Source organism: Kitasatospora sp. NPDC058478 (genome assembly GCF_042720345.1).
GTDB lineage: Bacteria > Actinomycetota > Actinomycetes > Streptomycetales > Streptomycetaceae > Kitasatospora.
The window spans coordinates 150,320-201,986 of record NZ_JBHXML010000002.1 but is presented as its reverse complement, the minus strand read 5'-3'; the positions used below and the strand labels follow the sequence as shown (position 1 = coordinate 201,986).

Annotated in this window: 40 protein-coding genes and 1 pseudogene (1 of these 41 only partly in view); 20 read left to right on the top strand and 21 right to left on the bottom strand. The window is 72.1% G+C overall.

The window, feature by feature from the left end; genetic code table 11:
- The first annotated feature begins 168 nt into the window (after positions 1–168).
- A complete protein-coding gene (locus ACFWPT_RS01890) occupies positions 169–1,098 on the top strand; it encodes a CAP domain-containing protein (RefSeq protein ID WP_380478744.1) in 930 nt (309 codons plus the stop codon).
- A 269-nt stretch (positions 1,099–1,367) separates the two neighbouring features.
- Here the strand turns inward: ACFWPT_RS01890 and ACFWPT_RS01885 are convergent, their stop codons facing one another.
- The 3 genes from ACFWPT_RS01885 to ACFWPT_RS01875 form a co-directional block, all read right to left on the bottom strand.
- Positions 1,368–1,724, bottom strand: coding sequence for a beta/gamma crystallin domain-containing protein (locus ACFWPT_RS01885; RefSeq protein ID WP_063351953.1), 357 nt, complete (start codon positions 1,722–1,724; stop codon positions 1,368–1,370).
- Between the two features lie 644 nt (positions 1,725–2,368).
- A complete protein-coding gene (locus tag ACFWPT_RS01880) occupies positions 2,369–3,319 on the bottom strand; it encodes a serine hydrolase (protein WP_380380050.1) in 951 nt (316 codons plus the stop codon).
- Positions 3,316–4,263 carry a LysR substrate-binding domain-containing protein gene (locus tag ACFWPT_RS01875; RefSeq protein ID WP_363367787.1) on the bottom strand — a complete coding sequence of 316 codons (948 nt, stop codon included), beginning with the start codon at positions 4,261–4,263 and terminating at the stop codon, positions 3,316–3,318. The genes ACFWPT_RS01880 and ACFWPT_RS01875 overlap by 4 nt, the downstream gene beginning before the upstream one ends.
- A 115-nt stretch (positions 4,264–4,378) precedes the next feature.
- Here ACFWPT_RS01875 and bla point away from each other — a divergent pair, with 115 nt between their 5' ends.
- Entirely contained in the window at positions 4,379–5,314 is a 936-nt protein-coding gene (gene bla, locus ACFWPT_RS01870; protein ID WP_380478742.1) for a class A beta-lactamase, read from the top strand.
- Between the two features lie 111 nt (positions 5,315–5,425).
- Positions 5,426–6,487 carry an MBL fold metallo-hydrolase gene (locus ACFWPT_RS01865; RefSeq protein WP_380478740.1) on the top strand — a complete coding sequence of 354 codons (1,062 nt, stop codon included), beginning with the start codon at positions 5,426–5,428 and terminating at the stop codon, positions 6,485–6,487.
- Between the two features lie 9 nt (positions 6,488–6,496).
- Here the strand turns inward: ACFWPT_RS01865 and ACFWPT_RS01860 are convergent, their stop codons facing one another.
- On the bottom strand, positions 6,497–7,057 hold the full coding sequence (locus tag ACFWPT_RS01860) for a MarR family winged helix-turn-helix transcriptional regulator (protein ID WP_380478738.1): 561 nt from the start codon (positions 7,055–7,057) through the stop codon (positions 6,497–6,499).
- Between the two features lie 187 nt (positions 7,058–7,244).
- On the opposite strand from ACFWPT_RS01860, the gene ACFWPT_RS01855 reads away from it, so the two are divergent.
- The gene (locus tag ACFWPT_RS01855; RefSeq protein ID WP_380478826.1) at positions 7,245–8,669 is read left to right on the top strand and encodes an MFS transporter; all 1,425 of its coding nucleotides are present in this window, start codon (positions 7,245–7,247) and stop codon (positions 8,667–8,669) included.
- 191 nt (positions 8,670–8,860) lie between these two features.
- Here ACFWPT_RS01855 and ACFWPT_RS01850 read toward each other — a convergent pair whose 3' ends face one another.
- Complete coding sequence (locus ACFWPT_RS01850) at positions 8,861–10,315, bottom strand: DUF2079 domain-containing protein (RefSeq protein WP_380478736.1); 1,455 nt, start codon at positions 10,313–10,315, stop codon at positions 8,861–8,863.
- Between the two features lie 131 nt (positions 10,316–10,446).
- Between ACFWPT_RS01850 and ACFWPT_RS01845 the strand changes: the two genes are divergently transcribed.
- The 3 genes from ACFWPT_RS01845 (at position 10,447) to ACFWPT_RS01835 (ending at position 13,564) form a co-directional block, all read left to right on the top strand.
- On the top strand, positions 10,447–11,121 hold the full coding sequence (locus tag ACFWPT_RS01845; protein WP_380380060.1) for a response regulator transcription factor: 675 nt from the start codon (positions 10,447–10,449) through the stop codon (positions 11,119–11,121).
- The gene (locus tag ACFWPT_RS01840; protein ID WP_380478734.1) at positions 11,114–12,589 is read left to right on the top strand and encodes an ATP-binding protein; all 1,476 of its coding nucleotides are present in this window, start codon (positions 11,114–11,116) and stop codon (positions 12,587–12,589) included. The genes ACFWPT_RS01845 and ACFWPT_RS01840 overlap by 8 nt, the downstream gene beginning before the upstream one ends.
- Before the next feature lie 180 nt (positions 12,590–12,769).
- A complete protein-coding gene (locus tag ACFWPT_RS01835; RefSeq protein ID WP_380478732.1) occupies positions 12,770–13,564 on the top strand; it encodes a hypothetical protein in 795 nt (264 codons plus the stop codon).
- A 13-nt stretch (positions 13,565–13,577) separates the two neighbouring features.
- On the opposite strand, the gene ACFWPT_RS01830 is transcribed toward ACFWPT_RS01835, so the two are convergent.
- Complete coding sequence (locus ACFWPT_RS01830; protein WP_380478730.1) at positions 13,578–16,478, bottom strand: BTAD domain-containing putative transcriptional regulator; 2,901 nt, start codon at positions 16,476–16,478, stop codon at positions 13,578–13,580.
- A 225-nt stretch (positions 16,479–16,703) separates the two neighbouring features.
- On the opposite strand from ACFWPT_RS01830, the gene ACFWPT_RS01825 reads away from it, so the two are divergent.
- Both ACFWPT_RS01825 and ACFWPT_RS01820 read left to right on the top strand, forming a co-directional pair.
- Positions 16,704–17,276: a hypothetical protein gene (locus ACFWPT_RS01825; RefSeq protein ID WP_380375797.1), complete on the top strand. Its 573-nt coding sequence runs from the start codon at positions 16,704–16,706 to the stop codon at positions 17,274–17,276.
- A 516-nt stretch (positions 17,277–17,792) separates the two neighbouring features.
- Complete coding sequence (locus tag ACFWPT_RS01820; protein WP_380478728.1) at positions 17,793–19,454, top strand: hypothetical protein; 1,662 nt, start codon at positions 17,793–17,795, stop codon at positions 19,452–19,454.
- Positions 19,455–19,669: 215 nt separating this feature from the next.
- Here the strand turns inward: ACFWPT_RS01820 and ACFWPT_RS01815 are convergent, their stop codons facing one another.
- Positions 19,670–20,338, bottom strand: coding sequence for a TetR/AcrR family transcriptional regulator (locus ACFWPT_RS01815; RefSeq protein ID WP_380375793.1), 669 nt, complete (start codon positions 20,336–20,338; stop codon positions 19,670–19,672).
- Between the two features lie 89 nt (positions 20,339–20,427).
- On the opposite strand from ACFWPT_RS01815, the gene ACFWPT_RS01810 reads away from it, so the two are divergent.
- A complete protein-coding gene (locus ACFWPT_RS01810) occupies positions 20,428–22,710 on the top strand; it encodes a DPP IV N-terminal domain-containing protein (RefSeq protein WP_380478726.1) in 2,283 nt (760 codons plus the stop codon).
- A 313-nt stretch (positions 22,711–23,023) separates the two neighbouring features.
- On the opposite strand, the pseudogene ACFWPT_RS01805 reads toward ACFWPT_RS01810, so the two are convergent.
- Positions 23,024–23,179: pseudogene (locus ACFWPT_RS01805) on the bottom strand (transposase); the annotation flags it as partial.
- 200 nt (positions 23,180–23,379) lie between these two features.
- Here ACFWPT_RS01805 and ACFWPT_RS01800 point away from each other — a divergent pair.
- The gene (locus ACFWPT_RS01800) at positions 23,380–23,532 is read left to right on the top strand and encodes a hypothetical protein (RefSeq protein WP_380478724.1); all 153 of its coding nucleotides are present in this window, start codon (positions 23,380–23,382) and stop codon (positions 23,530–23,532) included.
- A gap of 718 nt (positions 23,533–24,250) precedes the next feature.
- Here ACFWPT_RS01800 and ACFWPT_RS01795 read toward each other — a convergent pair.
- From ACFWPT_RS01795 to ACFWPT_RS01785, 3 genes are all read right to left on the bottom strand, one after another.
- Positions 24,251–25,507 (bottom strand): MFS transporter, encoded by a 1,257-nt coding sequence (locus ACFWPT_RS01795; RefSeq protein WP_380375787.1) that lies wholly within the window; start codon positions 25,505–25,507, stop codon positions 24,251–24,253.
- A 135-nt stretch (positions 25,508–25,642) separates the two neighbouring features.
- On the bottom strand, positions 25,643–25,885 hold the full coding sequence (locus tag ACFWPT_RS01790; protein WP_063351933.1) for an acyl carrier protein: 243 nt from the start codon (positions 25,883–25,885) through the stop codon (positions 25,643–25,645).
- A 117-nt stretch (positions 25,886–26,002) separates the two neighbouring features.
- Complete coding sequence (locus ACFWPT_RS01785) at positions 26,003–27,250, bottom strand: aminotransferase class I/II-fold pyridoxal phosphate-dependent enzyme (RefSeq protein WP_063351932.1); 1,248 nt, start codon at positions 27,248–27,250, stop codon at positions 26,003–26,005.
- A 185-nt stretch (positions 27,251–27,435) separates the two neighbouring features.
- On the opposite strand from ACFWPT_RS01785, the gene ACFWPT_RS01780 reads away from it, so the two are divergent.
- Positions 27,436–28,659, top strand: coding sequence for an RNA-guided endonuclease InsQ/TnpB family protein (locus tag ACFWPT_RS01780; protein WP_380375783.1), 1,224 nt, complete (start codon positions 27,436–27,438; stop codon positions 28,657–28,659).
- 33 nt (positions 28,660–28,692) lie between these two features.
- Here ACFWPT_RS01780 and ACFWPT_RS01775 read toward each other — a convergent pair whose 3' ends face one another.
- The 6 genes from ACFWPT_RS01775 to ACFWPT_RS01750 form a co-directional block, all read right to left on the bottom strand.
- Positions 28,693–30,675 carry a condensation domain-containing protein gene (locus tag ACFWPT_RS01775; protein WP_380478721.1) on the bottom strand — a complete coding sequence of 661 codons (1,983 nt, stop codon included), beginning with the start codon at positions 30,673–30,675 and terminating at the stop codon, positions 28,693–28,695.
- Positions 30,676–30,685: 10 nt separating this feature from the next.
- Positions 30,686–31,963, bottom strand: a complete 1,278-nt coding sequence (gene fabF, locus ACFWPT_RS01770; protein WP_380478719.1) for a beta-ketoacyl-ACP synthase II — start codon at positions 31,961–31,963, stop codon at positions 30,686–30,688.
- A gap of 25 nt (positions 31,964–31,988) precedes the next feature.
- Positions 31,989–33,704 carry a thiamine pyrophosphate-binding protein gene (locus ACFWPT_RS01765; protein WP_380478717.1) on the bottom strand — a complete coding sequence of 572 codons (1,716 nt, stop codon included), beginning with the start codon at positions 33,702–33,704 and terminating at the stop codon, positions 31,989–31,991.
- A gap of 5 nt (positions 33,705–33,709) precedes the next feature.
- Complete coding sequence (locus tag ACFWPT_RS01760) at positions 33,710–36,385, bottom strand: aldehyde dehydrogenase family protein (protein ID WP_380478715.1); 2,676 nt, start codon at positions 36,383–36,385, stop codon at positions 33,710–33,712.
- 240 nt (positions 36,386–36,625) lie between these two features.
- Positions 36,626–37,537 (bottom strand): phosphotransferase family protein, encoded by a 912-nt coding sequence (locus ACFWPT_RS01755; RefSeq protein ID WP_380478713.1) that lies wholly within the window; start codon positions 37,535–37,537, stop codon positions 36,626–36,628.
- Between the two features lie 108 nt (positions 37,538–37,645).
- Positions 37,646–38,269, bottom strand: coding sequence for a TetR/AcrR family transcriptional regulator C-terminal domain-containing protein (locus tag ACFWPT_RS01750; protein ID WP_380478711.1), 624 nt, complete (start codon positions 38,267–38,269; stop codon positions 37,646–37,648).
- Here ACFWPT_RS01750 and ACFWPT_RS01745 point away from each other — a divergent pair.
- A complete protein-coding gene (locus tag ACFWPT_RS01745; RefSeq protein WP_380478823.1) occupies positions 38,177–39,271 on the top strand; it encodes an FAD-dependent monooxygenase in 1,095 nt (364 codons plus the stop codon). The two genes, ACFWPT_RS01750 and ACFWPT_RS01745, sit on opposite strands and share 93 nt — an antisense overlap.
- A 528-nt stretch (positions 39,272–39,799) precedes the next feature.
- On the opposite strand, the gene ACFWPT_RS01740 is transcribed toward ACFWPT_RS01745, so the two are convergent.
- Positions 39,800–40,273 carry a MarR family winged helix-turn-helix transcriptional regulator gene (locus ACFWPT_RS01740; protein ID WP_380375771.1) on the bottom strand — a complete coding sequence of 158 codons (474 nt, stop codon included), beginning with the start codon at positions 40,271–40,273 and terminating at the stop codon, positions 39,800–39,802.
- A 42-nt stretch (positions 40,274–40,315) separates the two neighbouring features.
- Between ACFWPT_RS01740 and ACFWPT_RS01735 the strand changes: the two genes are divergently transcribed.
- Positions 40,316–41,218 carry an alpha/beta hydrolase gene (locus tag ACFWPT_RS01735; RefSeq protein WP_380375769.1) on the top strand — a complete coding sequence of 301 codons (903 nt, stop codon included), beginning with the start codon at positions 40,316–40,318 and terminating at the stop codon, positions 41,216–41,218.
- Between the two features lie 12 nt (positions 41,219–41,230).
- Here ACFWPT_RS01735 and ACFWPT_RS01730 read toward each other — a convergent pair whose 3' ends face one another.
- Entirely contained in the window at positions 41,231–42,106 is an 876-nt protein-coding gene (locus tag ACFWPT_RS01730) for an amidohydrolase family protein (protein WP_380478709.1), read from the bottom strand.
- Positions 42,107–42,305: 199 nt separating this feature from the next.
- Between ACFWPT_RS01730 and ACFWPT_RS01725 the strand changes: the two genes are divergently transcribed.
- Together ACFWPT_RS01725 and ACFWPT_RS01720 are read left to right on the top strand one after the other, a co-directional pair.
- Positions 42,306–43,559 (top strand): MFS transporter, encoded by a 1,254-nt coding sequence (locus tag ACFWPT_RS01725; protein ID WP_380478707.1) that lies wholly within the window; start codon positions 42,306–42,308, stop codon positions 43,557–43,559.
- Between the two features lie 591 nt (positions 43,560–44,150).
- Positions 44,151–45,368, top strand: coding sequence for a hypothetical protein (locus ACFWPT_RS01720; RefSeq protein WP_380375763.1), 1,218 nt, complete (start codon positions 44,151–44,153; stop codon positions 45,366–45,368).
- A gap of 189 nt (positions 45,369–45,557) precedes the next feature.
- Here ACFWPT_RS01720 and ACFWPT_RS01715 read toward each other — a convergent pair whose 3' ends face one another.
- Positions 45,558–46,043: an FBP domain-containing protein gene (locus tag ACFWPT_RS01715; RefSeq protein ID WP_063351910.1), complete on the bottom strand. Its 486-nt coding sequence runs from the start codon at positions 46,041–46,043 to the stop codon at positions 45,558–45,560.
- 71 nt (positions 46,044–46,114) lie between these two features.
- On the opposite strand from ACFWPT_RS01715, the gene ACFWPT_RS01710 reads away from it, so the two are divergent.
- Both ACFWPT_RS01710 and ACFWPT_RS01705 read left to right on the top strand, forming a co-directional pair.
- On the top strand, positions 46,115–46,684 hold the full coding sequence (locus ACFWPT_RS01710) for a TetR/AcrR family transcriptional regulator (RefSeq protein ID WP_380478705.1): 570 nt from the start codon (positions 46,115–46,117) through the stop codon (positions 46,682–46,684).
- Positions 46,685–46,853: 169 nt separating this feature from the next.
- Positions 46,854–47,507 carry a GAP family protein gene (locus ACFWPT_RS01705; RefSeq protein ID WP_380478703.1) on the top strand — a complete coding sequence of 218 codons (654 nt, stop codon included), beginning with the start codon at positions 46,854–46,856 and terminating at the stop codon, positions 47,505–47,507.
- Positions 47,508–47,585: 78 nt separating this feature from the next.
- Here ACFWPT_RS01705 and ACFWPT_RS01700 read toward each other — a convergent pair whose 3' ends face one another.
- Complete coding sequence (locus tag ACFWPT_RS01700) at positions 47,586–48,476, bottom strand: universal stress protein (RefSeq protein ID WP_380478701.1); 891 nt, start codon at positions 48,474–48,476, stop codon at positions 47,586–47,588.
- 474 nt (positions 48,477–48,950) lie between these two features.
- Between ACFWPT_RS01700 and ACFWPT_RS01695 the strand changes: the two genes are divergently transcribed.
- Both ACFWPT_RS01695 and ACFWPT_RS01690 read left to right on the top strand, forming a co-directional pair.
- Positions 48,951–50,219 (top strand): MFS transporter, encoded by a 1,269-nt coding sequence (locus ACFWPT_RS01695; protein ID WP_380478699.1) that lies wholly within the window; start codon positions 48,951–48,953, stop codon positions 50,217–50,219.
- A 183-nt stretch (positions 50,220–50,402) separates the two neighbouring features.
- A protein-coding gene (locus ACFWPT_RS01690; RefSeq protein WP_380478697.1) for a MupA/Atu3671 family FMN-dependent luciferase-like monooxygenase crosses the window boundary here: on the top strand, positions 50,403–51,667 show its beginning. It continues 12,094 nt past the right edge of the window; only the first 1,265 of its 13,359 coding nucleotides appear in the window; its start codon is at positions 50,403–50,405; its stop codon lies off the right edge, out of view.

Below are 51,667 nucleotides of genomic sequence, written 5' to 3'. Positions count from 1 at the left end.
GTATTTCAGCCTGCCAAACTGTCGGGGGCGGCCGGCCTGGGGGCCCGCGCGGGGCCGCGCACGGCAGTTCGTCAACACGCTGCTGATCGATCGTCAATCCAGTCCTGGTGTCCTGACCGCGTTCCGCAGTCGCATCCGCACGCGGTCCACCGACAACAGGAGATTCCCGTGTCCCACCCGTCCACCACCCGGACCCTCCGCCTCCGTCCGAGCACCGGCACCCGCCGCCGCACCCGGCTGGCAGGCCTGGCGCTCGCCGTCTCCGCGATATCCGCGAGCAGCATCACGCTGCTCGCCGCGCCGGCGAACGCCGCCGTGGTCGAGCAGATGATCACGATCCAGGACCACCAGAACCACAACTCGCTGGCCAGCTCCGACGGCGAGGGCTCCCGGATCGTCGCCCGCAACTACCAGAACGCCTCCACCTCGTTCTGGATCTCCAACAAGCCCGGCGACCGGGTCGACTTCGCCCGCAACGTCAACGGCACCGAGCGGGTGCTGGAGATGGACACCAACGACGGCCGGTCCACCCAGTTCATCCACTGGTGGGCGGGCGACAACCAGCAGTGGACCCTGGAGCCCGCCGCCGGCGGCGGCACCTACCTCCACAACGCCCGCGACAACCGCTGTCTGACCTACCACGGCCTCGACCGGGAGGTCACCGTCGAGAACTGCGACGGCAGCATGTCCCAGCGGTTCGACCTGATCGGGTCGGGCACCGGCCCGGGCCCGGGCCCGGGCACCTCCGTCGAGCAGCGCTTCCTGGACCGGCTCAACACCGTGCGCGCCCAGAACGGCAAGCCGGCGGTGCGCCTCAACCAGACGCTCTCCCAGGCCGCCAAGTGCAACGCCGACCAGATGGACCAGCGTCGCGTCTCCGGCCACTTCTGCGACTCGGGCAGCATCGCGCGGGGCCTCGGCTACGTCGGGAGGGGATTCGGCGAGATCGCCTTCTACGGCCCCACCGACATCGACGCCGCCGTCGACGGCTGGATCAAGTCGCCCGGCCACCTGGGGATCATGCTCGGCGACTACAACGAGGTCGGCCTGGCCCGCACCGGCAACGCCTCCTGGAACGCGGACTTCAGCACCCGCTGACCCCCACCGCGACCGCCCCGCCGGGGCAGCGGCCGACGGTGGTGCCCGGCCGGGGCGGGCGAGCACACTCCGGCGACCGTTGGGGTTCGGCGGGCAGCCGTGACACCACATGCCGGCGCCGGCCAGCCCCTGGAGGGCATGGCCGGCGCCGGTGGACCGGAATTGAGCGAATTCACGTCACAGAAAATTCGACGGCGATCAAATCGCTGCGGGGACTTGCGGTGATGCGGCCGGGCGAATTTCCGTTCGGGTCCCGCTCCGCCGGTTCGTCAGAGGATTTGGATGGAGTTGACCCTCGGCGGGCGGTTCGGGTACGTGATGTCGGTCCAGCGGTTGACCCTCACCGAGTCGCCGTTGGCGTCGGAGTAGACCAGGTCGTTGTTCCCCGTGGAGATCCGGTCGATCCACCACCCGCCGAAGCCGATCGTCCCCCCGTTCGCGTAGCAGTCGACGCTGTCACGGCCGTCGAGGTGCGACCAGATCTTCAGGAAGTCATTGCGGCTCCCGTCACACTGGACGTGGTCGATGGCGAAGGCGTTGCCGGACGGCACGGCCACGGTGAGCGTGGCCGCCGCGGCGAAGGCCATCGCCAACGAGCTCACGACCTTCTTCGCTTTCGAGATCATGGATTCTCCTCAGCCGGATGAAATTTCGAATCGGAGTCCGCTTCGCAACGAGTTTCGGTTGCGTCGTGCTCGATCAGTATCCAGACCGCCTTTGTGAGGGTCAATCGAACAAACCTCGACCTTACTTGTTCTCGGTCATTTCCATCCGGACTTTCGGCGAGGCGTGGGGTGTGTTGTTCTGGTGTGTCGCGAGTGGTTCCGGGGCCGGGCGGACGGGCCGTCGACCGAGATCGCCTACCGGCTGCTCTGACGTGGGGTGATGGTCCGACCGCCGACCGCGTGCGACAGATGTTGGGGGCACCTGGCTGGGAGAGGGGGGTGGGGCTGGCGAGTTCGCGCATGACGTGTCGGGTGTTGCCGGGTGAGGGCGGGGTGGCGTCCTCACGCCCCCGGCCGACCGCCGGGGGCGTGAGGACGAACCGGCCGGGCGGTGAGGTGGCCGAACTCGCTGAGGGTTGTCCCGCAACCAAGGCGCGCAGCGACTCCGTGCCCGTCGAACGCGCGGGTCAGCGGGTGCGGCCGCGGGGCTTGAGGAGGGTGCCGGGGACCTCCGGGGCGGGGCGGCGGTTGCCCGGGTAGCCCTGGACGGCGCCGAAGCGGTCGGTGGCGGCCCTTCATGCTTCGAGATGCCGAGGAACGAAGCACTACGAGGCCTGCGGGCCGCCGCCCCTCCCGGTCGCCATCGCCCGCAGGGCGTCGACGGCGAGGCGGGCGGTGGTGCCGATGGCGGCGTCGGCGGCGGGGAGGGTGATGGTGGTGGCGGCGGCGCGGGTGAAGATGGCGAGGGCGTAGCGGCCGCCGTCGGGGTATTCGACGACGCCGACCTCGTGGCGCAGGGTCGGGAGGGTGCCGGTCTTGCCGTGGACGCGGACGTCGTCGTAGGGGAAGCCGGAGGCGAGGCGGTGCGGCCAGACCTGGAGGCCGAGCAGGCGGCGGAGGGCGGCGCCGTGTTCGCCGGGGCAGGCGTCGCCGTGCCAGAGGGCGGCGAGCAGGGTGGTCATGTCGCGGGCGGTGCTGCGGTTGGTGAAGGTGGGGTCGAGGACTCTGAGGCGGGCGACGACGGCGGGGTCGACGGGGGAGTCGCGGCCGGTGTCCTCGGCGAGGGCGGCGATGAGGTCGCGGAGCTTGTGGACGGCGACGGTGCGGGTCAGGCCGAGGTCGGCCATGGTGCGGTTGACGGTGTCGAGGCCGATCTCGTCCCAGAGGACGTCGGCGGCGGCGTTGTCGCTGACGGCGACGGTCAGGTAGGCGAGGTCGCGCAGGGAGAGCCGGGCGGCGTCGAGCATGGCGGCCAGGCCGGTGCCTCCGGAGGTGCGGCCGGCGGCGGGGACGTCCACCTGCCGGGTGAGGTCGATCCGTCCGGCGGCGGCCTCGCGGAAGAGCGTGACCAGGAGGCAGAGTTTGTGGACGCTGGAGGTGCTGACCGGGGTGTCGGCGTCGAGGGCGATCTCGGTGCCGGTGTCGAGGTCGCGGACGTGCAGCCGGCCGCTGACGCCGGCGTCGGCGAAGGCGGCGGCGATGCGGGCGCGCGCGGTGCGGGCGCCGGCGGGGCGGTCGCCGGATGCGCGGTTGCCGAAGGCGCGGTCGCTGGTCACAGCGGGAACTCCATTGCGGGCCGGGGGAAGAGCGGGGGGTTGGGCGGCTGGGGCAGGAGGCCGCCGTGTTCGGTCAGCGCCTCGTGGGCGGCCTCGGCGAACAGCCGGACGGCGGGCCCGCCGCTCCCGGTCGGCCAGGCCGTGGAGGTGCGCCAGGCCAGCGGGGTGCCGGTCAGCGGACGCCAGACTGTACCCGGTGGCGGTGCGGTGCGTGGCACCAGGGCGACGGCGCTGCCGGTGAGCACGAGTGCGCCCGCGACGTCCGGGCCGGGCGGGTCGACGACGGCCTCGGGAGTGCAGCCGTGCCGGGTCAGGGTGGTGAGCATCTCGTCGTAGAGCGCGGGGGCGGTGGCGCGGGGGAAGAACACCAGGCGCCGGCCGGTCAGTTCGGCCACGGCCAGCTCCGGGCGGTCGGCGTCCGGGCTCCCGGCGGCGAGCAGGACGCCGAGCGGCTGGTGCAGGACCGGCCCGAACGCCAGCCCGGCGGCCGGACACGGGTGGCGGACGACGGCGACGTCCACCGTGTGCTGGGCGAGTTCGCGCGCCATGACCGCGACCGGCAGTTCCCGCAGTTCGAGCCGGGTGCCGGGGGAGGCGCTCTCGAAGCCGGTGAGCAGCGCGGCCAGGACGGCCGGCCCCAGCTCGGGCGGCACGGCCGCGCGCAGGGTGCCCGCCCGGCCGGTGCGCAGGTCGGCGGCGGTGGCGAGGAGGCGGGCGGTGCTCTCCAGCACCTCCTTCGCCTCCGCGAGCAGCAGCAGGCCCGCCGGGGTGAGCTCGACTCCGCGCGGGCCGCGGTCGAACAGGGTCACGCCGAGCTCGCGCTCCAGACGCTTGATCCGCTGGGAGAGCGAGGGCTGGGCGATCCGCAGGCGCTCGGCGGCGCGGCCGAAGTGCCGGTCCTCGGCGACAGCGCGGAAGTGGCGTAGGTGCCCCAAGAGGTCCATGGCCAGCAATCATAGGCATTCTTATATCGATCTCTTCACCATAGTGGTCTTGGACTGATGGCCCGACGGCCTGTTTAGCTGAGGGTGACGACACGAACCACCTGGGAGACCACCGATGACGACTGCCCTCCGCCGCCCCCGTACCGTGCTGCCCGCCGTGGCCCTGCTCGCGGCCACCCTGCTGAGCGGGTGCGGCTCTGCGGGACTCACTAGCCATGCGACTGCCGGCACGCCCGCCGCGGCATCCAGCGCGATGCCTGTGGCGGATACGACGAGTGCTTCCTTCAAGGGGCTTGAGCAGCAGTTCGGCGCCCGCCTCGGCGTGTACGCGGTGGACACCGGCAGCGGCCGGGAGATCGCCTACCGGGCCGACGAGCGGTTCGCGTTCGCGTCCACGATCAAGTCGCTCGCCGCCGGCGCCCTCCTGCGCAAGGCCTCCGACGCGGAGCTGGACAAGGTGGTCGCGTACCGCCAGGAGGACGTGCTGTCGTGGGCGCCGATCACCTCGCAGCACGTCGCCACCGGCATGAAGGTGCGTGATCTGGCCGCCGCCGCGATCCAGTACAGCGACAACACCGCAGCCAACCTCGTCATGGCCGAGCTCGGCGGCCCGGCGGCCGTCCAGCAGTCGCTGCGCGACCTCGGGGACCAGACCACCAGCGTCGACCGCACCGAGCCCACCCTCAACGAGGCGACCCCGGGCGACACCCGCGACACCAGCACCCCCAGCGCCTTCGCCGCCGACCTGCGCCGCTACGCCCTCGGCGACGTCCTCGCGGAGGACCGGCGCCGACTGCTGACCGACTGGCTCGTCGGCAACACCACCGGCGCCCCCTACATCCGCGCGGGCGTGCCCACCGACTGGAAGGTCGGCGACAAGACCGGCAACGGCGGCTACGGCACCCGCAACGACGCCGCCGTCGCATGGCCCTCCGGCGGCCGGAGCCCGGTCGTGATCGTCGTCCTGTCCGACCGCGGCAAGGCCGACGCCACCTCCGACGACGCGCTGATCGCCCAGGCCACCAAGACCGTCGTCGGCGCCCTCGGCTGAACACCCCCGAGCAGCAACACCCCTGACCACCAAGAGCCCTGACCACCAACACCCCCGACCGCCAAGAGCCCTGACCGCCATGAGCGCCGACCACCAGGAGCCCCGACCGCCGTGATCCACCCCACCCGCCGGACCGCCACGGACGCCGACTTCACCAGACGCCGCTTCGCCCAGCTCGCCGCCCTGGGCATCGCCGCCGGAGCCGCGCCGATCGCCGCCTCGGCCCCGGCCTCCGCCTCGACCCCGGCCTCCGCCCCGGCCCCGGCGTCCACCTCCGCGGGTACGCCGTCCGCCTCCCGCCCGCACTACGACCGCGCCCGCCGCCTCGCCGGCGACGACCCCGTGCTGCGCGCCCTGGTGACGGCGCTGACCCCCGGCTCCGACCTTCCCCAACTGCCCGCGCCTGCGCCCGTCAAGCTGTTCGACAACCTCGTGCTCCTGAGCGCGGGTTGGGTCTCCGCGATGGCGGTGCTGACGGACGACGGCATCGTGCTGATCGACGCACTCACCTCCCCGGCCGACGCCGACGGCATCATCGTCCCCGGGCTGCGCGCGGTCGGAGCCGATCCGGCGGCGATCAAGCACGTCGTCCTCACCCACGGCCACTCGGACCACTTCGGCGGCGCGCAAACCTTCGCCGACCGCTACGGTGCCCGCGTGCACATGTCCCCGGCCGACTGGGACCTCCTCGCCCGCACCCGCCCGGCCGACGCCCCCGCCCGGGACCTCGACATCGCGGACGGCGAGCAGCTGACGCTCGGCGGCACGACGATCGAGCTGCACCACACCCCGGGCCACACCCCCGGCACCGTCTCCCCGATCATCCCCGTCCGGGCCGGCCGCCGGCACCACAGCGCGATGCTGTGGGGCGGCCTCAACCCGCCCTCGACGGTGGAGGAACTGCGCACCTTCCTCGCGTCCGTCCAGGCCTTCCGGGCCGTCATGCGCCGGGCGAACGTGGAGGTCGAGCTCTCCAACCACCCGAACGACCACGGCCTCGAACGCGCCGAACAACTGCGCCACCAGCCGCCCGGCGCCGCGAACCCCTTCCTCCTCGGCGGCCCCCGGACGCAGCGGTACATGGCAGTCATGGACGCGATGCTGCGCGGCCGGATCGCCGACGCCGAGGCTCCGACGGCCCGGGCCGTCGCGGCACCGCTCACCTGCTGCTGAGCGTCCGGATCATTCCCGACCGGGGGCGGACGTGCCGGGGGCGGACGTGCCGGGGGAGTGCGGCGCCTTCGAGTCCTGTTCCCCGAGGTGGGTGTCCAAGGCGGTGTTCAGGTCGGCCATGAATGCTTCGAACTGCTCCAGGAGCCGGGGCGGGTAGTTCGACATCGCGGCGTCGAGGCGGTGGGCGACCGGGTCGAAGAACTCCTCCGCCCGTTCCCGGATGTGCCCGCCGCCGCGCAGGGTGACGATGCGCCGGTCGGTGTGTTCACGGGCGCGGGTGATGTGTCCCGCGGCTTCGAGGCGGTTCAGGAGTGCGGTGGTCGCTCCCGTGGACAGGGAGATCCGTTCGCTGAGCCGTGCCGGTGACAGGGGGGTTCCGCGCTCCTCGGCGGCGGTGATCTGGAGCAGCGCGGTGGCGTCGGTGGAGTGCAGGCCGAGCCAGGCGGCGAAGCGGCGGCCGAGCTCCGTGTAGTGGGTGCCGTAGATCCTCAGCGCTTCAGTCAGCCGCTCGCGCTGTTCCGCGACCTTGTCGCGTTGTTCCGCGGCCTTGTCGCGCTTGGCCTCTTCCACGGGACCCTCCACCCTTGTCGTCCGCCGCGCGGTCACATCGGCATTCCAGGTTGACAACCTATCTCCACCATTTTACCTTCACTGTGAAATTACTTCACCATGGAGGTATCTGCTCGTGTCCGCCCCTGCCCCCACCCTCGGCACCACCACCGAGCCCTACCGATGGCGGTGGCTGATCCTGGCGGTCATGATCACGGCCGAGATCATGGACCTCCTGGACGCTTCGATCGTCAACGTCGCCGGCCCGGACCTGGAGGAATCCCTCGGCTCCGGCCCCGTCGGACTGCAATGGGTCATCGGCGGCTACGCCCTCACCCTGGGCGCCGGCCTGGTCCTCGGCGGCCGCCTCGGCGACCGGTACGGCCGGCGCCGGATGTTCCTGATCGGCCTGGCCGCCTTCACCGCGAGCTCGCTGCTGTGCGCGCTCGCGCCGAACATCGAGTCGTTGATCGCCTTCCGCCTGCTGCAGGGCACCGCCGGGGCGCTGCTGCTGCCCCAGGGCCTGGGCCTGCTGCGGGAGAACTTCTCCGGCCCCGAGCTCACCAAGGTCTTCGCGATCTTCGGGCCCGTCCTCGGTCTGGGCGGCATCATCGGCCCGGTCCTGGGCGGCTTCCTCGTCGAGGGCGACTTCTTCCGCCTCGGCTGGCGATCGGTGTTCCTGATCAACCTGCCCATCGGACTCGCGGCCCTGATCGTCGCCGCGAAGTTCGTCCCCGACAGGGCGGGCAGCCGCACGGTACGGGTCGACATCACCGGCGCGGCCCTGATCGTGGCCTCGTGTGCCCTGCTCGTGCTGCCGCTGAACCAGGGACAGGAGGACGGCTGGCCGCTGTGGACCTGGCTGAGCATGGCCGCCTCCGTGATCGGCTTCGCCCTGTTCGCCCTTCAGCAGCGCCGAACGGCCGCCGCGGGCCGCGAACCGCTGGTGACCCCCGCCCTGCTCCGCAAGCCCGCCTTCACCGTCGGGCTCGGCGGCATCGCCCTGTTCTTCGGCGGGATGATCGGCACCCAGCTCGTCCTGACCCTCTACCTCCAGATCGGCAGGCACTTCACCGCAGGTGAGGCGGGACTGGGCAACCTGCCCCTCGCGGTGGGCACCGCGATCGGCGGCGCCGTCAGCGGCGCCTTCCTCGTGAACAGGATCGGCCGTGGCGTGCTCCAGATCGGACCGCTGGTCCAGCTCGCCGGTGCGGCCGCGCTGTGGTTCGAACTCGACGGCCTCGACACCGCCACCTTCTCCATCTGGGACGTCGTTCCCGGCACCGTCGTGGCGGGCATCGGCGCCGGCATGGTGATCGCCGCCCTGTTCAGCTTCATCCTCGCCGCCGTCGACGACCACGAGATCGGCTCCGCATCCGGAGTCCTGACCGCGGTCCAGGCGGTCGGCGGCTCCATCGGCGTCGCCGTCTTCGGCTCGGTCTTCTTCGACCAGGTCAGGACCGGCGACTTCACCACCGGCTTCCACCACGCGCTGATCGTCCAGGCGTGCCTGCTGGTGGCATTCCTCGCCATCACCTTCCTCCTGCCCAGGGAGGCCCGCCCCGACGAGGAGCAGCACGGCGCAACCCCCGAGGCCGCCACCGACCCCGGCACCAGGCACCTCGCCGTCTGACGCCGGGGCGGGAGACCGCGCCGCACCGGCGACCTGAGCGGCCAGGTCGGTGCCGAGACCCACGTGCACAACGACTACGTCACTGGCGGCCTGGAGTCGGCCCGGGTGGCCGGGGCCGGCTACCTGGTGCCTGCCGCAGCGCACGTGTCCTTCGCCCGCACCCCGGTGGCCGACGCTTCCGCAGGAGGCCGTCATTCCCGCGCGCCGAGGTGGTAGACGGTGACGCCGCCGGCGCTCGCGACGGGACGGTAGCCGGCGGCGGGGAGGGCGCGAAGGGCTTCGGCCTCCTGGCCGGCGGGGAAGAGGCCGTCCCGCGGGTGGTCGGGGGCCGCGACCCAGTCGGGCTTCGCGCCGGGTCCTCCGGGGTAGTGCGGGAAGAGGAAAACCCGGGTGCGGTCGGTGAGTTGGGGCGCGATGCCGTTGGCGGCAGCCACCTGCGCACCGTCCGGGATCACCCGCAGCACCCCGCGCACGGCGTCGGCCGTCGCGTCGCGCTGCCAGGTGGCGGGCCGGGCCAGCTCGGCGAGGGGGCGGAAGGGCAGGGCGGCAACCGTCACCGCGAGCCCGACGGCCACGAGGCCGCAGGCCGTCCACCGCCGCAGGCCGTGCCGCGCGCGGAGCCGGGCCAGGGCGTCGGCGAAGGCGACGAAGATGATCGGCATCAGGACGGCGCCGTAGTGGAAGCCCGTCCCCCAGTAGGCGGGGTTGGTGGACCAGAACCGCCAGGCCAGGGTGGGGAGCGCGAGCAGGATCAGCGGCGAACGCAGCGCCAGGAACGCGGTGGGGGCCAGCAGCACGGCGACGGTCCCCCACTTCTGGGCGGGCAGGAGCAGCCTGGTCACGGGGTCGCCGGCCGGACCGTCCACGTTGGACAGGTAGGTGTAGACGCCGTCGGGGTTGAGGGCCGGGATGACGACCAGCACCACCAGCGCCACGGTGGCGGCGGCGAGCGCGACGACGCCCACGCCGAGTCGGCGGCGGCCGTGCCAGAACAGGTAGCAGCCGACGGCCACGACCGTCGCCGCCTGGTCCTCCTTCACGAGCAGCAACGGCAGCGCGCACCACGCGGCCGCGCGCCACCTCCGCAGCGTCAGCCGCTCCAGGGTGAAGGCCAACAGCGGTACGGCGAAGGCGATTTCGTGGAAGTCGAAGCCGACGGCCTGCTGCAGGCCGACCGACAGCCCGTACCCGACGCCGATGCCAGCGCCCGCCCACGGACCGGCCGCCCGCGCCGCCACCCTGGTCACCGGGACGGCGGACACGGCGAGCAGCGCCGCCTGGGCGACGAGCAGGGTCAGCGGGGAGGGGAACGCCCGGTAGAGCGGTGCGAGGGTGGCCAGGATCGGGTGGAAGTGGTCCCCGAGCAGGTGGAACCCCGGCCCCTTCAGCTCGGAGACCGGCGCGCGGCCCTCGGCGTAGCCGCGGACGGCCTGCGCGAAGATCCCCAGGTCGAAGCCGGACGTCCGCAGGTGCAGATGGCGGGAGACGGACAGCGCGCCGTAGGCGGCGAACAGCGCGGCGGCGAGCGCCCAGGGCAGCAGGGCGGTCCGGCCCGGCCGGGCCTGGGGCTGGGACTGGAGCTGGGACTGGGCCTGGAGCTGGGGTTCGACCGTGGCGCGGGGTGCGCGGGTCAGGGTCAGAGTCACGGGGGCTCACCTCGCGGTAGGGCGGACGTGGGGCGACCCCCGAAGCGTCCGACCCGCCCTCTGAAGATCCGCTGAAAGAGCCTGAAAGCACCTTCAGGAACCGCGACACCCCCCGTGACATGCTGAGACGCATGCGCGTACTGGTGGTGGAGGACGAGACCCGGATGGCCGACGCCCTCCGGGACGGGCTCGAAGCGGAGGGCTACACCGTGGACGTCGTCCACGACGGCCGCTCCGGCCTCTGGTACGCGCGCACCGGCGACTACCGGGCGATCCTGCTGGACGTCATGCTCCCCGGCCTCAACGGCTACCGGGTCTGCGCCCAACTGCGCCAGGAAGGCGTCACCACCCCGATCCTGATGCTCACCGCCAAGGACGGCGAGTACGACGAGATCGAGGCCCTGGACACCGGCGCCGACGACTACCTCGCCAAGCCCTTCTCCTACCCGGTCCTGGTGGCCCGGCTGCGCGCCCTGGTCCGCCGCGGCGGCGCCGAACGCCCGCCCGCGCTGACCGTCGGCGACCTGGTCCTCGACCCCGCCGACCGCTCCTGCCGTCGTGCCGACACCCCGGTCGCCCTCACACCCCGCGAGTACGCCGTCCTGGAGTGCCTGGCCGAACGCCCCGGCGAGGTCGTCGCCAAGACCACCATCCTCGACCAGGTCTGGGAGAGCGGCTACGAGGGCGACCCGAACATCGTGGAGGTGTACGTCAGCGCCCTGCGCCGCAAGATCGACGTCCCGTTCGGCCGGAACTCCATCCTCACCGTGCGCGGTACCGGCTACCGGCTGGACTCCCGTGGCTAGGCCGCCGCGGCTGCCCCGGCTGCTGCGCTCACTGCGCTCGCTGCGGGCCCGTTCCGCGGCGGCGGCCGGCCTGGCCGCGGCCGCCGCCTTCACCGCGGGCGCGTTCTGGCTCAGCCACAGCCTCTACGACTCCCAGTTGGACGACGCGAAGGCTGCCGCGCAGGCCCGCCTCGACGTGGCGGTCGCAGACATGCGCACCGGCCACGTCCCGGCGAGCGGACTGCTCGGCGGCGACCGCACCTACGCCCTCGTCCTGGACTCCGGCCGGCTCCTGGAGGTCAGCCCCGACCTCGAACCCTTCCGCGCCCAGGTCGCCGCCCAGCTCACGCCGCTGCCCGCAGACGAGCAGGTCTCCCGCACCCTCACACTCGACGCCCCGGCCACCGCCACCGCCAGCCGCCTGGCCCACCACACCCTCCCCCTGTACGGGCAGAGCGCCGGCGGCATCAGCGGCTACTCCATCCAGTCCGGCTTCGGCGAACCCGACCGGGGCGAGCGCACCGTCACCGCCTACCTGGTCGTACCGCCCTGGGACGCCGAACGCGTCCAGGAGTCCGTCCAACGGCTGCTGCTGGTCGCCGGGCCCTTCGCCGTCCTGCTGGTGGCCGCCATCGCCTGGGCGGTCACCGCCCGGGCGATGCGCCGGGTCGAGGCGATCCGCGCCCAGATGGCCTCCATCACCGCCCAGCACCTCGACCGGCGCGTCCCCGTCCCGCCCACCGCCGACGAGATCGCCCACCTCGCCACCACCACCAACCAGACCCTCCAGAAGCTCGACCACGCCGTCACCGCCCAGCGCCGCTTCGTCGCCGACGCCTCCCACGAACTGCGCAGTCCCCTCGCCGGACTGCGCACCTCCCTGGAGGTCGCCCTCACCCACCCCGACCGCACCGACTGGCCCACCGTCGTCCGCGCCGCCCGCGCCGACACCGTCCGCCTCCAGCACCTCGCCGACGACCTGCTCCTGCTCGCCCGCCCGCCCGTCGCCGCACCGGCCCACCACACCCGGGTCGAACTCACCGACCTCGCCCGCGACGTCGCCGCCGAACTCCCGCACGGCACCAGCCGGATCACCGTCCACGCCGACCGCCCGCTGGAAGTCCCCGGAAACGCCGCCCAACTCCACCGCCTGCTCCGCAACCTGCTGGAGAACGCGCTGCGCCACGCCGCCGACCGCGTCACCGTCACCCTCACCGAGGACCCCGGCCCCGACGGCCACTGGGCCGTCCTCGAAGTCCTGGACGACGGCCCCGGCATCCCCGCCCCCGACCGTGAACGCGTCTTCGCCCCCTTCACCCGCCTCGACGAGGCCCGCACCCGCGACACCGGCGGCGCCGGACTCGGCCTCGCCATCGCCCGCGACCTGGCAACCCGCCACCACGGCACCCTCACCCTCGCCGATTCCCCCACCGGCGCCCGCTTCCTCCTCCGCCTCCCCCTGCCACCCCACCCCGCCCGCACTCCGTGAGCCCCGCCCGGCCCAGCGCTTGACCAGGTCGTCAACCGACTGCTGCGGCTGAGTGACAAAAGGAGGGCTCCCCAGGGAGGCTCACGATGTGACGAGTCGACTCCTCTTAACTTCTCCTGAGATTCGGACGCGTCGCCCAGCGGGCGGTCCAGCGTGTTCGCCACCCATGGAGGTCGTTGGATGAATCGCCGTCCCCGGGTCGCAGCCTCGCTGGCGGGCGCGGTCATCGCCCTCGCGTCCCCGTCGGCGGACGTCGCCGCGCAGGCGTCCGCACGGCATGCGTTCGGCTCCCTGTGGATTCAGGACGGGGACGGCGTGGGGGAGGGAGGACACCACGACCACAATCCCCCGCGTGACTGCCACAGTGCCCGCCGTGTCATCCTCATCGACCAGAGCTTCCGAATCATCCTGAAGAACGGCCGGCACGGGCCGGAGGCTCTCGTTCTCCAGGGGTCCACGTCATCCCCGTCCTCGTCGCCGGCAGCACCATGGGACAACTTCGCTCCTTCAACGTATTTGGACGTGAACTATCCCACCCAGACCAGCAACCAGTACGAGTGGCAGATTCGTGACTTCTTCAGGGAGCACCCGCTCTTCGTGGTGAAGGCGTTCGACCGCCACGAACGAGTCTTCTCCTTCCCGGCCACCCACTGCATCGACAAGCACGACGGCGGTGAGCGTGGTGACGGCGACCGCGGTGACGGCGCTCTTCTGTACGGGGGTGGAGCCGCCGACGGGAGCGACCCGTCCGGCTCCCCGTCACCCCAGGCGACGGACCGTCCTCAAGACGGCCAGTCTGCGTCGGAAACCCCCAGCTCCGGGGCCACCATCCCCCCTCCTCCGCGCTCCGCCGCGGCCGAAGGCAGGAGTAACCGCCTGCTGAGCGCGAAGCACGTCGGGATCGCGGTCGGCGGTTTGCTGGTGGTTCTGGGAGTGCTGGCCACGGCACGGCTCCGACGTCGTTCCGACACGTGACAGTCGGCCGAGGCTAGCGCCGCCGGTCGGTCGTGGCGGGCGGAGTGAAACCCAGTGCGGCCAGGATCGGCAGGTTCGAGGTCAGCTGGTGCGCCGGCAGCTCCGCGTAGATCTCGTGCGCGGCGTCCCAGGCCTGACGGGAGCGCTGTTCGCGCCCCAGTGCCCGGTGGGCGGCGGCCAGTCCCGCCAAGGCGTGGGCCCGCTGGGCGGGATAGCCTGTCAGGCGGCTGCTCACGGCGAGGGACCGTTCGTAATGCCCGACCGCCTCCTCCGGCCGCCCGAGGGCGTGCTGCGCCGCCGCCAGGGTGTTGAGCAGAGAGCAGTCCATCGGCCCGTTCCGCTGGGCCCTGGGCCGGGCGAGCACGCGGCTCGCGTGGTCCGATGCTTCCTGGTAGCGGCCCAGGAGCAGGTAGGTCGGGGCCAGGCTGGTACGGCAGAGGTCGGCCGTCCAGTCATCGGTCTCCGGGCCGTCGGCCGTCAGCAGGTCGAGGGCCTGCTCGTAGTACTCCCCGGCGTCGGCGTAGCGGCCCGTGAAGTAGTGGTAAGCGCCGAGGTTGGCCAGGGCCCGGCCTTCGGCGCACCGGTCGCCGGCGTTGTGGGCGAGGACCCTGGCCCGCTGGAATGTCCGCCGGGACAGGGTGAGTTCGCCCAGGGCGCCCCAGACGTGGCCCAGGTCGTTGAGGCCGTGCGCCTGGGCGCTCAGGTCGCCCAGGCGGCGGGCGGCGGCCACGGCCGTCCGGCCCAGGGCCACCCCTTCGGTCTGCGGCGAAGCGCGGTGGAGGTAGCTCCACAGCAGCGCGGGCAGTTTCCAGGCCGTTTCGTCGTCCCCGCGTTCGTGAGCGTGGCGGACGGTGGCGAGCAGGTTCGCCCGCTGGTCGTCGCACCACCGGGTGGCCTGTTCGGGGCCGGTGAGGTCGGCCACCCGCAGGCCGCCGGGCGGCGGGCCGAGGGGGACCCGCCGCCGCCCGGGGGTCAGCACCCGGGCAGCGGCGTGCGCGTGGTGCAGGCACCACGCGTGCCAGCGCTCGTGTAGTTCCCGCTGTTCCTCCGGGCTCTCCTCGCGGGCGCCCAGCTCGGCCGCGAAGAGCTTCAGCAGGTCGTGGAATCGGTAGCGGCCCCGTGAGGGCTCGGCGAGCAGGTGGGCGGTGGTCAGGCGGCCGAGGAGCCGTTCGCACGCGTCGACGGCGTACGCGGACAGGGCCGCGGCGACGGGGGCGCTGATGTCCACCCCCGGGAACAGGCCGAGCCGACGGAACAGGCGTCGGGCGGTGGGGTCGAGCGCCTGGTAGGAGACGCCGAAGGCCGATCGCAGGGAGGATCGGTCGTCACCGTCGGCCTCCAGGGCGCCCAGGCGGTCGGTGGAGGAGGCCAGCTCGTCGGCGAAGGCGACGAGATCACGCTGCGGCCGATCGCGTAGCTGGGCCGCGGCGATGCCGAGCGCCAGCGGGAGGTGCCCGCAGGCGTCGAGCAGCCGGGCGCCGGCCTGCCGCTGCGCCTCGGCGGTGCCGGCGGTGTCGGCGCCCAGGATGCGGGCGAGCAGCGCCTGCCCCTCGGCGGGGGTGAAGCCGTCGAGCGCGACCCGGTGGGCGCCCTCGCGGGCGACGAGTCCGGTGAGACGGTCCCGGCTGGTGATCACGACGGCGCAGCCGCTGCCGCCCGGTAGCAGTGGCCTGACGTGTTCCGGGCCGGCGGCGTCGTCGAGGACGACGAGCATCCGCCGCCCGGCCAGCAGCGACCGGTAGAGCGCGGACGCCTCGTCCAGCTGGGCCGGTATGGACTCGGCCGTCACGCCCAGCGCGCGCAGGAACGCCGCCAGCACCCCGTGCGGGGAGCGGGGGCCGGCGGCGGACCAGCCCCGCAGGTCCGCGAACAGCCGTCCGTCGGGGAACCGCTCCCGCGTGAGGTGGGCCCAGTGCAGCGCCAGCACGGACTTCCCGACCCCGGCGGCACCCGTGATCACGGCGCACGGTGCCGCCGTTGGGCGGGCGCCGGGCTCCCCGGTGGCCAGCACCCGGTCCAGTACGAGCAGTTCGGGGGCGCGGCCGACGAAAACGGAGAGGCCGGAAGGGAGTTGCTCGGGTCTCGGGTCTGCCGGGGGCGCCGCAGGGGCGACGCCGGTGGTCGGGGCGGTCCGGTCCGGACGGGCGGTCGGTGCCGGATGGGTGGTCGGTGCCGGTGAGGGTGTCGGTGCCGGACAGGGGAGGAGGAGGGCCCGTTGGAGGGCCTGGGCCTCAGGTGTCGGGTCCAGCCCGAGGTCCTCGGAGAGTCGGGAGGCATGGCGCCGGTAGGCCTCCAGCCCGTCGCCGTGTCGGCCCGAGCGGTGCAGGGCAGTCAGCAGCTGCCGCACCAGGCGGTCACGGAGCGGGAAATCGGCGACCAGGCCGGTCAGTTCCGCGGCGACCTCGCGGTGCCGCCCCGCCTCCAGCTCCAGTTCGTAGAGCCGCTCCAGCACGGCCATCCGCTGCTCCTCCAGGCCGGCCGCGAGAGCGGCGAAGACCAGGCCGGGCAACCCGTCCAGCGCGGGGCCGCGCCACAGCTCCAGGGCTTCGCGCAACCGGGGGACGGCCTGCGCCGCGTCCAGGTCCGCTGCCGCCGCGACCCGGGAGGCGAACAGGCGGTGGTCCACCCGGGCGTCGTCCGCCACCAGCCGGTAGCCCGCGCCGTCGGTCACGATGGGGGAGGCCGCCCCCGTGCCGAGCATGCGGCGCAGCAGGCCGACCATGTTGCGGATCTGGCGGTCCGCCGTGGCCGGAGGGTCCTGGTCCCAGACCGTGTCGACCAGTCGGGCGACCGGGACGGTCCGGTTCGAGTGCGCCACGAGCATCGCCAGCAGACTCCGCTGACGGCGCCCGCCCAACCGTACGGGAGCGGCCCCGGCGCACACCTCCAGGGACCCCAGGATCCTGAACTCCATGTCCCCCCACCGGCGATACCGAGGCACCCCCCTTGGGAGGCGCCGGTGTTGACGAAGCGTCACCCCGCGCCCGGGTGTGTCACCTGAGCTGTCACGTGCCGGTACGCGGCAGCGCGCGTCACGATAAAGCAGTGATCAGATCATGCCAGAATCGTGCAGCCGATTGAGAGGGTTGCCGTGCACCGGCCGAAAGGCGCCGGTCTTCGACCCAGGAGTTGATCAACCATGGCACGCTCCCTCAAGCGCATCGGAGCCGTCCTCGCGGCGACGGCGATCGCACTGTCCCTGTCCGGCGCGGCCACGGCCGTCGCTCGACCCACGACGGCCGGAGACTCGACCCGACACTGCGTGGTGAACGCGCAGGGCGGCCAGGCGCAGTGCTTCGGCACCTACCGGGAGGCCATCAGCCATGCCACCGGCGGGCGGGTCGCCGACGCTCCGCCGACCGCCGCCGAGGCCGCCCGCGACAGCGCGTTCGCCAAGGAGCTGAACAGCCCGGCCGGCCTCTCCGACCTGGTGGTCCTGGGGACGATCTACCAGGACTTCTTCTTCGGGGGCCAATCGGTGACCTTCACCGGCCCGCACGCGTGCTACAACGGGAACGCCGCCGACTACTCCTTCGACATCCCCGCCCCGCTCCAGGACCACGTCTACTCGGTGCGCCCGTACGCCAACTGCTGGTTCAACCTGTTCACCGGATTCCAGGCCACCGGCTACGAGAGCCCCAGCTACAAGGGTGAGACCGTCTCGGTGGACGAGGCCTGGCGGACCCACTCCAAGTCGTTGACGCTCGGCTGAGCCACGGTCCCGACGTCCTTCCCCGGCAACCTCGGCAACCCCCCGCAGCCGCAGGGGCAAGGCCGGGGCAGGGGCGCATGACCTGCCAGCGGTACCTGTCCCGCATCGCCACCAGCGATGACGGGACAGAGCCGTTGGTGCAGAACTGGTCACCAGGTGATCAGGACGTAGCCGTCGCCCCGCGGGCTCCGGAGGCGTTCTGGGCGTTGGCGCCAGCGGCGCCGCCGGCGCTGTCGAGGTGGGGCCGCCGGCGGGGTCGAGTCCGGCGAGGGAGAGCGCCGGAACCTCCGGGCTGGCCGGAACGGGCCTGGGCCGATTCAGGCCAGCCGAAGGCCCTTTCGAGGCTCCTGACCTGTGGTGAGACTGGTGACCGCCGCCAGGGAGCACCTGCCCGGGGCAGCGCACCGGACCAGGTGTCACCGACCGCTGCTCCTGGAGGGCAGCCGTCACGGCCCGGTGTGTGCCGAGCACCACGCGCGGCCGATCCCACCCCTCTCTCCCCGCTGGAGCACCGTCATGCCTTCGAAGACGTCCAAGCTGCTGCGCGTCACGCTCGCCGCCGCCATCGCCGCCTCCGGTGCCGTGGTCGTCACGGCCGTCACCGCCGGGAGTTCGTACGCGGCGACGACCTCCTCGGTCGGCGGCCAGATCACCCGCTCGGAGATCCTCGCCCGCGCCCAGTTCTGGTACGGCAAGAACATCGGCTACGACCAGGGCGGCTCGTACCCGGACTCCTCCGGCCGCGGCTACCGCACGGACTGCTCGGGCTACGTCTCGATGGCCTGGCACCTCGGCACCAGCGCCAACACGCAGGGCCTCGCGGACAGCTTCACCTACCAGATCAGCCGCAGCGACCTGATGCCGGGCGACATCCTGAACTCGTACTACGACCACGTCATCCTCTTCGAGAAGTGGGACGACGCCGCCCACACCACCTTCTCGTACTACTCCTTCGGCAGCACACCGGTGAAGCACCGGACCGGCGTCTCGATCAACGCCGCGTCCCTCGACTCGCACCCGAACGGCGACTACAAGGCGCTGCGCTACAAGAACGTCGTCAACGACCCGGCGCCGGGTTCGGCGTGGGTTCCGGCGTTGGGTGACGGTGGTTCGGTGAGTGGCGCTGATGGTACGGCCTACACCTTCACCCGTAGCGTTGACGGTCATCTTCAGGGGACTGCCAGGTATCCGACCGACAAGTGGGCCACCGTCGACCTCACCAACGTCGTCGGCACCCCGAACTCCGCCGGCGGCGCACCCAGTGCCTTCGCCATGAAGAACGGCGTTACCGGTGTGGCCAGTGCCAACGCCGCCAACGGGCACCTGCAGATCACGTATCGCGATGCCGCCGACAAGTGGGCGACCAGCGACCTCACCAACCAGGTCGGTACGCCGGTCACCGGAGGTGCGGTCCGTGCCACGACGGACCCCGATGGCACGCTTGCCATCTACTCGCGTGGTTCGACGGACGGCGGGCATCTGAGTCTCACCGCTCTTCAGCCGAACGGGAGTTGGGCGACCGTCGACCTGACGAACGTCGTCGGCACCCCGGTATCGGCGGGTGGGGCGCCCGCGACCTTCACCCAGAAGAACGGGACCGTCGGCGTGGCCAGCGCGAATGCCGCCAACGGCCACTTGCAGATCACCTACAAGGACACCGCCGGCCAGTGGGCGACCACCGACCTCGCCAACCAGGCCGGCACACCCGCCACCGACGGCGCCGTCAGTGCCACCACCGACTCCGATGGCACCCTCATGATCTACTCCCGCAGCACGGACGGTCATCTTCAGGGGACCGCCAGGTATGCGAACGGCCAGTGGGCGACGGTCGACCTGACGAACGTCGTCGGCACCCCGGTCTCGGCCGGTGGCGCGCCCAGTGCTTTCACCATGAAGAACGGTGTCACCGGCGTGGTCAGTGCCAATGCGGCCAACGGCCACTTGCAGATCACCTACAAGGACACCGCCGACAAGTGGGCGACCACCGACCTCACCACCAAGGTCGGCACCTCGGTGACGGACGGAGCCGTCAGCGCCACCACCGACTCCGGCGGCACCCTCGCCATCTACTCCCGCAGCTCCCTCAACGGCGGCCACATCAACCTCACCGCCCTCCAGCCGAACGGCAGCTGGGCCACCGTCGACCTCACCGACATCGTCGGCACCCCCACCAGCTGACCCCCCAACCAGACCGACGGTGAAACGGCCCGGCCCTGAAGAGGCCCTGTCCCATCATCAGTGGTAGCGAAGCGTGACGGCGTCGCTGACAGCTCATGCGAGATGTCAACGAGCTTGTGAGTGTGGTGTTTTCGGGATTACGGGGCAGCGCCCGGTGACCGGTGTGTCTCCCAATCACGGAAGAGCAGCTCATGAGCGCCGCCGGCGTCAGGGCGTCAGGGCGATCGTGGGAGCGAGGCGAGGATGGCGTCGAGGCCGAACTCGAAGACGTCCCGCTGGGTGAAGGTCGGGAAGTCGACGGTGGTGGCGTGCATCGCCGGGTACACCTCGGCCGGGAGGCGGGCCCACTGTTGGCGGACCCGTTCCCAGTGCTGCGGGTCCTCGTCCCAGACCCGGCGGACGGGGTAGAGCGTGGCGCAGCCGAGGACGAAGCGGATCAGCGTGGCCAGCAGGCCGATCGCCGTCCGGTGGTCGACCTGCAGTCGCGCCAGGCGGGCGTAGATCTGTTCGGACATGCGGGCCTCGACGTCGCCGACTCCGTCGGAGGGGGCGTTGATCTGCAGGAGGGCCGGGTGCGTGATGAACAGCTCGAAGTAGGCGTGCATCACCTGCCGGAGCCATGCGACGTCGTCGAGGTCGGGGTCGGGCCACTGGAATCGGCTCAGCAGTTCCGCGGTGACGGCGAGGAGGATCGCGTCCTTGTCGCGGAAGTGCGTGTAGAGCGACATCGGGCGGACGCCGAGGTGGTCGGCGAGCCGACGGATGGTCACCGCGTCCAGTCCGTCGCGGTCGATCAGTTCGATCGCCGCGTGGACGATGGCCTCGGGGCTGAGGGTGCCGCGGGGTGCGCGAGCGGGCGCTGTCTTGTGCCTGGGCGATGACATTGGGGTTCCTGATTCGTTCGGGACCGCAGTTCCATTAGCGTACCGTACGCTGTACTGTTCCTGGATCGAGACTGATTCCAGGAGGCCGGATGTCCACGAACGCACTCCCCGCCGTTGCCTACGACCGAGCTGAGCGGATGCTGCTGCACAACCGATCCCGGCTCGCCCTGCGGGCCAAGGTGAAGCCCGTCTGGATCGGCGGCGGCGAGAGGTTCTGGTACCGGGTCGAGACCGAGCGGGGCGGCGAGTTCGTGCTGGTCGACCCCGCCGCCGGGACCCGGGGGCCGGCGTTCGACCCCGAACGGCTCGCCGCCGCGCTGGCGTCCGCCGCCGGCCAGCCGGTCCAGCCGTACGCACTGCCGTTCCGGGCGGTCGAGTTCGCGGACGGGACGGTCGCGTTCGACGCGTTCGGCGCGCGCTGGACCTGCCGGCTGGCCGACTACCGGTGCGCGCGGGACGAGAAGCACGCCGAACCCTCACCGCTGGAAGTCGCCTCGCCGGACAAGAAGTGGGCGGCGTTCCGCCGCGACCACGACCTGTGGGTGCGTTCGGCCGAGACGGGCGAGGAATTCGCGCTCACCGCCGACGGCACCGCGGATCGCAGCTACGCGGCCCACCCCGACGCGGCGGTCCCCACGCACCTGCTCGGCAAGCTCGGTCTTGCGGACATGCCGCCGGCGCTGCTGTGGTCGCCGGACTCGGCGCGCATCCTCACCCACCGCACCGACCAGAGCGATGTCGCCCTGATGCACCTGGTCGAAGCCGTCCCGCCGGATGGCGGCCGGCCGCGCCTGCGCAGCTACCACTACCCGGTCCCCGGCGAGCCGATGACCTGCGGCGAGTGGATCGTCTTCGACGTCGCGTCCCGGACTGTGACACCCGCCAAGACCGACCCGTTCCTGCTGCCCTACATGTCACCTGTCACGCTGAAGAAGGCGTGGTGGGCCAAGGACAGCACGGCCGTCTACTACCTGGATCAGCCCCGTGACCTCCGGACGCTGCGGCTGCACGCACTCGACCCGGCGACCGGCGAGGTGCGCACCCTGGTCGAGGAGCACGGCGACACGCGGGTGGAGGCCGCGCAGGAGATCACCCAGAAGCCGATCGTGCACGTGCTCGCCGGCGGCCGCGAGACGCTGTGGTACTCCCAGCGCGACGGCTGGGGGCACCTGTACCGCTACGAGGACGGGGAACTGGTCGAACAGCTCACCCGAGGGCCGTTCGCGGTGCAGCAGATCGTGCACGTCGACGAGGCGGAACGGGTCGCGTACGCCGTCGTCTCAGGACTGGTCCAGGCCGACCCGTACCGACGGTCGCTGGTCCGGGTCGGCCTGGACGGCGGCAGGATCGCCAAGCTCACCGACGACGATCTGGACCACGTGATCACCGCGCCGGAACACGGCCGCTGGTTCGTCGACTCCGCGTCGACCGTCGACACCCCGCCGACGATCACCGTGCGTGACCGGGGCGGAGCCGTGCTGGTCGAGCTGGAACAGGCCGACATCACACCGCTGCTGGCCGCCGGCTGGACACCGCCGGAGCGGGTCAGGACCCTGGCCGCCGACGGCGTCACCGAGATCTACGGCGTCCTCTACAAGCCCCACGGCTTCGACGCCGCGCAGCGCTACCCGGTGATCGACCACCCCTACCCGGGCCCGCAGATCCACCGGGTGGCGGCCTCCTTCGACCCGGGCGCCTACGGCTACGACGCCGAGGCGGTGGCGGCGCTGGGCTTCGCGGTGCTGGCCGTCGACGGCCGCGGAACGCCCGGCCGGGACAAGGCCTTCCACGACCACGCCCACCGCAACATGGGCAGCGCGGGTGCGCTCGAAGACCATGTCGCGGCGCTGCGCCAACTCGCGGAGGCGCGTCCGTGGCTGGACCTGGACCGGGTCGGCATCTTCGGCGTCTCCGGCGGGGGATTCACCACCGCCCGCGCCCTCCTGGCGTTCCCCGACTTCTACAAGGTCGGCGTGGCCGAGGCCGGCAACCACGACAACCGCCACTACCACGCGCTGTGGGCCGAGTCCTACGACGGACCGTTCGACCCGGACGCCGGGGCCCGGCTGTCCAACACCGAGCTGGCCGAAAACCTGGTCGGCAAACTACTGCTCGTCCACGGCGACATGGACGACAACGTGACACCGCATCTGACCATGCGGCTGGTCGACGCGCTGATCGACGCGAACAAGGACTTCGACCTGCTGATAGTCCCCGGCGTCGAGCACAGTTTCCTCGGCCGCAGCGGCTACGTCGCCCGCCGCCGTTGGGACTACCTGGTGCGCCACCTCATGCACCGCGAGCCGCCGGCCGGCTACCGGCTGGCGGACGTCCCGCTCTCCCTGGAACTGCTCGAAGCCCTCTTCAGCTGACGTGGAAAGGACCTTCCCCATGCCCACCTTCTCTGCCCGGGCCCGGCCCTTCTTCTTGAACCGCGAGTAGCCGCCGGCCCGGCCGACACGACGGCCCGGCCGGCGAGTCGAACCAGTTCCCGAACGCCGTGTCCGCATCGATGAACGCGGACTGGAACGCGTAGGTGGATACCTCATGCCACCGCGGACACGGCGCCGGCGGACCGTGGAACCCGTCTGCCGGATCGTCGGTCCGGGAGTCGCCTTCGATCGCGTCGAGGTGCTTCTTGATCGCGGCCTGCCCGGGAATCCGGACGTCGGCCTTCATCCTCGCCTCGGCCTCGCTCAGCCCACCTGCGACCAGCACCATCTCGTCGACGCCGGTCAGCCTTCGCCGGCGTTTCTTGACGATCTGCGGCTCGAAGCTGCCCTCACGGTCTCGGGGCACCTCGACCTCGACCGGGCCGGCGAGCACGTCGGCGGGTGCGACGGGGAGGTGGTGGCCGTAGGAGGTGTCCAGTTCCAGGTCCGTCATCAGGTCGGCGAATCGCCGACTCTCTCCCACGGCCTGACGGGGCTCATCAGAAGGAGCTGCTGCTTCCGGCGAAGGGGCTGGGCTCCGCCGAGGGGCTGAGATCGCCCGGAGCGCTGGGCGCGGCCGGGGAACCGGGCGTGGCCGGGAGACTGGGTGTGGCCGAGAGGCTGAGCTCGTCCGAGCGGTTGGGCGTGGCCGAGGGGCTGGGTGCGGCCGAGGAAGCGGGCGTGGCCGAGGGGCTGAGCGCGTCCGAGCGGTTGGGCGTGGCCGAGGGGCTGAACTCGTCCGAGCGGCTCGGGTACGGCTGAGGGGCCGGCTGTGGCCGAGCGCCGCTGGGCGTGGCGGACGGGCTGGGTGAGGCTGAGGGGCTGGGCTTGGCGGAGGGGCTGGGCTTGGCGGAGGCGCTCGACGTTGCCGAGGGACTGGCCGAGGCCGAGGGGCTCGGGCGGGGGTCGTGGGGGCAGAGCACGTCGGGGTCTTTGAACCCGTAGCTCAGGCCCCAGTCCCTGTCGCAGCCGCCCCAGTAGGCTCTCACCCAGCCGCAGTAGGGGCCGCCGTAGCTGAAGCAACGGGGCACCGAGTCGTCCGAGTCCGGATCGGTGGAGGGTGACCAGGATGATTCGGCTTCGCTCTGCGAGGTGCCGAGGGCGTTGACCGTGCGGACCTGGGTGGTATCGGAACTCTGGGCCGTCCCGCCCGTGAAGAAGAGGGCCAGGCCGAAGGCTGAGGCGGAGGCCGCCACGATTGAAGCGGCGAGAGCGCGGCGGCTGGAGCGCATGACTGGTCCTCTTGGCTTCGTGGTCTGTGGCACGTGGGATTGCACTCCTGGCACGAGCACCGCCGCTGTGAGCGCCGGAGTTAAACATATGGTCGGAAGACCGTTCAATAGTCGGCGAAGCGCCGCTCAGGCGGCCTTGCCTCGGTTTTTCACTCGAAGAGACTCGCCTCGACCCACGTGCCGAGACCGCGCGCAGATCTTCGCCGACGGGGGCCTCTGCCGGGCCCGGTGACCGGCGATCGACACGGTCAACGCAGGGAGCGGATCGCCGGGCTCGTGGCGACCAGGCCGGCGCACGCCAGGACGGCGCTGCCACAGACCAGGAACAGGGCCGTGGTGCCGTAGGGGAGCAGGGCGCCGGCGATCACGTAGGAGAACGGGTCGAACGCCACCGTGGCCAGCACGACGAGACTGAGCACTCGGCCCAGCAGTTGCTCGGGCACCCGCTCCTGCAGAGTGGCCACGACGACCACTCCGAGGAACCCGGATCCGAGGCCGATCAGCGAGACGACGGCGGTTGCGGCGACGACGTGGGTGACGGCGGCGAGTGCGGCCATGCCTGCGCCGATCGCCGCGACACCGCCGACCACGGTCCGGCCGCGCCTGGCGGGCGGCCGCCACCCGGCCATCAGCGAGCCGGCCAGTGAGCCGGCACCGAAACCGGAGAGCAGGATGCCCAGGGATCCCGCGCCGCCGAGGCGTTGATCGGCGAGCACCGCGCCGCCCACCAGCACGGGGCCCACGACCGCGATGTTGATCAGGGCGATGGCGGCCAGCATCCCTCGCACCAGTGGTTCGTGCCAGGCGTATCCCAAGCCCACGCCGAGGGCACGCGCACTGCTGAACTGCTCGCCGTCGACGGCGGCCGGACCGGCGTCGACCCCGGCACCTTCGCCACGTCGTACCACCCGGATCAGCGTGCTGAGGACGACGGCGGCCAACACGGCCATCGCCACGATCCCACCGAGCGTCGCGGCGAAGCCGACTGCGGCGATGCATCCGGCGGCCACCGCCGGGCCGACCAGGTCGCCCCCCGACTCCGCGCCCTGCACCAGCCCGTTGACCCGGGAGAGCTTGTCGGTCGGCACGACGGCGGGTAGCAACGCCAGGGCCGCCGGGAAGTACGCGGCGTCGGCGGCGCCGAGCAGGCCGCCGAGCAGCGCGACCGTCGTCAACGACGGTGAGGTGAAGGTGACCAGGGCGCCGAGGGCGAGCAGGACGGCGGCCCGGAGCCAGGCGGCGCCGGCCACGACACGGGCGGGACCGAGGCGGTCGACCAGTACTCCCGCAGGAGGCAGGAGCACCGCTCGCGGCAGCGCCACGGCCACCAGAACCAACCCCGTGGCGATTCCGGGTTCCGACAGGTCGAGCACGAAGAGCGTGAGCCAGACGATGAACAGAGCATCGACCACGGCCGCCAGCCCTTGACCCACGATCAGGCGGCGCAGGTGCGAATCGCCGAGCGGTTCGCGCGGAAGGGGCGGGGCAGTCGGCTCCGTTGTCATCGGTGGCTCTCCGGGGCTCGGGTACGGGGCATCAGCCATGGCGTGGCGGCGGCCCACCGGCAACGCCGGCGGGTCCGGCGCCGGGTGTCACTATGCGACGTGGGTGCCCCCATCGAAGAGCCGTCCCGGCGGCGGTCACCGGTGCTCGGCGACGTAGTTCACCGCGTCGCCGACGGTCCTCAACCCCGTGACCCGGTCGTCCGGGATCTTCACCTCGAACCTGTCCTCGACCGCCACGGCGATCTCCATCATGGCCAGGGAGTCGACGTCGAGGTCGTCGGTGAACGACGTCTCGGCGCTCACCTCGGCGGAGTCGATGCCGAGGACCTCCTCGACGATCTCGGCAATGGCGTTGAGGATGTCGATGTAGTCCACCACGGGTTCCTCTCTCTGGGGATGGGGATGGGGTCGGCGTCGATCATCGGTCGGTGAGGAGCCCCGGTGCGGCGGGCCTCGGTGGGGCGAGCCCCGGTGCGGCTGGCCTCGGCGGGGACGTCAGAGCCCGAGGCGTCGCCGGTAGGCGAGGAGGGTGCGCAGGAAGCCGTCCAGCTGCTCCTCGGTGTGGCCCGCGTGCGGGAACAGGCGCAGGAGCGCCTGGTTGCGTGAGACGGCCGGGTAGGAGAAGACGGGGACGAGGTAGCCGTCCTCGACGAACCACTCCCGCATCTGCAGGGCGGCGGCGTCGCTTCCGATCGGCACCGAGAGCATGTACGACTCGGTCGGCGTCGTCGCCGTGCCGGCCTCGTGCATCTGTTGGCGAAGGCGGGCGGCATGCGCCAGGTAGTCGTCGACGATCCCCGGAGTGCCGGCGAGGACGTCGATCGTGCGGTCGGCGGCGTAGGCGGTCGGCGGTTGGATGGCGGCCGTGAACATCGAGGTGCCGGAGAGCAGTTCGAAGGCGTCGATGGCCGCCGCCGGCCCGGCGATCGCGCCGCCTTCCAGACCGATGGCCTTCGACAGCGACACCATGACGAAGTCGGCCCGCTCCCGGATCGCGGCCGCCTCCCGGGCGTAGGGACGGTTCTCGGGTCCGTAGACCATGAAGCCGTTCGCATCGTCGATCATGCTGACGGCGCCGTGCCGGTCGCACTCGTCGAGGATCTCCACGATCGGCCCCATGGTGCCGTCGGCCGAATAGATGCTCTCGGCGATCACCACGGTCTTGCGGGTGCGGGCCCGGTCCAGGACGCGTGCCAGGTCGGAGACGTCGTTGTGCCGGAACGCGTGGACGTTGCGGCCGTAGTCAAGTCCCTGGAGGCCCTTCCAGATGCTCCAGTGGACGTCGCGGTCGACGACGAACACGGTGTCGTGGTTGCGCACCTCGATCCCGGCGTCGAAGTGCGCGGAACTGCTCATGGCGTGGACGAACCCGATGTTGGCCAGGAGCCCCGTGGCGAAGCTGATGGCTCGTTCCTTGCCGGTGTGACGGGCGATCGTCGCCTCCAGCACCTGGTGCGGGCGGCAGATCCCCTGGGTCATCCTGGACCCGCTGGTGCTCAGGCCGTGGGCGAGCGCCCCCTCCGCGAAATGACGCCGTACCGGGACGTGGCGCTCCAGATCGAGGAAGCTGATGCTGGCGAAGTTCACCAGCTCGCGGCCGTTGCGGACGATGGTCGGCCCGACCGGACCGTCCACCACCGGCGGGCGGTATGCCGTGTCGTGGGTGTTCGCCTCGACGAAGGCGGCGAAGGCCCACGGGGCCAGGCGGTCCGCGGACGGGCCGGCGGTGCGGGACGCGGTCATCGGATACCTCCGTGGATACCCCTGGCGTTGGCCGGGGGAGGAAATGGATCGCCCGTCATGGGGGTACCGCCTGTCGAGGGCTGGGGGAGGGCCAGGGGTGGGCGGGGCGCCGTCGAGGCGGTGTGCGGTCCTGGTAGGTGATGACCCGTCATGTGGTCGCACGCGGTGGCGATAGTGTGTGATCTGTGGCGGCCACCCATGTGAAGCGGGCGTTCAAGTACCGTTTCTATCCCACCGATTCGCAGGCGGCTGAGCTGTCGCGCACGTTCGGGTGCGTGCGGAAGGTCTACAACATGGCGTTGCAGGCCCGCACGGAGGCGTGGACGCTGCGTCAGGAGCGGGTCGGCTACAACGCCACCTCTGCGATGCTGACGGCGTGGAAGAAGGTCGAGGGGCTGGCCTACCTCTGCGAGGTGTCCAGCGTCCCGTTGCAGCAGGCGCTCAGGCACTTGCAGGGGGCGTTCGCCAACTTCTGGCAGAAGCGGGCCGGGTACCCGACGTTCAAGTCGCGGAAGAAGTCCCGTAAGTGCGCCGAGTACACCAGCTCGGCGTTCCGGTACCGGGACGGTCGGCTCACGCTGGCGAAGATGCGTCAGCCGCTTGACATCGTGTGGTCCCGTCCTCTGCCGGACGGGGTGGTGCCGACCACGGTCACCGTGTCGCTGGACGCGGCGGGGCGCTGGTTCGTCTCCTTGCTGTGCGTCGACCGGCCCGCCATGCCCGAGCCGGTCAACAGGGCCGTGGGCATCGACGCCGGTATCACCGCGCTGGTGACGCTCTCCACCGGAGAGAGGATCACCAACCCGAGGCACGAGCGCAAGGACCGCGAACGCCTCGCCAGGGCCCAGCGCGACCTTGCCCGCAAGGCCAGGGGCGACGGGGCGAACCGGGCCAAGGCCCGGTTGAAGGTCGGCAAGGCTTATGCCCGGATCGCCGACCGGCGCAGGGACTTCCTGCACAAGCTCACCACCCGACTCGTTCGTGAGAACCAAACGATCGTGATCGAGGATCTGGCCGTCCGGAACATGCTCAAGAACCGGACGCTCGCCCGCGTCATCAGTGACGCGGGCTGGAGTGAGATGCGGTCCATGCTGGAGTACAAGGCCGACTGGTACGGGCGGGATCTGGTGGTCGTGGACCGCTGGTTCCCCTCGTCCAAGCTGTGCTCGGCGTGCGGCACCTTGCGGGGCAGGATGCCGCTCGATGTCCGCGAGTGGACGTGTGACTGCGGGACGACCCATGACCGGGACGTCAACGCGGCGATCAACATTCTGGCCGCCGGACTGGCGGTTGCAGCCTGTGGAGACGGTGTAAGACCTCAACGGAGCACTCCGGGCGGGCGGTCGTCGATGAAGCAGGAAGTGGTCCCACCGCCGCGCTCACGCGCAGCGGCTCAGCCGCGAGGCTGAGGGGAATCCCCGTCCTTCAGGGCGGGGAGGATGTCAAGGCGATGTCTCTCCTCCACGATGGGCGCGGGGCGGTGAGGGCTCCAGGGCGGTGGCAAGGTGGCCGAGCGAGGCCGTTCCGGCCAGTTCGTCCGACGCGATACCGGTGAAGCCGAACCGGTGGAGCAGCGCCAGCAGACGGGGGACGGCGACCAGGGTGACTCCGTGGTCGGCCAGGCAACGGTTCATGTCCACGGCGTCAGGGCTGTCGGAGGGGCTGCCCGGCAGGCCGCCGGGTGTGACAGCGGCCACGGCGGCGGCCAGCGCCCGTTCGGCGTCTGTCGTGGGCGGGCGAGACGGGATCCGCAGCGTTCCCGTGTCGGTGGTGGGGGTGGAGGACCGGCCGGATCCGGGGCCGGCCGGGGACAGGACGTAGCGGCCCGGGGCCGCGATGCCGGGCACTTCGTCGAGGTGGTCCAGGACGTGGCGGTGGAGGTCCTCGGGGGTGACATCGGGGGCGGTGCGAGCGTGTGCGACGAGGTGCGGTTCGCCTTGCCCCGCGGCGTCCCCGCTGGGCGCCACCGTCACGTCGAGCACTCCGGGATGGCCGCGCAGCACGTCCTCGACCTTGGCCGGGCACACCCACCCCTGCGGGGCGCGCCACCATCCGGAGGCGGCCGGTGTCAGCGGGCGCGCCGGAACCGGGCACTCGGCACCGCCGGCGAGCGCGCGCAGGAAGGCGCACAGACGGACGGGCAACGCCACGGCCTGCCCGGCGTCGAGCAGGTGGTCCCCGACAGTGACATCGAGGGTGACGAACCCCGCGTCGAGGCTGAGGTCGACGTAGAGCGTGTCGCAGGGCTCGTCGGGCGCGCTGCGGATCCAGGTGGCGGACGCGTCCGGCAAAGTGTCGTGCGCGGGGGCCGGGTACCCGGGGACCAGGTAGTCGCGCGGCCACGAGTAGCAGTTGTACTCGATGGTCGGTACGGTCACGACACCGAGGCGACGGTGCATCCGCGCCTCGGCGGCGACCAGTTCCGCGGGGCGCCACTGACCGTGCCGGTAGGCGGCGGCGGAGGCGGCGGCCACCGAGGCGACCACCTCGCCGAACGCCGCGCCCGGGCGGAGGTCGATCTGCACCGGAACCGTCAGGGCCCGGACGCCGACGCTGTTGCGCAGAGCGGCCCGGGCCCGGTTGGAGACGACCACGGACGCGAGGAACCGGTGTTCACCGGTGCGGCCGGCGACGTCGTGGGCCAGCGCCGCGAGCACGACGACCTCCGGGCTGACCCGATGGCGCCGGGCGACGCGGTGGAGATCGTCGTACGCACCCACCGAGCGGTGCTGGAGGCGGTGGCGCCCGGCGCCGTCGTCGGCCCCGCCGAACGGGGCCAGCACGCCGGTCGGATTGCTCGCGCGACGCGCGAGCCACTCGCGCTCCGCCGCGCGGGCGCGTTCCAGGGGCTGGGCGGCGACCGTGTCGAGCGGGTGCACGGGCGCCTCCGCCGGCGCGCCGACGCCGCGCAGTTGATCGTGCAGTTGGTCGTGCAACTGGTTGATCAGTACCGCCAGCCCCCAGCCGTCGATCAGCACGTGGTGGGCGGCCAGCAGGACCGCACGCGGCCTTCCCGCCACGAGCAGCACCCTGGCGAGCCAGGGCGGATTCCGCTCGGGATCGATCGGGCGGGCGGCCAGCGCCGCGGTGGCGGCCTCCAGGGTGCCGGCATCGACGGCGGGGACGTCGAGGTGGTCGACCGGCAGCGGGGCCCAGTCCGCGTGGTGGACGTGCTGGATCGGGCGGAGCGGGTCGACCGTGGTGCGCAGCGCCTCGTGACGGGCGGTGAGGGAGGCGAGTGCCACGTGGACGTCGGCGAGGGTTGCCGGGGGCGGGACGTGGCAGTGGTCGGCGAGCGGCGTCGGGTTCACCCGCCGTGCTGCGGGAATGGTGCGTTCGAACCAGTGCCACTGCTGGACCCAGGTCAGCGGCCCGCTGCGGGTGACGGCGGCGGCGCTCGGGGTCGGCTCCGGGAGGCGGTCCACGGCCGGGCCCTCACACCGCTCGGACCACGAGAGCGGCATTGTGGCCGCCGAAGCCGAACGAGTTGCTGAGAGCGATCCGCATCCGCTCGTGGTGCTGCGCCCGGTGCGGCACGAAGTTGATGTCCGGGTCGATCGGCTCGTCGCAGTTGATGGTCGGCGGGACGTCACCCGTGCGCAGGACCTGGATCGAGGCCACGAGCTCGACCGCTCCGGCGGCACCGATCATGTGCCCCGTCATCGACTTGGTGGAGCTGACCGGGATCCGGGTGACACGATCACCCAGCACCTTGCGCAGGACGGCCGTCTCGGTGGCGTCGTTCAGCACCGTTCCGGTGCCGTGCGCGTTGACGTAGTCCACGTCCGCCCCCGTGATCCCCGCGTCGCGCAGCGCCGCCTCGACGGCGAGGCACGCGCCCCGCCCCTGCGGGTGCGGGGCGGTCCAGTGATGAGCGTCGGAACTCGCTCCGTAACCCGCGAGTTCGGCCAGAGCCGTCGCCCCTCGCCGGTCGGCCACCTCGGCGGCCTCCAGCACCACCACGGCGGCTCCCTCGCTCATCACGAACCCGTCGCGGTGCGCGTCGAACGGCCGGCACGCCGCAGTCGGGTCGTCGTTGCGCCTGGACAGCGCGCGGGCGTTGCCGCTGCCCGCGAGGTCGACGGTGGTGACGCAGGCGTCGGCGCCGCCGACCAGGACGACGTCCGCCTCCCCGTTGCCGATCATGCGCATCCCCGCGCCCACCGCGTCCGCGCCGCTGGCGCACGCCGTGCTCTGGGCCCGGCTGGGCCCCTGGGTGCCGAGACGCATGCTGATCTCGCAGGCGGCGCTGTCCATGGCGGTGGTGACCTGGGTGAACGGGCTGATGCCCCGCGGCCCTTTGTCGCGCAGGATGTTCGCGGCGCGGTAGATCGACCCGACCGGGCCGTAGCCACTGCCGATGATCACGGCGACCCGCGGCGCCAGGTGGTCGTCGACGACGAGTCCGGCGTGCTCGCACGCCTCCAGCGCCGCGGCGAGGGCGTACTGCGCGTACGGGTCGGCGCGGCGGCTGACCGTCGGCGGCATGTAGCGGCCGGGTGTGAAGCCGCGCACCTGGCCGCCGATCCGGACTCCGAGACCGGTCACGTCGATCGCGTCCACGGTGGCGATGCCGCTGCGGCCGGCGAGCATCGCCGTCCAGGTCTCGCCGACACTGTGGCCGAGCGGCGTCACCGCCCCGTACCCGGTGACTACCACCTGGCGCCGGGGCCGGCTGCGCCCGGCGTCGCCCCGCTCTCCTGCGTTCGTCACTGGGGAACCACCTCGGCTGCGTTCGTCACTGGGGAACCACCTCGGCGTCGCGGATGCAGGGGAGGATGTCGTCGGGCGCGACCGGCACCATGAGCACGGCCGTGCCTCCCCGGGAGCAGAATCGCCGCGCGGCAAGGATCTCAGCGGTCAGCGCGGCCTTGTCGCGCAGCACTCGACAGTGGACGTCCGGACCGTCCACCACGGGCGGCGGCGCGCCCGGGCGGGCGAAGGGGTGGCGTTCGGCGTCGAGGCCGAGGCGGGCGCGTTGGGCGTCCAGCCAGCCGTAGCCGCCGTTGCACAGCACCACGTACAGCACGCCGCCGTGGGCCGGAGCGGTGACGGCGATGTCCGCGCGGGCCGCGAGGAACGCTCCGTCCCCGATGAACGCGGTGACCTCGTGGTCCGGGGCGGCCCGTTTGACCCCGATGGCCGCGGCCGCTCCGAAGCCCAGGGGGGTCTGTTCCGACGGCACGATGGACCCGCCACCGACGTGGAAGGGGAAGCCGTAGGACCACATGTCCTGCAGCCCGTTCTCCTGGACCAGCACGTGGGGCTCGCCGGCGGTGGCATCGAGAGCGGCGAGCAGTTCGGCGATGCGGATCCCCGGCAGTGTCGCCGCGCGGGCCAGTTCCTCCTCCACCTCAAGCGACATGGCCTTGCGGGCGTCGGCGATCCTGTTCGCCCACACCTCGGTCGCGGCTGCGCGTTCGGCCTCGCCGCCTTCCTCCAGCGCCCGCGACCAGCCGAGCACGGCGTGCCGGGCGTCCCCGAGCACCCGCGGGCCCGCGAACTCGGCCGACAGGCCGCCCGGATCCACGTTGACCTGCACCACCGCGACCGGGGGCCACGGTGTTCCGCCTTCGACGACCGTCTCCTCGAGTCGCCCGGCGAGTGACACCACCAGGTCGCAGGACGACCACAGTTCGCGGGCGGGGGCCGCGGCGTAGAGGCCCGCCACGCCGCAGAACAGCGGGTGGTGCTCGTCGACGGCACCGCGGCCGGACGCGGTGGTGAAGAGCGCCGCGCCGAGGCGTTCGGCGAAGCGCTCGACCACGCCGCCGCCGTTGCGGTGCCGCATTCCGCCGCCCACCAGTACCACCGGACGCCGGCTCTCGCGGATCGCCGCCAGGGCCGGCCCGGGCGTCACGGGAACGGATTCGAGGACCAGTGGTTCGGGCAGCGTCGGCCATGCTCCGGTGACGAGGACCTCCGTCGTGCGGACGTCATCGGGCACCTCCAGGTACACGGGTCCGGGCGGCGGCCCCAGAGCCCGGGTCAGCGCCGTCACCGTCGCGGGGACGACCCGGTCCGGATGCCCCACCCGGTGTGCCCACCGCACGAGCGGCGCTGTCACGGCGACCTGGTCGAGTTCCTGGAATCCGCCGCTGCCCCGGCGGCGTTCCGGCACGCCGGCGGCGAGCACGAGCACGGGTGCACCGGACTCCCGCGCTTCGAGCAGTCCCGTGGCCGCGTGTGTGACAGCCGGCCCCTTGCCCAGTGCGCACACGGCGAGCCGGCCCGACTGCAGTGCGTAACCGGTCGCCATGTACATCGCGTTGCGCTGGTCACGGCACGGCACGAGGTCCAGTCCGGCGGCGTCGAGGGCGCGAAGCAGCTCCAGATCGTCGCCGGGCAACCCGAAGCAGGTGTCCACCCCGTTGGCCACCAGCAGGTCGACGATCGCGGACCACGCGTCGGCGTACCGTTTGCTCACCTGGCTCACCTGGCTCACCTTGCTCACCTGGTTCACTCCCCGCTCACCGTGACGGGGGCAGCCGTCGGGAGGGTCTGTGCCACGGCCTGCGACATGAGCAGCGGTTCGGCGTGCCGCTCGCCGCCGTAGGAGATGTAGTTCGCCCGCATCCCGAATCCGCCGAACGGGCGGTTGCCGTCCTCGGCGTCGAGCAGCGTGTGGTCGACACAGGTCTGGTGACGCCTGGCCAGGACATCCACCGTCTGCGGATCGTTCCCGTAGACCATCGCTCCCAGCGCACGCTCGCTGAAGTAGGGGTTCGACAGCCGCTCACGCAACAGCCTCGCGCTGGGATAGGCCACGACGTTGAACACCGGGGCGAACATCTCTTCGAGGGGGATCTTGTCGTCGAAGCCCCAGAGCAGCACGGTCGGCTCGATCTTGCGGGACGGCAGGTCGATGCGCCCGCCGTGCCGGATGCGACGTGCGTGGTGCACCAGGTAGCCCGAGCAGTTCACCAGCGCCGAGTCGTAGAAGATCGGGCCGTAGTCGGCGGCGGGGTCGCCGTTCCGTCCGAATCGCAGCGAAGCCAGTTCGGCGGACAGCAGGTCGACGAAGTCCTCGGTGCGGCCCTTCGGCGTGAACACGACGTCGGGACCGAAACAGTCCTGGCCCGAGTTGTAGAGCCGGATCCTCGTGAGGTCGTGCACGGCGCGGGTGAGATCGGCGTCGGGTGCGATCACGAAGGGGTTGATGCCGTTACCGAAGAAGAGGAGGAGTTGGTCTTCCGCCAGCCCCTCGCGGATGGTCTCGGCATTGACGTAATTGCCGGTGAAGACGACAAGGTCCGCCTCGCGTACCGGCCCTGTCACGAATTTGCGCTGACTGAGCTCGGAAAGGCTGATGGGCAGGCCGTGAACCGGTGCCAGCAGGTCGTGCAGGCGCTGCACCTGGCTTTTGATCTCGGAGGACGGCCGAAAGGTGATTCTTTCGCTGTAAAGGGATGCTATGAGCATGTAGAGCGCGTAGGAATGGAGCGGCATGTTGGAGGGCATGAAGACCGCGACCCGAGGCACGCAGCCGGGCCGGACGCGACGGATCTCCTCCTCAGCTCCGTCCAGGGTGGCGAGGAACGAGCGGATCTCCGCGCCGGCGGTGTGGTGGGGCGAGATCTCGGTGAGGATTCCCATCACCGCGTCCTCGTTTTCGGCCACGTACCGGCGCACTGCGCGCAGCGCGTCGACCCGGTCGGCGAAGGGGATGCAGTAGCCGCTCGCACCGGCGGCCGCACCGGCGGCCGCACCGGTGGTCGGGTCGGTGGTCGGGTCGGACGCGGTGACGTCGGTGGTCGTCCTGGGCGATGCGGACAGCGAGCTCATGGCGATCTTCTCCAGAACGGCCCGGTCGGGCTTTCCCGTGTTCGTGAGGGGCAGCGAGGGAAGCACGACGATGTGATCGGGCTGCTCGTAGCGGGCGAGCACAGGGCGCAGCAGCCGTTTCCAGTGCGCGGGCTCGTGAGCGTCCGGGTCCGCGATCACGAACACCAGGCGACAGCCCAGACGCGCGTCGGGGACCGCGACGACCTCCGTCTGCGCGCCGGCCGACTCGGCCAGCTTGGCAAGGTGGTCGGGATAGAGCGTGTGACCGTCACGGTGTGCGGCGTGCTTGCGCCCGACCGGGAAGACGCGGCCGGCGTCGTCGACCAGGCCGATGTCGCCGGTGCGGTGAACGGGGCTCGAAACCGGAACGATCTCACCGTCGGCGCCGAGGTGGCCGGTCATCAGGCCGTCACTGCGGACGACGAGCTCGCCGAGCCGGCCGTGGGGAAGCTGCCTGCCATGGTCGTCGTGGACTTCGACGACCACACCGGGCAGCGGCGTGCCGCACCCGACCGGATCGGTCGGGGGCGCCAGCGCGATGTTTCCGGCCTCGGTCGCTCCGTAGCCGTCGAGCAGGTGCCGGCCCGTGCGGGCGTGGAACCGGGCCGCCAGGCTGCTCCCCAGCGGCGCGCCGCCCACGCACCAGGCCCGTACCGTCTCCAGCGCGTTCACGAGGGCCGGGCGACGGTCGAGCAGGTTGAGCAGGCTGTAGTAGGTCGACGGGGCCCCGTCGACGACGGAGAGGCCGTGGTCGACGCCGACCGCGAGCGCATGGTCCAGGCGCGTGGTCGGCCCGTAGACCACGAGCGTGCCTCCGCCCAGCCACCAGCAGAGGACCAGTGACAGACCGTACTGGTGGGAGTACGGCAGGATGGGCAGGAAGACGTCGTCAGGCCGGTACCCCATGCGTTCCGCACTGAGCGCGAGGTTGTCCAGAATCGAACGGCCGGAGCGAACGATGCCTTTGGGGCTGCCGGTCGTACCCGACGACCAGGAGATCGCGGCGTCCTGGCGCCGTGCCCAGCTCGCGACATCGGGCACGGCCGCGGTGTCCGAAGCGGGGCGCGGCGCGGCGGTGCGGCCCGTACCGTCGCCGATTTCGAGCACCACGCGCGCCTGGGCGCGGATCTTCGACCGCTGTGACGGGGTGGCGCGATGATCGGCCAGGACCACCGAAGCGTCGAGGTGAATGAGCGCGAGCAGCGCGACGACCCATTCCGGGGAATTGGCCCCGCTCATCATCACCCGCGAACCGGGTTCGACGCCACGGCGTGCAAGAAGTTCGGTGGCGGCGAATACGCGGGCCACGATTTCGTCGGTCTCCCAGATGCGCCCGTCGGGCGAGATCATTCTCCTGGAAACGGGCAACTTGTGCTCCTCAAAACCAGGTGGTTCAAATTGACTGTCCCATAACTGCAGAACGGTGTCGAGTGCTTCGACGAAATTCCGCTACCTGTGCAGGGTGATTGGGTGTGCAGTGACGAAAGGGGCATATGAGGATTGAGGTATTCTCAATAGAAATAATTTTATATGGCTATTGAGGGCGAGGTTGGCCCCGCCACCCCGGGCCGCGCTCCGGCCCGCCTCGGCTCAGCCCAGGGCATCCACCAGGGCGGTGACGTAGGTGTCCAGCCGCTGCTCCACGGCTCGTGTCGTCAGCTCCGCCCTCCCTGCCTCCCGCCAGGGCTGCGCCACCGACCGCACTTCCTCCGAGCACGCCAGTCCGTCCCGCACCCGCCAGTACAGCCGCTCGCTCGCGGTCGCGGCCAGCACCCCGCCGGCCTCCTCGTACGCCTCGGCGAACCGCTGACCCCACGCCGGGCCGTGCAGCAGCGCGAGATTGGTGGAGCAGTGCGCCACGTCGAGATCCGCCGGGCCCCAGGAGGCCGCCGCCCAGTCGACGACGCCGGTGATTCGCGCACCAGCCGGCCCCGGGGGCGGTACGTCGAACAGCACGTTGCCGGGTTGGAAGTCCCGGTGCAGGAACCGCCCTTCACCGGGCGGCACTGGCCTGCGGATCACGTCGATCGCCGCGGCCCATGCCGCCGCGTCGGCGTCCTTCGGCACCACGACGGTGTCGGCGGTCGTCAACGTCACATAATCCCGGGGCCGTTCGGCCGGTCGCAGCGCGTGGATCGCCACGAGCTGACGGGCCAGGAGGGGGAGACGCGCCTCCACCCCCTCGTCGTCGAGGACCGTCCGGCCCGCCAGATGTGTCATGAGGAGCGACGGATACTCGCACTGCGCGGCGCTCGGATCAACCGCGACCAGCGCGGGAGCCGGCACGCCGGTCCCCGCCAGTAGGGTCAGGGCGCCGGCCTCCCTGCCCAGCCAGTCCTCGGCGCGCTCCACGGAGGACGGGTCGACGAAACTCCGCAGCACCAGGTCGCGGGTGCCTCCGTCCCGCGTGCCGATGGTCAGCCTCCGCATTTCGGCGGTGATGCCGCCGTGCAGCGCCTCGATTCCGACGATCCGTTCGCCGGCCTTCAGGTGCCGGCTCACCCAAGCCAGTGTCAACGGTCGGACGGCTGACGCTTCGTCATGGTCGGTCACCGTTCCACCTCATCATCCGGGCGGCAGCACGCGCAAAGGACTTCGGCGGCATGACGGTCAACGGTCAGCCGCAGGCCGCCGCGATGCCGCCGGACGGTGAGGTCCCCCGATCGCGGCGGTACCGCCCGTGACAGCTTCCTGGCCTTCGACGATGGACGTCAGGCCGTCGAGGAGTGTCTTGAGGCCGAATTCGAAGAGCGCGTCGAGACGCAGGTCGTAGCCGTCCTCGAAGGCTCCGACCGCCCTGGTGAAGGCCGGGAAGCGGCCGGATTCCACCAGTTCCTGGAGGGCGGGGGCGAGGCTGTCCATCCACTGGTCTTCCGACTGGCCCGTGGCGGCTTCGGCGTGCGCCTCCATTTCCAGGTGCACCGCCAGGCCCTGGACATGGCTGTAGAGCAGGACGTGGATGTCGAACAGCGTCGTGGGGTCGAGTCCGTGGCCGTCGAGGGCGCTCAGCACCCACTCGCCGTGGACCATCAGATTGGGCACGAGCAGTGGGCGCGTGAGGGAACCGAGCTGGGCCAGCCACGGGTGCTGCCGGTACAGGCTCCACAGGGTCCGGGCGCCCAGTTCGATGCGGGTACGCCAATCCTCGGGGGCGTCCGCGGGGTAGGACTCCTCGCCTACTGGTTGCGCCGCCACGGCTTCGCGCCCACTGTCGTCGAACGCGCTCCAGGCCAACGCCCCGGCGGACAGGCCGTGGACATCCGCGGTGTCGCGCTGGAAGTCGTGGAGCGGATGGGCCTGCTGGACCAGGCGAGCCGCGTACGGACCCGGATGCGCGGCATGTCGATCCTCGGCCCCGACGGCCGCGAGGTCGACCGCTCCACCGAGGCGACCTTCAGCAGCGGACGGCTCGACAGCGAAGACATCGAGGTGCTGCGCGAGGACCTGGTGAGGATGGTGTACGAGCACACGCGCGCAGGCGTCGAGTACCTCTTCGGCGACAGCATCGCCGCGCTCGACGAGGACGACACCGGCGTGCGTGTCGACTTCGCGCACGGACCGTCCCGCAGCTTCGACCTCGTGGTCGGGGCTGACGGCCTGCACTCCACCGTACGGCGCCTGGCCTTCGGGCCGGAGAAGCGTTTCGCCCACCACCTGGGCAGCTGCCTCTCGGTGTTCAGCGCGGACAACTTCCTCGCCCTGGACAACTGGCAGGTGTGGCTGCGGGACGGCGACGCGGGCTTCGGCATCATGCCCGTACGCGACAACACCGAACTCAGGATCGCCTTCGGCTTCGAGTCCGCCCCCCTCACCCACGACCTCCGCGGCGGCGGCGCCCTCCGGCAGCTCGTCGTGGACAAGCTCGCGTCGATGCGATGGGAAGGGACCCGCTTGGCCGAGGCCGCCCGGAAGGCCCCCGACTTCTACTGCGACGCCATGGCCCAGATCCGCATGGACCCGTGGTCGCGGGGCCGGGTGACCCTGCTCGGAGACGCCGGCTACTGCCCTTCCCCTGTCTCGGGGCAGGGCACCAGCCTGGCCCTCGTGGGCGCCCACGTGCTGGCCGACTGCCTTGCCCGGGCCGGCGGCGACCACCGCGCCGCATATGCCCGCTACGAGCGGCGGATGCGCCCCTTGGTCACCCTCAACCAGGCCCTGGCCACTGAGAACCCCGGCGGGCCCGCCTCGGACGAATCCGTCGCGCACGCCAAGAACGCACTCTCACTGGACGGCTGAGCCCTGCCCCGAACGGACACCGAGGCCGACAGGGGACGGCTTGAAGCAGCCGCGAGTGCCGCTGTTCGCGCGGTGCGTCGAGGCCTGCCCGGCGCAGGCGTCGGCCCCCTCTACCAGGAGGGGGCCTCTACTGCTCCTGCGACTTACACTCTCGTTCTTGACGCCTGCAATGCTTGCGTTGGTGCCGTCCGTGCTCACTGGCCGGACGGAGCGTCGCGTACGACGCGGCGTGATGTTGTTCCGAGAGCGACCCCCGCTGGGGCCTCCGTCCGTGCGCAGTCGGATCGGACGGTTCGTTTCACCCGGGTTTGCTCGGGGTGGGGCCGCTCCTCCGGATGGGGCGGTGATGCTCCCGAGCTCCCTGCTTTCCGTGGGGCTCTCGCCCTACACGGCTTCCAGGGGACAGTTCCAGCCTGCGCCTTGCCGGCCGCGGAGGCAACCCCAGCAGGGCCTTCGCCGAAGGTGACGGCGGAAGGGCGCGGCGCCGCCGGGCCGCGCGTAGGCGAACAGTTGACCGGGCTTGGGCTTTCAGCCGGTGGGGGTGCCGATCTGGTCGCGTTCGAGCGCGGAGCGCAGCCGGCGGAGGGCCAGGGCGGCGGCTGCCGTCGTGGACTGGTCGAGGGTGCCTTCGACCAGTTCGCTCAGGCCCGCGGTGAAGGTCGCCTCGGCGGCGGCGAGGAGCTGGGAGCCGTCGTCGGTCAGGGCCAGGAGTGAGGACCGGCGGTCCGCCGGGTTGGCCTGGCGGACGATCCAGCCCTGCTTCTCCAGGCGGTCGACGCCCTTGCTGGTCGCGCCGGCTCCGATGGCGAACTCCGCGGCGAGGTCGGCCACCCGGGCCCCCGGGTGCTCGCGCAGGAACCGCAGGAATTCGAACTGCGACGTCACGATGCCGTGCCGCTCGCGCAGGCGGTCGTTCAGCGCGTTGTACAGGCGTGTCTCGCAGCGGACGAGATCCGCGAAGAATCCCTGGAGGTCGGCGGCGCCATCCGATGTATATTCCACGGCATATAGTGTAGAGGAAGCCATTTCATAGGAGGAACGCAGATGAGCAAGGAACAGCTCGCCAAGATCGACGCGATGCTCCGCCGGCCCCGACCGGAGGGCCAACGCTCCGTCGAGGAGCTGCGCGCCGGGTTCAGGGCGCTCATGGACACGATGATCGTGCCGGACGACGTCCGCACCGATCAGACCGCGCTCGCCGCCCGGCCCGCCCTGCACGTCACACCGGACAACGGCGCGCGCCCGGGCACGATCCTGTACTTCCACGGTGGCGGCTTCGTCTTCGGCTCTCCCGAGACCGCGCTGTCGCTGACCGCGCAGCTCGTCTCGAAGACCGGGCTCGACGCGTACTCGGTGGACTACCGGCTGGCCCCCGAGCACCCGTTCCCGGCTGGCCTGGAAGACAACCTGAGCGCCTACCGCGCCCTCCTCGACAGCGGCCTGGACCCGTCCGCCATCGCGTTCGCCGGGGACTCCGCCGGCGGCGGTTTCGCGGTCACCACCGCCCTCGCCGCCCGCGACGCGGGCCTGCCGCTGCCCGCCGCGATCGTGGTCTTCTCCCCGGGCCTGGACGCCACCCGGAGCGGGGAGAGCATGACGACCAAGGAGGGCATCGACCCGATCTTCACCCGCGAGGCCGTCACGCACACCGGGGCCATGTACCTCGCCGGCCAGGACCCCGAGCAGCCCCTCCTCAGCCCGGCCCTCTTCGCCGACCTGACCGGCTTCCCCCCGCTCCTCATCCAGGTGGGCGCCAACGAGATCCTCCTCGACGACTCCACCCGCCTCGCCACCCGCGCACGCGACGCCGGAGTCGACGTCATCCTCGACATCACCGCCGACGCCCCCCACGTCTTCCAGGCCTTCGCGGGCGGCACCCTGGACGAAGCCGACCAGGCACTCGACCGCGCCGCCCTCTTCCTCACCCAGCGCATCGCCACTCCCTGACGCCCCGCGCCCTCACCGGCCGCCTGCCTGCCGGCCTCCAGGCCCTCCTCGCCGGGGGGACCAGTTCAGCAGCCGGGCCGGGTTCACGGTGACGGCGGCGTGCAGGACCGACGGGTCGACGTGCGCGGCCGGCCAGGCGAGGCAGTCGGCGAACGTCCTGTTGTGTTCGTGGCGGGTCCAGGGCCAGTCGCTGCCCCACAGCAGGCGCTGGTGGCCCGCTTCCTCCAGCACGCGCCGCAGCATGCGGCCGGGCGCGTCGGGCGCGTCGGGCCCGCAGCGGTAGGGCGCGGAGGCCTTGATCCACACGTGGTCGCGCGTGGCCAGATCCAGTACCGCGCGGCCGGTGCCCTCGGATGCGCCCGGCAGGCCGAGGTGGTCGATCACCACGGGGGACGGCCAGCTGCGGAGGGCGGGTGTGATCGCCGCCCACTGTTCGCCCGCCGCGTGCACCTCCAGGTGCTGCCCGCGCGTGGCCAGCAGTGCGGCCACCTGCCGCCAGTGCGGCCCGGCCAGGTCGGGCACCCGCCGGCCGATCAGGTTGAGGCGGATGCCCGCGACGCCGTCGAGGGCGAGCGGGGCGAGCGCGTCCGGCCGGCAGGGCCGGTCGTGGTCCAGCACGATGACGGCGCGGAACCTGGCTGGGTGCCGGGCCAGGCAGTCGAGCAGGAAGTCGTTGCGCGATCCCAGGAAGCTCGGCTGGACGAGGACCGCGCCGCCGATGCCGTGCCGGTCGAGCAGCGCCAGGTACGTTGCCGGGAGGGCGTCGTATTCCGGCACGTAGCGGGGGCGGTCGGCCCTGGGCAGGCCGCGGTGGAATACGTGGGCGTGGGTGTCCACCGACTCCACCGACTCCACCGGCTGCACCGACTCGGCCGATTCGCAGATCACCCGCGGATGGTAGGCCGGGGGCCTCTGGTCCGGGGGCCCCTGGACCTTCACCTGACTGACTGTCATATTGGCCTGCATGTTCGACGACGTACTGACGTGCTCACGTTCAGGGTGGCCGGTGCCGCGGAGGCGCTGCCGCTGCGCCGCGCCGGTCGTTGGTTCCCTCCGGCACCGCACGGACCTCAGGTAAGGAGCGAGCATGCGCCAGTGGTACCGCTCGGCAACGCCCGCGGGCCGACGGGCGTTCTGGGCCACCTTCGGCGGCTGGGCGCTGGAAGGGGCCGACGCGCAGATCTACGGCCTGGTGCTGCCGACCCTCACCGCGCTGTGGCATCTCACCAACGGCCAGGGCGGGTTGGCCTCCTCGGTCACCCTGGTCTGCACCGCGCTCGGTGGCTGGCTGGCCGGGGCGGCCTCCGACCGGTGGGACCGGGTGGCCGTCCTGCGCTTCACCATCGCCTGGTACGCGGTGGCGACCGCGCTCGTCGGCTTCGCCAACGGCTTCGAGTCCCTGCTGGCCTTCCGCTGCCTGCAGGGCATCGGCTTCGGCGGTGAGTGGGCCGCGGGCGCGGTGCTGATCAGCGAGTACGTGACCACGCGGTACCGGGGCAGGGCCCTCGGGGCGGTGCAGAGCGGGTGGGCCGTCGGCTGGGCCCTCACCCTCGCCGCCTACTCGGTGCTGGTCACCGTCCTGCCGCAGGCCTGGGCGTGGCGGGCGATGTTCTGGCTCGGCGTGCTGCCCGCCCTGCTGGTGCTCGCCCTCGGCCGTGGGATCGCCGACCCCACGGCCGACCAGCGGCGGCGGGAGAAGGCGTCGCCGACGGAGATCTTCCGCCCCGGCCTGCTGAGGATCACCGTGTTCGGCGCCCTGCTCGGGCTCGGCAGCCACGGCGGCTACTACGCCCTCACCACTTTCCTGCCCACCTACCTCCACACCACCCGGCACCTGTCGGTGATGAGCAGCAGCGGGCACCTCGCGGTCTTCATCGCCGGCTCGTTCCTCGGCTACCTCGCCTCCGGGTGGCTCTCCGACCGGATCGGCCGTCGTCGCAATGTCGTCCTCTTCGCCCTGTGCTGCCTCGTGACCCTCGTTCCCTACCTGCTGCTGCCACTCGGCGATCTCGGCACCCTCATCGCGGGCGCGCCGCTCGGGTTCTTCTCGGCCGGGATCCCCGGCGGACTGGGCGCCCTGTTCGCGGAGTTGTACCCCACCCGCGTCCGGGGTACCGGGCAGGGCTTCTGCTACAATCTGGGCCGCATCGTCAGCGCCGCGTTCCCCGCCCTCGTCGGCTACCTCTCCGGACGCTTCGGACTCGCGGCGAGCATCGCCCTCTTCGCGGGGCTCGCCTACGTCCTGGCCGCCATCGCCGCCACCTGCCTCCCCGAGACCCGAGACCGCGAACTGCCCCACGACCCGGCCCCCGCCGCCCATCCGGAGCACATCGCCGGCTGACCACACCCCTTCGGCCCGGGCGTGTTCCTCCTCCCCGTACACCAGGCAACCGTCCCGTGGCGGCCGCCGTGTCCCGCAGAGCGAGAAGCCGTCGGGCCGGTTCGCGCAGCCGGGACGGTTTCCGTGGGCTTCAGGATGGCACGATGGCGAACTCCGTGAAGCGTGGGGCAGTTCAATCCAATGTTGCGGAGAGTAGTCACCCGTTAGGTGCCTGGCGAGGGCGGGAGCGGCCAGGTCGGGATAGGAATCGTGTGGTGGCCCTACCGGGCACTACCGCCAGCCGTTCTACCTGCTGGTCTGCCTGGCCGATGGCAGCGGAGGGCGGTTCGGCCTCATCGAGGTCTGAGCCCCGCCCACCGGCAGGCCGGGCCTCCCGGCCCGGACGTGAAAACGGTGGACGCCTCTTCGGCCACGCGGGGATCCGACCCGTCCGAGGTCGCCTCCACCGGGGCCGGAGCGGTCCTTCGCGACGCGCTCCCCGACTCCGTCGCGAAGGGGCCCGCCCCGCTCGGACCAGTCCCGCCTCTCTCGACGTCGCTGCCCGACGGTGACGGCGCACGTCGCCGACAACGACCGCGAACAGGAAGACCCATGAGAAATCCACTGTCCGCCAGGGCGTCCGCTTTTGTTGCCGCGAGCGCGCTCGTCTGCTCGGTGTTCACAAGCGCCGGCGCAGCGCCGGCCGGGGCCGCCGCCGTACCCGCCGGCCGGGCCCTCGCCGCGCAGGTGGCGTTCTGGGCGGGGCAGGAGGTCCAGCCGTGTCTGGCGGAGGACCCGCTGACCTGTCCGCGGGACCTCAGCGCGTTCACCGACACCGTGTGGAACACCCTGGCCGCCGGCCACAGCCCGCTCTACCTCGACCTCGTGTACGGCTCGGACTTCGGCCCCGCGCTGCCGGGCGAGAACCAGCGCACCGACGCTCTGGCCCTGGTCGAGCAGGCGAACACCCGCGGCGTGCCGGTCAGCGCCTGGATCACCGTGCCGCTGTCGGACGGCACCTTCGACACCGAGCAGAACGCCGCCCTCGTCCAGAGCGCCGTCGAGGACTTCCACGTCTGGTCGCTCGCCCACGACCTCCAGTTCTCCCAGGCCGTACTCGACCTGGAATCCCCCACCGGCGACCAGGCCGTGGCCCAGGCCCTCACCCAGAAGGACCTGACCGGCTTCAACGCCCTGCTGAACGCCAACAGCCTCGACCCCGCCGCACAGTGCCGCGCGATCCACACCTACGCCGACACCATCGCCTGGGCGCACCAGAACGGGATGCGGATCTCGGGCTCGCCCGTGCCCTACGCGCTGGACGACCTCGACAACGGCAGCATCGCCCTGCAGGCCGCGCTCGGCATCACGGCGTTCCCGCCGACCGGCTACGACCAGTACTTCCTTCAGGCCTACCGCGCCTTCGGGATCGACCTGGGATCCGGCTACGTGGCGTCCTACTTCACCGACATCCAGCGCTACTTCGGCACCGCGGGACAGGTCACCATCGGCAATGCCGGGATCCCGCCGTACGACAACCTCACCACCGTCGTCAACGACATCAGAATGCTCACCGGCCTCGGTGCCACCACCATCCCGGTGTTCGACCTCGAAGGCACCGTCAAGGCCTTCGGCGCCGACGGCGTGAGCGCCCTCGTCCAGGCCGGCCACAACCCCATGACCGGCAGCGAACTCACCGCCGCCACCCAGATGTCCGTGACCGGCGCCGCCGCACGCGCCCTCTTCCACACCCTTGACACGGCCGCCACCACCGCAACCCCCCTCACCACCGGACACCAGCCCAACCCCTACCCCGGTGCCTGCATGTAGTACCGGCACCGGCCCGTGGGCAGTGGGGCGCTGACGGCTTGCAACGGCTGCCGGAAGTCCTGATCCCGGAGCGTGGGTGAGGTGCGGCTCAGACGGACACCGGGCCCGCCGCAGCGGGCCCGGTGTCCGGTGATGCGAGGAGCCGGCACGGGGCGAGGACGACGTCCCGGGGTGAGGCCCTGCCGCGGCTCACGCGGTGACCTTGGCGACGAAGGCAGCGAGGTTGGCCGCGGTGCGGCGGATCTTCTCCTCGACGGTGAGCGACTCGTGCAGCCGGGTGCCGGTCTCCCGTTTGCCGCGCACGTAGAGCGAGCAGGCGAGGTCGCTGCACATGTAGGCGCCGACGGAGTTGCCCTGCTTGCCGGCCTTCCCGGCCAGGGGCGCGACCAGCAGCGAGACGCCCCCGGTGTGGGTGGTCACGCACAGCGAACAGATGCTGCGCCGGGCCTGCCAGGAGGCGGCACCGGAGGAGCGCAGCGCGACCGCCACCACGCGGCCGTCCGACTCGGCGGCGAGATAGGCGCGATCGGGCGCCTGCGGATCGCGCCACCCGAGGAAGTCCAGGTCGTCCCAGGGCTGTTCGGCCAGGTCGCGGGGGATGTGCAGTCGCTTCGCCTCGCCCTTGGTGCAGTTCACGAAGGCGGCGCGGATCTCTTGCTCGGTCAACGGCTTCATAGGAGCCAACGTAAATTACCTAGGACTATTAGGCAAATGTATAATGGCCTCAGTCGATCGGAGGGAAGGCCATGGCGCGCGTAGGACTGAACGCGGAACGACTCACCCGGGCGGGAGCGGAACTGGCCGACGAGGTCGGCTTCGACAAGGTCACGGTCTCGGCGCTGGCACGACACTTCGGCGTCAAGGACGCGAGCCTCTACTCGCACGTCAAGAACTCCCAGGACCTCAAGACCAGGATCGCCCTGCTCGCACTCGAGGAACTCGCCGACCGGGTCGCCGCCGCCCTGGCCGGACGCGCCGGCAAGGACGCCCTGGCCGCCTTCGCCAACGCCTACCGCGACTACGCCCGCGAACACCCCGGTCGCTACGCCGCCGCGCAGCTCGAACTCGACCCCGAGACCGCGCGCGCCAGCGCCGGCGTCCGGCACTCCCAGATGACGCGCGCGATCCTGCGCGGCTACGACCTCGCGGAACCCGACGAGACCGACGCCGTCCGGCTGCTCGGCAGCACCTTCCACGGTTACGTGGCCCTGGAACGGGCCGGGAGCTTCCAGCACACCCCGCGCGGCACCGAGGACACCTGGGCGCGCGTCCTCGACGCCCTCGACGCACTGCTGCGCAACTGGCCGGCGGCCTGACCGCCCGCTCCGCGCGGCTCCGTGCGGATCCGTCGGCCGGGGCCGGCCCCGGGGTGCGGCCAGGTGACCGTTCCCGTCCGGGACTGCGGGCGGCGGAGCCCGTCCGGCGGGAGAATTGAGGTCGACCAGGCCGCCCGGGCCCTGTGCAGCGGCGGGAGGAAGGTGGTCCGTGAACGTCGTGCTGAGCGAGGTGGCGCCGCTGGCCCTGGCCATCGCGTTGTCGCCGTTGCCGATCGTGCCGGCGCTCCTCCTGCTGTTCACTCCCCGGCCCAGGGCCACGGCCGGAGCCTTCCTGGCCGGGTGGGCGGCCGGAATCCTCGTGGCGGCGTCCGCGTTCACGGCACTCGCGGCCGTCATCGAGACCCGCGAGGAGACCCCCACCTGGGCGTCCTGGACCAAAGTCGTCCTCGGCGCGGTCCTCGTCCTGCTCGCCGGGCGGCAGTGGCTCTCCGGCGGCAAGAAAGGGACCCCGGCCTGGATACGGAGCCTCACGGATGCCACGCCGGCCAAGGCCCTGCGGCTGGGTCTCCTGCTGTCGGGGGCCAACCCGAAGACCATCCTGCTGTCCGCGGCGGCAGGGCTGACCATCGGCTCCGCCGAACTGGGTCCGCCCCGTACGGTCATCGCCGTGGCGGTGTTCACCGCGCTCGCCGTCTCCACCGTCGTGCTTCCCGTGCTGCTCCACATCGCGCGGGGGGAGCGTGTCCTCACTCCGCTGGGCAGGGCCAGGACCTGGCTGGAGACCCATAACAGCACCGTCACCGCTGTGGTCCTCGCCGTGATCGGGGTGCTCCTCGTCATCGACGGTGCCAGCGGGCTGTGACCGGCGTGAAGGCCGCCTCCACGGCGGTCCCGCTCACCTGGACGGATCGGGGGCCGTGAGGGGGACCCCCGCGGCCGGTCAGGTGTCCGGGACGACGGCGACCGGGCAGCGGACGTGGTGGATCGCGGCGTGCGCCACCGGGCCGAGGTGGGCGCCGAGCGGCATCCGCCGGACGTGGCGGCCGAGGACGACCAGCCGGGCCGTCTCCGACGCTTCCACCAGGACGATGGCGGCGTTGCCCCGGACGAGTTCGGACGTCACGGTCACCTGGGGGTAGCGGGCCAGCCAGAGCGCCAGGACTTCGGCGAACTGCGTCCGCTCGGAGGCGGACAGCTCCTTCTCCAGCCCTCCGATGGCGTCGAACGCCATGTACTCGCTGCCGGCCGGTGGCGCCCAGACGTGGACGATCCGCAGGGGGGCCGAGCGGTGGGCGGCCGCCTCGAAGGCGAACGCCAGGACGTCGTCCGGCGGATGTACGAGGTCGACGCCCACCAGGACGGGGTCGGTGGCGGCGCCCTGCTCGCCCTCACCGGCCCGGACCAGCACCACCGGGCAGGTGGCCCGGCGCAGCACCTCCTGGCTCACCGAGCCGACCAGGAAGCCGCGCACGGGCCCCAGCCCCCGGGAGCCGAGCACGAGTACGGCGGAGGTCCGGCCGGCGGTCTCCAGTGCCTTGGCCGGGTCGTCGGGGACCTGGCGGGAGGAGACCTGGAGGCCGGCGTGCGTGGCGCGCAGCTCCGCCTCGCGGGCGGCCAGGGCGTCCCGGCTGCGGTTGTACACCTCGTTGGTGCCGACCGAGTCCCGCTTGGGCCAGGGCCAGGCCTGGAGGAGTTCGAGGGCGAGCCCGCGGCGCAGCGCCTCCCGGGCGGCCCACGCGGTGGCGGCGAGGCTCTCCGGCGAACCGTCGAAGCCCGCGACGACGGGACCGTCCACGGCGACGGGACCGTTCACGGTGACGGGACCGTTCACGGTGACCTCCCAGCGGTCGGGTCCGGGCCGGTCAGGCCCGCAGTGGGTCGAGGGCGGCGGCGACCGTTTCGACCGCCTGCCGGAAGGGGCGGTCGAGCCGGACGCCGCGACCGTGGTCCATGCTGCGTCCCGCAGGCCGTACGTGGCCCGGGCGCCCCAGCCAGTATCGGCGGGAGCCGCGGCCGGCGCCTCCCGGCGCAGGGTCGCGCCTCGGGCGGTCCGGGCCCGGCTCGCCTCCCTGTCCTCCGTCGTCCACCGGCGGGTCTCCCGCCCGGCACCCCCCGCGCGGCGGTCGGGCGGTAGGGCGTACCGGCGCCAACTCGCCAGTCTGGCTGGAAAGATGGTTCCGGGTCGGCCGAACTTGCGATCTTTCGGACAAGCAGGCGATCAAGGTCTTGATCTGCTGCGGGGTCGCCCTTAGATTGCAGTGCAATGTCACACTGAACCGACCGACACGGCGTGCCTGGGGGACCGGTGCCGGACACTGCACAGCAAGTACCGCACCAGAGCGCCGACAAGCTGCCCCGGGTGTTCTACCGGCTGGCACTGGGCGACGCCCTGTCCACGTACGGGAGCCAGCTCGACCTGGTGGCGCTCAGCCTGTTCGCCTACGAGGCGGCCGGGAACGCGCTCGGCACGGCCGGGTACCTGATCATCCGACTGGCCGGCGGCCTCGTCGGCGGGCTGGTCTCCGGGCGCCTGGTGGCCCGGACCGACCGGCGGCGGCTGATGACGGGCTGCGCGCTGGCCCAGGCGCTGGCCCTGGTCGTGGTGGCCTTCGCGCCGGTCCCGGCACGTATCCCGGTGCTCTACTCGCTCGCGCTGGTCTTCGGCGGCGCGGCCGCGGTGTGCGCCGTCGCGCTGCGGACCAGCATCCCGGAGATGGTCGGCTCCGAGCGCAGGGCTCGTGCCAACAGCCTGATGGCCAGCTGCCGTTCGGCCGCCATGGTGCTCGGCTTCGCCTCCGCCGGCGTGGTGGTGGCCTGGGCCGGGTTCCGCGCGGCGCTGCTCATCGACGCGTCCAGCTTCCTGGTGTTCGCGGTGGTGGTGTTCCGGCTGCCGCTGCGCACCCGGGCCGAGCCCGCCGAGCAGCCTGCCACGGATTCGGCTGATCCCGCTGACGCCGCAGGGACGAAGCGGCGCGGGAGCCGGTGGCAGGCGCTGATCGTCCTGCGGGCCGCCCCGGTGGTCGGCGCGATGGCGGCGATCCGGCTGCTGGACGCCTTCGGCTCGGCCGCGCACAACATCAGCCTGCCGGTCTTCGCCAACCAGCACTCTCCCGGCAACCCGGCCGCGCTGCTGGGCATGTTCTGGGCCACCTGGGCGGTCGGCAACCTCGGCGCCCAGCAACTGGTCTCCCGGCTCCTGCTGCGCCGGGGCATCGAACCGGGCGAGCGCGCCTTCGCCCTGGGCACCTGTCTGATGTCCGGCTGTTTCATCCTGGTCTTCACCGGGCTGCCGACCCCGCTGTTCCTGCTGGCGGCGATCGGTGCCGGGCTCGGCGACGGCTTCACCGAGATCTCGTACACCACCCGGATCCAGGCCCTCGCCGACGAACGGCGCGGCCAGGCCTTCGGGTTGCTGGCCTCCGCCGAGAACGTCGGCATGGGCACCGGGATGCTGCTGAGCGGATCGCTGCTGGCGCTGCTCAGCCCGCTGACCGTGGTCGGCGTCTCGCACGCCGTCCCGATCGTGCTGGCGCTCGGCTTCCTGGTCGTGGTCGCCCGGTCCCGCAAATGCTGAACCCTCCACCCCGCCGCAGTCACCCCGACGCACCCCCTCACAAGCACCCCATCACAAGCACCGCGCCACCGGATCCGCCGGCGCCACCGCGCCGCAGGCACCAGCCCGATCCGCTCACCCTCCGTGCCCCGGGGCGGTCCGTACCCGCGCGCCCCGGCACCGATCCGAAAGGTGCCGTACCTGATGAGCTCCACCGGTCCCGACCGCGCCCGGCTGCGTGCCCTGGAGGCCCGGCTGCTGCTGCGTCCCGAGGTCGCCGACTGCGCGCTGCTGCCGGTCGAGCGCGCCGACGGCCGCCGCGGGCTGCTGGCCTACCTGGTGCCCGCTGCCGACACCGACACCGCCGCGCTGCGCCGTCGGGCCGCCGCGGCCCTGCTGGACGCCGACCCGAGTGCCGAGGTGCACCTCCTGGACGGCATCGTCCGCACCCCGGAGGGGGAGCCCGACCGCGCCGCACTGGCGGTCGCCGCCGCCCGGCCGCCCGCCGAGCCCGGGCCCGCCCTGCGCCACCTGCGCGAACTCACCGCGCACTGGCGGCCGTTCGGAGACGCCGGGACGGCGGCGGGCCCCGCCCCGGACGGCCCGACGGCCGCCCCCGAGGGCACCGGGGCGGAGGCGGTCGGCGCCCCGCTGCCCGACCCGGTGCCGGACGCGCCCCGGACGCTGCCCGAGGCGCTGCTGCGCGCCGCCGAGCGGCACCCCGGGCGCGGCCTGCACCTGGTCCGGGCCGACGGCGGGGCGACCCGGCTCACCTACCGCCGACTGCTGGAGCAGGCCCGGGAGACCCTCGCCCTGCTGACCTCCGCCGGACTGCGGGCGGGCGACCGGGTGATCCTCCAAGTCCCCGACCCGGAGCGCTACTTCCCCACCCTGTGGGCCTGCCTGCTGGGCGGGGTGCAGCCGGTCACGGTGGCCCGCCCGCCGGCCTACGACGAGCGCAACCCCGTACTGGAGAAGCTCTGGCACGCCTGGCAGACCCTGGAGGAGCCGCCGGTGCTCGCCTGCGGCCCGGCGGTGGCGGGCCTGGCGCGGCTCGGGGAGCTCTACCCGGCGCCCGGCCTGCGGGTCATCGCGGTCGACCACCGGCCCGCCGATACCGGTGTCGCCACCGACACCGGCGCCGCGCCCGACACCATCGGCGTGCCCGGCACCGGCACCATCGGCGCGCCAGGCGCCGAGCACGCCCCGGACCCCGGCGACGTCGCGATCCTCCAGCTGTCCTCCGGCAGCACCGGCCGGTCCAAGGCGGTGCAGATCACCCACCGCGGCATCCTGGAGTACGTGGCCGGCGCCACCTCCCAGGGCAGCTCGCCCGAGGACGTCACCGTCAACTGGCTGCCGCTGGACCACGTCGCCGGGCTGCTGATGTTCCACCTGCGGGACGTGGCGCTGGCCGCCGACCAGGTGCAGGTGCCCACCGAACTGGTGCTCGCCGACCCGCTGGTCTG

Coding starts and splice junctions, on each gene's coding strand:
- ACFWPT_RS01885 (WP_063351953.1), bottom strand. CDS start 1,724: ATGATCTCGAAAGCGAAGAAGGTCGTGAGCTCGTTGGCGATGGCCTTC.
- ACFWPT_RS01875 (WP_363367787.1), bottom strand. CDS start 4,263: ATGGACCTCTTGGGGCACCTACGCCACTTCCGCGCTGTCGCCGAGGAC.
- bla (WP_380478742.1), top strand. CDS start 4,379: ATGACGACTGCCCTCCGCCGCCCCCGTACCGTGCTGCCCGCCGTGGCC.
- ACFWPT_RS01855 (WP_380478826.1), top strand. CDS start 7,245: ATGATCACGGCCGAGATCATGGACCTCCTGGACGCTTCGATCGTCAAC.
- ACFWPT_RS01845 (WP_380380060.1), top strand. CDS start 10,447: ATGCGCGTACTGGTGGTGGAGGACGAGACCCGGATGGCCGACGCCCTC.
- ACFWPT_RS01835 (WP_380478732.1), top strand. CDS start 12,770: ATGAATCGCCGTCCCCGGGTCGCAGCCTCGCTGGCGGGCGCGGTCATC.
- ACFWPT_RS01830 (WP_380478730.1), bottom strand. CDS start 16,478: ATGGAGTTCAGGATCCTGGGGTCCCTGGAGGTGTGCGCCGGGGCCGCT.
- ACFWPT_RS01825 (WP_380375797.1), top strand. CDS start 16,704: ATGGCACGCTCCCTCAAGCGCATCGGAGCCGTCCTCGCGGCGACGGCG.
- ACFWPT_RS01820 (WP_380478728.1), top strand. CDS start 17,793: ATGCCTTCGAAGACGTCCAAGCTGCTGCGCGTCACGCTCGCCGCCGCC.
- ACFWPT_RS01815 (WP_380375793.1), bottom strand. CDS start 20,338: ATGTCATCGCCCAGGCACAAGACAGCGCCCGCTCGCGCACCCCGCGGC.
- ACFWPT_RS01810 (WP_380478726.1), top strand. CDS start 20,428: ATGTCCACGAACGCACTCCCCGCCGTTGCCTACGACCGAGCTGAGCGG.
- ACFWPT_RS01795 (WP_380375787.1), bottom strand. CDS start 25,507: ATGACAACGGAGCCGACTGCCCCGCCCCTTCCGCGCGAACCGCTCGGC.
- ACFWPT_RS01785 (WP_063351932.1), bottom strand. CDS start 27,250: ATGACCGCGTCCCGCACCGCCGGCCCGTCCGCGGACCGCCTGGCCCCG.
- ACFWPT_RS01760 (WP_380478715.1), bottom strand. CDS start 36,385: ATGATCTCGCCCGACGGGCGCATCTGGGAGACCGACGAAATCGTGGCC.
- ACFWPT_RS01735 (WP_380375769.1), top strand. CDS start 40,316: ATGAGCAAGGAACAGCTCGCCAAGATCGACGCGATGCTCCGCCGGCCC.
- ACFWPT_RS01725 (WP_380478707.1), top strand. CDS start 42,306: ATGCGCCAGTGGTACCGCTCGGCAACGCCCGCGGGCCGACGGGCGTTC.
- ACFWPT_RS01720 (WP_380375763.1), top strand. CDS start 44,151: ATGAGAAATCCACTGTCCGCCAGGGCGTCCGCTTTTGTTGCCGCGAGC.
- ACFWPT_RS01715 (WP_063351910.1), bottom strand. CDS start 46,043: ATGAAGCCGTTGACCGAGCAAGAGATCCGCGCCGCCTTCGTGAACTGC.
- ACFWPT_RS01710 (WP_380478705.1), top strand. CDS start 46,115: ATGGCGCGCGTAGGACTGAACGCGGAACGACTCACCCGGGCGGGAGCG.